This window comes from Amycolatopsis sp. NPDC058340 (genome assembly GCF_042723975.1).
Classification (GTDB): Bacteria; Actinomycetota; Actinomycetes; order Mycobacteriales; family Pseudonocardiaceae; genus Amycolatopsis.
This window is the reverse complement of sequence record NZ_JBHXIB010000058.1, coordinates 1-49,404: the sequence shown is the minus strand read 5'-3', so window position 1 is coordinate 49,404 and position 49,404 is coordinate 1. Positions and strand designations below refer to the sequence as shown.

The 49,404-nt window shown below is 70.8% G+C and carries 34 protein-coding genes; 12 read left to right on the top strand and 22 right to left on the bottom strand.

Going from position 1 to position 49,404, the window contains the following annotated elements; genetic code table 11:
* Window positions 1-1,233 precede the first annotated feature (1,233 nt).
* Window positions 1,234-6,723 carry a carboxyl transferase domain-containing protein gene (locus tag ACFWIW_RS36575; protein WP_378372667.1) on the top strand — a complete coding sequence of 1,830 codons (5,490 nt, stop codon included), beginning with the start codon at window positions 1,234-1,236 and terminating at the stop codon, window positions 6,721-6,723.
* Window positions 6,724-6,791: 68 nt separating this feature from the next.
* Here the strand turns inward: ACFWIW_RS36575 and ACFWIW_RS36570 are convergent, their stop codons facing one another.
* The 8 genes from ACFWIW_RS36570 to ACFWIW_RS36535 form a co-directional block, all read right to left on the bottom strand.
* Window positions 6,792-7,325, bottom strand: a complete 534-nt coding sequence (locus ACFWIW_RS36570) for a bifunctional nuclease family protein (protein WP_378372666.1) — start codon at window positions 7,323-7,325, stop codon at window positions 6,792-6,794.
* A 23-nt stretch (window positions 7,326-7,348) separates the two neighbouring features.
* On the bottom strand, window positions 7,349-9,106 hold the full coding sequence (gene ctaD / locus ACFWIW_RS36565) for a cytochrome c oxidase subunit I (RefSeq protein ID WP_378372665.1): 1,758 nt from the start codon (window positions 9,104-9,106) through the stop codon (window positions 7,349-7,351).
* Window positions 9,107-9,681: 575 nt separating this feature from the next.
* A complete protein-coding gene (locus tag ACFWIW_RS36560) occupies window positions 9,682-10,824 on the bottom strand; it encodes a glycosyltransferase (protein WP_378372664.1) in 1,143 nt (380 codons plus the stop codon).
* Window positions 10,825-11,616 (bottom strand): alpha/beta fold hydrolase, encoded by a 792-nt coding sequence (locus ACFWIW_RS36555; RefSeq protein WP_378372663.1) that lies wholly within the window; start codon window positions 11,614-11,616, stop codon window positions 10,825-10,827. It lies immediately after the preceding gene.
* A gap of 2 nt (window positions 11,617-11,618) precedes the next feature.
* The gene (locus ACFWIW_RS36550) at window positions 11,619-11,918 is read right to left on the bottom strand and encodes an acyl carrier protein (protein ID WP_378372662.1); all 300 of its coding nucleotides are present in this window, start codon (window positions 11,916-11,918) and stop codon (window positions 11,619-11,621) included.
* Window positions 11,915-16,183 carry a beta-ketoacyl synthase N-terminal-like domain-containing protein gene (locus ACFWIW_RS36545; RefSeq protein WP_378372661.1) on the bottom strand — a complete coding sequence of 1,423 codons (4,269 nt, stop codon included), beginning with the start codon at window positions 16,181-16,183 and terminating at the stop codon, window positions 11,915-11,917. Before ACFWIW_RS36545 ends, ACFWIW_RS36550 begins: the two co-directional genes overlap by 4 nt.
* 3 nt (window positions 16,184-16,186) lie before the next feature.
* Window positions 16,187-22,645: an SDR family oxidoreductase gene (locus tag ACFWIW_RS36540; protein WP_378372660.1), complete on the bottom strand. Its 6,459-nt coding sequence runs from the start codon at window positions 22,643-22,645 to the stop codon at window positions 16,187-16,189.
* Window positions 22,646-23,044: 399 nt separating this feature from the next.
* Complete coding sequence (locus ACFWIW_RS36535) at window positions 23,045-23,950, bottom strand: LysR family transcriptional regulator (protein ID WP_378372659.1); 906 nt, start codon at window positions 23,948-23,950, stop codon at window positions 23,045-23,047.
* 71 nt (window positions 23,951-24,021) lie between these two features.
* On the opposite strand from ACFWIW_RS36535, the gene ACFWIW_RS36530 reads away from it, so the two are divergent.
* The gene (locus ACFWIW_RS36530; RefSeq protein ID WP_378372658.1) at window positions 24,022-25,011 is read left to right on the top strand and encodes a YeiH family protein; all 990 of its coding nucleotides are present in this window, start codon (window positions 24,022-24,024) and stop codon (window positions 25,009-25,011) included.
* On the opposite strand, the gene ACFWIW_RS36525 is transcribed toward ACFWIW_RS36530, so the two are convergent.
* Both ACFWIW_RS36525 and ACFWIW_RS36520 read right to left on the bottom strand, forming a co-directional pair.
* Entirely contained in the window at window positions 24,989-26,164 is a 1,176-nt protein-coding gene (locus ACFWIW_RS36525; protein ID WP_378372657.1) for an MFS transporter, read from the bottom strand. The genes ACFWIW_RS36530 and ACFWIW_RS36525 overlap by 23 nt on opposite strands.
* A gap of 156 nt (window positions 26,165-26,320) precedes the next feature.
* A complete protein-coding gene (locus ACFWIW_RS36520; RefSeq protein WP_378372656.1) occupies window positions 26,321-27,217 on the bottom strand; it encodes a DMT family transporter in 897 nt (298 codons plus the stop codon).
* Between ACFWIW_RS36520 and ACFWIW_RS36515 the strand changes: the two genes are divergently transcribed.
* The 3 genes from ACFWIW_RS36515 to ACFWIW_RS36505 all read left to right on the top strand — a co-directional run bounded on the left by ACFWIW_RS36515 (window position 27,216) and on the right by ACFWIW_RS36505 (window position 31,176).
* Window positions 27,216-28,640: a PLP-dependent aminotransferase family protein gene (locus ACFWIW_RS36515; RefSeq protein WP_378372655.1), complete on the top strand. Its 1,425-nt coding sequence runs from the start codon at window positions 27,216-27,218 to the stop codon at window positions 28,638-28,640. The genes ACFWIW_RS36520 and ACFWIW_RS36515 overlap by 2 nt on opposite strands.
* A gap of 37 nt (window positions 28,641-28,677) precedes the next feature.
* Entirely contained in the window at window positions 28,678-29,376 is a 699-nt protein-coding gene (locus ACFWIW_RS36510) for a Crp/Fnr family transcriptional regulator (protein WP_378372654.1), read from the top strand.
* 279 nt (window positions 29,377-29,655) lie between these two features.
* Window positions 29,656-31,176, top strand: coding sequence for an exo-alpha-sialidase (locus ACFWIW_RS36505; protein WP_378372653.1), 1,521 nt, complete (start codon window positions 29,656-29,658; stop codon window positions 31,174-31,176).
* Window positions 31,177-31,232: 56 nt separating this feature from the next.
* On the opposite strand, the gene ACFWIW_RS36500 is transcribed toward ACFWIW_RS36505, so the two are convergent.
* The 5 genes from ACFWIW_RS36500 to ACFWIW_RS36480 form a co-directional block, all read right to left on the bottom strand.
* Complete coding sequence (locus ACFWIW_RS36500) at window positions 31,233-32,642, bottom strand: DHA2 family efflux MFS transporter permease subunit (protein ID WP_378372652.1); 1,410 nt, start codon at window positions 32,640-32,642, stop codon at window positions 31,233-31,235.
* A gap of 89 nt (window positions 32,643-32,731) precedes the next feature.
* A complete protein-coding gene (locus tag ACFWIW_RS36495; protein WP_037344187.1) occupies window positions 32,732-33,199 on the bottom strand; it encodes a hypothetical protein in 468 nt (155 codons plus the stop codon).
* 1 nt (window position 33,200) lies between these two features.
* Window positions 33,201-33,473 carry a DUF1905 domain-containing protein gene (locus ACFWIW_RS36490; RefSeq protein ID WP_378372651.1) on the bottom strand — a complete coding sequence of 91 codons (273 nt, stop codon included), beginning with the start codon at window positions 33,471-33,473 and terminating at the stop codon, window positions 33,201-33,203.
* Window positions 33,474-33,512: 39 nt separating this feature from the next.
* A complete protein-coding gene (locus tag ACFWIW_RS36485) occupies window positions 33,513-34,019 on the bottom strand; it encodes a flavodoxin domain-containing protein (RefSeq protein ID WP_378372650.1) in 507 nt (168 codons plus the stop codon).
* A gap of 88 nt (window positions 34,020-34,107) precedes the next feature.
* Window positions 34,108-35,316, bottom strand: a complete 1,209-nt coding sequence (locus tag ACFWIW_RS36480) for a nitric oxide synthase oxygenase (RefSeq protein ID WP_378372649.1) — start codon at window positions 35,314-35,316, stop codon at window positions 34,108-34,110.
* A 377-nt stretch (window positions 35,317-35,693) separates the two neighbouring features.
* Between ACFWIW_RS36480 and ACFWIW_RS36475 the strand changes: the two genes are divergently transcribed.
* The gene (locus tag ACFWIW_RS36475; RefSeq protein WP_378372648.1) at window positions 35,694-36,710 is read left to right on the top strand and encodes a CobW family GTP-binding protein; all 1,017 of its coding nucleotides are present in this window, start codon (window positions 35,694-35,696) and stop codon (window positions 36,708-36,710) included.
* 175 nt (window positions 36,711-36,885) lie between these two features.
* Complete coding sequence (locus ACFWIW_RS36470) at window positions 36,886-37,161, top strand: hypothetical protein (RefSeq protein WP_378372647.1); 276 nt, start codon at window positions 36,886-36,888, stop codon at window positions 37,159-37,161.
* 38 nt (window positions 37,162-37,199) lie between these two features.
* On the opposite strand, the gene ligD is transcribed toward ACFWIW_RS36470, so the two are convergent.
* Genes ligD through ACFWIW_RS36455 form a run of 3 tightly spaced genes read right to left on the bottom strand, consistent with a single transcriptional unit; the run spans window position 37,200 to window position 40,474 of the window.
* Window positions 37,200-38,207: a non-homologous end-joining DNA ligase gene (gene ligD / locus ACFWIW_RS36465; protein WP_378372646.1), complete on the bottom strand. Its 1,008-nt coding sequence runs from the start codon at window positions 38,205-38,207 to the stop codon at window positions 37,200-37,202.
* Entirely contained in the window at window positions 38,204-39,283 is a 1,080-nt protein-coding gene (locus ACFWIW_RS36460; protein WP_378372645.1) for an ATP-dependent DNA ligase, read from the bottom strand. The genes ligD and ACFWIW_RS36460 overlap by 4 nt, the downstream gene beginning before the upstream one ends.
* 39 nt (window positions 39,284-39,322) lie before the next feature.
* A complete protein-coding gene (locus ACFWIW_RS36455; RefSeq protein ID WP_378372644.1) occupies window positions 39,323-40,474 on the bottom strand; it encodes a DUF1015 family protein in 1,152 nt (383 codons plus the stop codon).
* A 111-nt stretch (window positions 40,475-40,585) separates the two neighbouring features.
* Between ACFWIW_RS36455 and ACFWIW_RS36450 the strand changes: the two genes are divergently transcribed.
* The gene (locus ACFWIW_RS36450) at window positions 40,586-42,106 is read left to right on the top strand and encodes an MDR family MFS transporter (RefSeq protein WP_378372643.1); all 1,521 of its coding nucleotides are present in this window, start codon (window positions 40,586-40,588) and stop codon (window positions 42,104-42,106) included.
* Window positions 42,107-42,111: 5 nt separating this feature from the next.
* Here ACFWIW_RS36450 and ACFWIW_RS36445 read toward each other — a convergent pair whose 3' ends face one another.
* On the bottom strand, window positions 42,112-43,002 hold the full coding sequence (locus ACFWIW_RS36445; protein ID WP_378372642.1) for a TIGR03854 family LLM class F420-dependent oxidoreductase: 891 nt from the start codon (window positions 43,000-43,002) through the stop codon (window positions 42,112-42,114).
* A 137-nt stretch (window positions 43,003-43,139) separates the two neighbouring features.
* On the opposite strand from ACFWIW_RS36445, the gene ACFWIW_RS36440 reads away from it, so the two are divergent.
* Entirely contained in the window at window positions 43,140-43,886 is a 747-nt protein-coding gene (locus ACFWIW_RS36440; protein WP_378372641.1) for a thioesterase II family protein, read from the top strand.
* On the opposite strand, the gene ACFWIW_RS36435 is transcribed toward ACFWIW_RS36440, so the two are convergent.
* Entirely contained in the window at window positions 43,876-46,587 is a 2,712-nt protein-coding gene (locus ACFWIW_RS36435) for a helix-turn-helix transcriptional regulator (protein WP_378372640.1), read from the bottom strand. The two genes, ACFWIW_RS36440 and ACFWIW_RS36435, sit on opposite strands and share 11 nt — an antisense overlap.
* A gap of 112 nt (window positions 46,588-46,699) precedes the next feature.
* On the opposite strand from ACFWIW_RS36435, the gene ACFWIW_RS36430 reads away from it, so the two are divergent.
* Together ACFWIW_RS36430 and ACFWIW_RS36425 are read left to right on the top strand one after the other, a co-directional pair.
* Window positions 46,700-47,296, top strand: a complete 597-nt coding sequence (locus tag ACFWIW_RS36430) for a hypothetical protein (RefSeq protein WP_378372639.1) — start codon at window positions 46,700-46,702, stop codon at window positions 47,294-47,296.
* On the top strand, window positions 47,293-47,805 hold the full coding sequence (locus tag ACFWIW_RS36425) for a YceI family protein (protein WP_378372638.1): 513 nt from the start codon (window positions 47,293-47,295) through the stop codon (window positions 47,803-47,805). The genes ACFWIW_RS36430 and ACFWIW_RS36425 overlap by 4 nt, the downstream gene beginning before the upstream one ends.
* Here ACFWIW_RS36425 and ACFWIW_RS36420 read toward each other — a convergent pair whose 3' ends face one another.
* Together ACFWIW_RS36420 and ACFWIW_RS36415 are read right to left on the bottom strand one after the other, a co-directional pair.
* On the bottom strand, window positions 47,806-48,237 hold the full coding sequence (locus ACFWIW_RS36420) for a DUF6292 family protein (RefSeq protein ID WP_378372637.1): 432 nt from the start codon (window positions 48,235-48,237) through the stop codon (window positions 47,806-47,808). It lies immediately after the preceding gene.
* Between the two features lie 100 nt (window positions 48,238-48,337).
* Window positions 48,338-48,781, bottom strand: coding sequence for a MarR family winged helix-turn-helix transcriptional regulator (locus tag ACFWIW_RS36415; RefSeq protein WP_073847073.1), 444 nt, complete (start codon window positions 48,779-48,781; stop codon window positions 48,338-48,340).
* A gap of 104 nt (window positions 48,782-48,885) precedes the next feature.
* Between ACFWIW_RS36415 and ACFWIW_RS36410 the strand changes: the two genes are divergently transcribed.
* Entirely contained in the window at window positions 48,886-49,284 is a 399-nt protein-coding gene (locus ACFWIW_RS36410) for a DUF5313 family protein (protein ID WP_378372636.1), read from the top strand.
* The last annotated feature ends 120 nt before the right edge of the window (window positions 49,285-49,404 follow it).

Here is a 49,404-nt window from a genome sequence, read left to right as displayed (position 1 = left end):
TGCCCGCCGACCGCGACCACACCCCGATCGAGAACCACCCCAAGACGCCCTACCCCTCACCGAAACACGACCGCGACCCCGCACACCGCGAACCCAGCCGCCGCCTCCGCTGTCCGAGCACCTTCAATACTCGTTACCGAGAAACAGCGACGTCCACGGAGCGCCAACCCGCAGACCAGCGCACCACAACAACACCCCGCCAGCCACCAACCCACCGTCGCCGAAAAACGACCACCACGCCACACCACGAACGACACCGACCTGCCCGCCGACCGCGACCACACCCCGATCGAGAACCACCCCAAGACGCCCTACCCCTCACCGAAACACGACCGCGACCCCGCACACCGCGAACCCGGCCGCCGCCTCCGCTGTCCGAGCACCTTCAATACTCGTTACCGAGAAACAGCGACGTCCACGGAGCGCCGACCCGCAGACCAGCGCACCACAACGACACCCCGCCAGCCACCAACCCACCGTCGCCGAAAAACGACCACCACGCCGCACACCCGACCACCGCCCCACCCCAGCCCGAGAACCTTCAGTCTTCGTCGCCGAAAAACGGCCACGGCCCGGCAACCTCCACAGCAAGGCCCGCCCATCAGATCGACGCCGAACACGCGCAGCCGGCCATCGCCGAAAAACGGCGACGGCCCGATCGAGAACCACCACCACAACGCCCACCGAACACCCGTCGCCGAAGAACGACCACGGTGCCGCGAACCCAACTCTCACCAGTCACCGAAACGACACCCCCGCCGCGCACCCGACCAAACACCCTCGCTGCCGAAAAACGGCGACCGCCACACGACGCCCCCGGAAGTGCCCGACCCATCGCAACGACGCGGCGCCCCCAGACCGAACGCCCGTCGCGAAAGCCGCAAAACGCCCCCGGCCGCCGAGCCCCAGACAGCCACCCGTCACCAGAAGCGGCCACGCAACCGGGACAACCCCCCGAGCACCCCGGTGAAACCGGCGTGAACACCCGGTGACACCTCGCGACCCCGCCCGCCAGGCCGCGCCGCCAGTTGTCCACTTCATGACGTCATCGGGCCCGTCCGCTAGGTGTTCCACGACACTTTTTGGCGGGTTCCTACAATCCCCGGCCCCCGGCATGCGCCACCGGCGACATTCTCGTACCGGCCGGTAAGAGGCAGGCTGTTAGACAGGTACAGAAGACTGTCCCGCACGTGATCCGGCGGGGCGGTGTCGCGCACTTGGGAGGCTCAGTCGGTGTTCAGTCGTGTCGCCATCGTCAACCGCGGAGAAGCCGCGATGCGGCTCATCCACGCCGTCCGCGAGCTTTCGGCGGAGACCGGACGGCGGATCGAGACCGTCGCGCTCTTCACGGACGCGGACCGGTCGGCGACGTTCGTGCGGGAAGCCGACATCAGCTACAACCTCGGACCCGCGTCGGCGCGCCCCTATCTCGATTTCGCCGTGCTGGAGCGGGCGCTGACCGAGACCGGGGCCGACGCGGCGTGGGTCGGCTGGGGTTTCGTCGCCGAGGATCCGGCCTTCGCCGAGCTGTGTGAGCGGCTGGGCGTCACCTTCATCGGTCCGAGCGCGGACGCGATGCGCAAGCTCGGCGACAAGATCGGCGCGAAGCTGATCGCCGAAGAGGTCGGCGTGCCCGTCGCTCCGTGGAGCCGCGGCGCGGTCGCGGATCTCGACGCGGCCATCAAGGCCGCCGACGAGATCGGCTACCCGCTGATGCTCAAGGCCACCGCCGGCGGCGGCGGTCGCGGTATCCGCGTCATCACTTCCGCCGACGAGCTCAAGGACGCCTACGAGCGCACCAGCCTGGAGGCCGAGCGCGCCTTCGGCAGCGGCGTCGTCTTCCTGGAGCGCCTGGTCACCGGCGCCCGGCACGTCGAGGTCCAGGTCATCGCCGACGGCCAGGGCACCGCGTGGGCGCTCGGCGTCCGCGACTGTTCGGTGCAGCGCCGCAACCAGAAGATCATCGAGGAGTCCGCCTCCCCGGTGCTGAGCGCCGAGCAGGCCGACGAGCTCAAGCGGTCCGCCGAGCGGCTCGCGCTCGCGGTCGATTACCGCGGCGCCGGCACGGTCGAGTTCCTCTACCACCCCGGCGACAAGCTGTTCGCGTTCCTCGAGGTGAACACCCGCCTGCAGGTCGAGCACCCGATCACCGAGCTGACCACCGGCATGGACCTGGTCAAGGCCCAGCTGCACGTCGCTTCCGGCGGCAAGCTCGACGGCGTCCAGCCCGTCGAGTTCGGTCACGCCGTCGAGGCGCGGCTCAACGCCGAGGACCCGGACCGCGACTTCGCGCCGTCGCCGGGCCGTATCGCCCGCCTGGACCTGCCCGCCGGCCCCGGCATCCGCGTCGACACCGGGGTCAGCGAAGGCGACACCATCCCGGCCGACTTCGACTCGATGATCGCGAAGATCATCGCCTACGGCCGCGACCGTGACGAGGCGCTCGGCCGTCTGCGCCGCGCGATGGCGCAGACCACGGTCATCATCGAGGGCGGCGCGACCAACAAGAGCTTCGTCCTCGACCTGCTCGACCAGCCCGAGGTGATCGACGGCAGCGCCGACACCGGCTGGATCGACCGCGTCCGCGCCGAGGGCAAGCTCGTCACCCACCGCCATTCGGCGATCGCGCTCGCGGCCGCCGCCATCGAGGCCTACGAGGACGAGGAAGCCGTTGAACGCCAACGACTTCTCTCCACCGCGCACGGTGGCCGCCCGCAGGTCCAGCACGAGAGCGGCCGTCCGCTCGACCTCAAGCTGCGCGGCGCCGCGTACCGCGTGAGCGTCGCCAGGATCGGCCACCGCCGGTTCCGCGTCGGCGTCTCGGCGGGCGGCGACATCCACCCCGCCGACGTCGAGGTCGACCGGTTCGACGAGCACACCGGCCAGATCACCGTCAACGGCACCCGGTTCCGCCTGGTCACCGGTACCCACGGCCCGATCCACCTGGTCGAGGTCGACGGCATCACCCACCGCATCAGCCGTGACGAGGGCGGCGTCGTCCGCTCCCCCGCGCCCGCGCTCGTCGTCGCGACCCCGCTGGAGGTCGGCGCCGAGGTCGAGGCAGGCGCGCCCGTGCTGGTGCTGGAAAGCATGAAGATGGAGACGGTGCTCCGCGCGCCGTTCCGCGCGAAGCTGCGTGAGTGCGTCGTCTCGGTCGGCAGCCAGGTCGAGACCGGCGCTCCCCTGCTGCGGCTCGAGCCGCTGGCGGAGGAAGGCGCCGAGGTCGCGGAGGACGCGGGCAGTGTCGAGATCGAGCTGCCCGCCGAACCGGACGGAACGTCGGCCGCGCAGCGGATCACGCGGGGACAGCAGGATCTGCGCAGTCTCCTGCTCGGCTTCGACGTCGACCCGCACGACGAACGCCGCACGCTCAGCGCGTACCTCGCCGCCCGTGACGAACTGGAGGGCAACGGCGACCGTCCGCTGGAGGGCGAGGTCGAACTGCTGACCGTGTTCGCCGACCTCTCCGAGCTGATGCGCAACAAGCCTGCCCGCGAAGACGCCAAGACGGACACCCGGGTGCACAGCTCCCGCGAGTTCTTCCACACGTACCTGCAGAGCCTCGACGTCGAACGCGCCGGGCTGTCGGAGTCGTTCCAGAACAAGCTCAAGAAGGTGCTGGCGCACTACGGCATCCAGGATCTGGAGCGGACGCCGGAGCTGGAGGAGGCGGTCTTCCGCATCTTCCTCGCCCAGCAGCGGACCTCGTCCGACGTCGCGGTCGTCACCGCGCTGCTGCGGCAGTGGCTCACCGAGCCGCAGCCGTTCGAGTCGATGCGCGAGCCGGCGGGGAAGGCGCTGGAGGCGCTCATCGCCGCCACCCAGCTCCGTTTCCCGGTGGTCGGCGACCTGGCGCGCAGCGTGGTGTTCCGCTGGTTCGCCCAGCCGCTGCTGCGCCGCACCCGCGCCGAGGTGTACAGCGAGGTCCGCAAACACCTGCGTCACCTCGACCTGCACCCGGATTCGCCGGACCGCGCCGAGCGGATCGCGAGCATGCTGGCCAGCGCGCAGCCGCTGGTCCGCCTGCTCGGACAGCGGATCGGCCGCCCCGGCACCGATCACACGCCGCTGCTGGAAGTGCTGAGCCGCCGCTACTACGGCAACCGCGCGCTCACCGGCGTCGGGCAGGTCACCGTCGGCGGCTGCACCTTCGTCACCGGTGACTACGCCGACGCGAACGAGCGGTTCCACATGGCCACCACCGCCGTCGACCGCGCCGGGCTGCCCGGGGCGATCAAGGCGGTCGCCGATCTCGCCGCCCAGCTGCCCGCCGACACCGACGTCGAGGCGGACCTCTACCTGACGTGGGACGACGAGTCGGCCGACGACGACGCGATGGCCGCGGGGCTGCGCGAGGTCCTCACGGCCGAGGCGTTGCCGAGCCGGATCCGGCGGATCACCACCACCGTCGCCGGGCACGGCGGCGCGGTGATGCACCACCACTTCACCTTCCGCCCGTCCTCGACCGGGTTCAGCGAGGAGCGGCTGATCCGCGGCCTGCACCCGCTGATCGCGCAGCGGATGCAGTTGCAGCGGCTGGCGAACTTCGACCTCACGCGCCTGCCGTCGGGTGACGAGGACGTCTACCTGTTCAAGTGCGTCTCGCCGATGAACCCGTCGGATCAGCGGCTGGTCGCGCTCGCCCAGGTCCGTGACCTGACCCCGTTGCGGGACAACGACGGGAAACTGCTGGCCCTGCCCGCGGTCGAAGGCACGCTGGCAGGCTGCCTCGACGCGATCCGTGAGGTGCAGGCGAAGCTTCCGCCGAAGAAGCGCTTCGACACCAACCGGATCATGCTGTACGTCTGGCCGACCAGTGAGCTCACCGGCGAGGAGCTGGACACGGTCGCCCAGCGGGTGCAGCCGTCGACGGCGGGCGCGGGCCTCGAAGAGGTCCAGTTCCTCGGCAGGCAGCGCGACCGCGCGACCGGCGAGGTCAAAGAGGTCGCCGTGCGCATCGGCTACGACGTGAGCGGCGGCGTGCAGATGTCGCTGTCCGAGCCCACCACCGAGCCGATCCTCCCGCTCGACGACTACCGCCAGAACGTGCTGCGCGCCCGGCGCCGCGACACCGTGTACCCGTACGAGCTGACCGAGATGCTCGGCTCGTTCACCGAGTACGACATGGACGACACGAACACCCTCGTCCCGGTCGACCGGAAGAAGGGCCGCAACAAGGCGGCGATCGTCGCCGGTGTGGTCACCACGCCGACCGAACGCCACCCGGAGGGCGTCAAGCGCGTGGTGCTGCTCGGCGACCCGACGAAGGCGCTCGGCGCGCTGTCGGAGCCGGAATGCTCGCGGGTGATCGCGGCACTGGACCTCGCCGAGCGGCTCCGGGTCCCGCTGGAGTGGTACGCGCTCTCGGCCGGCGCCCGGATCTCGATGGAGTCCGGTACCGAGAACATGGACTGGGTCGCGGCCGCGCTCAAGCGGATCGTGCACTTCACCCAGGACGGCGGCGAGATCAACATCGTGGTCGCGGGGATCAACGTCGGCGCCCAGCCGTACTGGAACGCCGAAGCGACGATGCTCATGCACACCAAGGGAATCCTGGTGATGACGCCGGATTCCGCGATGGTGCTGACCGGTAAGCAGTCCCTCGACTTCTCCGGTGGCGTCTCGGCCGAGGACAACTTCGGCATCGGCGGCTACGACCGCGTCATGGGCCCGAACGGCCAGGCGCAGTACTGGGCACCGAACCTCGCCGCGGCACGCGACGTGCTGATGTCGCACTACGACCACACGTACGTGGCGCCGGACGAGTCCGGTCCGCGCAAGGCGGTCACGAACGACCCGATCGACCGGGACATCTCGTCGTTCCCGCACGCGGCCGTCGACAGCGACTTCACCACGGTCGGCCAGATCTTCTCGCGGGAGGCCAACCCGGACCGCAAGAAGCCGTTCGACATCCGCACGGTGATGCGCGCGCTGTCGGACCAGGACCACCCGGTGCTGGAGCGCTGGCCCGGTATGGCGGACGCGGAGACCGCGGCCGTGCAGGACGTGCACCTCGGCGGGCGGCCGGTGTGCCTGCTCGGCATCGAATCGCGTTCGGTGCCGCGCCGCGGCTTCCCGCCCACCGACGGCCCGGACACCTACACCGCGGGCACGCTGTTCCCGCGGTCGTCGAAGAAGGCGGCGCGGGCGATCAACGCGGCCAGCGGCAACCGGCCGCTGGTGGTGCTGGCGAACCTGTCCGGCTTCGACGGCTCGCCGGAGTCGATGCGGAAACTGCAGCTGGAGTACGGCGCGGAGATCGGCCGGGCGATCGTCAACTTCGAGGGCCCGATCGTGTTCACCGTGATCTCGCGGTACCACGGCGGCGCGTTCGTGGTCTTCTCGAAGGCGCTGAACCCGAACATGACGGTGCTGGCGCTGGAAGGCTCGTTCGCCTCCGTGCTCGGCGGGGCGCCCGCCGCGGCGGTCGTGTTCGCCGGTGAGGTCAACGCGCGGACCGCGGCGGATCAGCGGGTGCGGTCGCTCACCGAGAAGCTCAGTGGGGCGTCCGGTGCCGAACGCGCCGCGCTGGCCGCGGAGCTGGCCGAGGTCCAGGCGTCCGTGCGGGCCGAGAAGCTGGGCGCGGTCGCGGCCGAGTTCGACGGTGTGCACAGCATCGAGCGCGCGGTGAAGGTCGGTTCGGTGGACGCGATCATCAGCGCCGCCGAGATGCGGCCTCGTATCATCGAGGCGATCGAAGAGGGCCTGGCGAAGCTGCGGTAGCCCTCCCAGCGCCAAGTGAGATGAAGGGGCCTTTCATCGCGAAATTCGCGGTGAAAGGCCCCTTCATCTCACGGTCCGGGCGGCCCGTCCCCGAAATCCTCCGGCGCGATCTTGTCCAGCGCCGCCCGGAACTCCTCGACCTCCCGCTCCTGCGCGACCGGGTCGGACGGCACCGTCGGCAGTTCCGCGTCGGGCCCGGTGCCCACGATCTCGACCCGCACCGAAGCGACCTCCAGTACCGCGTCCGCCACCTCGATCCCGACCCCGGCCCGTAACCCGATCGCGACCGCGTCACTCGGCCGGGCCGAGACGCGGATCCCGGAATCGAGTACCAGGTCGGCGAAGAAGATGCCGTCCCGCAGCGCGGTGACCTGTACCCCGGTGACCCGGTGCCCGAACGACTCGACGACCTGCCCGATCAGTTCGATCGTGCCGGGCCTCGGCAGCCGGATCCGCTCCTGCGCGAGCGCCACCGCGCTCGCCTCCGGGCCGCCGATCGTGATCGCCAGCCAGCGGCGTTCGCCCTCCCGTTCCCGCAGCAACATCACCGGTGCCGCTTCCGGGGCCAGGACTGCCATCCCCTCGACGTCCATCGAAATCATGCGCGGTACCTCATTTCCTCGCCTCAGGCGGTGTCCTCGTCCTTCAGTGCCTTGTCCGCCACCACTTCCGACGGGGCGGACTGGTCGCGGCGCTGGAACGGGGTCGTGTGCCCCTCGGCGCGCAGCCGGGGAACCATATGCGGATAGTGGAGTTCGAACGCCGGCCGTTCCGACCGGATCCTCGGCAGATCGAAGAAGTTGTGCCGGGGCGGCGGACAGGTCGTCGCCCACTCCAGGGAGTTCCCGTGTCCCCACGGGTCGTCGACTTCGACGACCTCCCCGAACCGGTAGCTGCGGACGACGTTCCACAGGAACGGCAGCACCGACGCGCCGAGCAGGAACGCGCCGATCGTGGAAATTGTGTGCAGCAGGGTGAAACCGTCCGAGCTCAGGTAGTCGGCGTAGCGGCGCGGCATTCCTTCGTTACCGAGCCAATGCTGGACGAGGAACGTCATGTGGAAGCCGATGAACGTCGTCCAGAAATGGAGCTTCGCGAGCCGCTCGTCGAGCATCCGCCCGGTCATCTTGGGGAACCAGAAGTAGATCCCGGCGAAGGTGGCGAACACGATGGTGCCGAACAGCACGTAGTGGAAATGCGCCACCACGAAATAGGTGTCGTGGATGTGGAAGTCCAGCGGTGGCGCAGCGAGGATGATCCCGGTCAGCCCGCCGAGCAGGAACGTCACCATGAACCCGATCGACCACAGCATCGGCGACTCGAAGGTGAGCTGCCCCTTCCACATGGTGCCGATCCAGTTGAAGAACTTGATCCCGGTGGGCACCGCGATCAGGAAGGTCATGATGGAGAAGAACGGCAACAGCACCGCGCCGGTGGCGAACATGTGGTGCGCCCACACGGCGAACGACAGCGCGGTGATCGCGATCGTCGCGAAGACCATCAGTTTGTAGCCGAACAACGGTTTCCGGCTGAACACCGGGACGATCTCGGTGATGATGCCGAAATACGGCAACGCGACGATGTACACCTCGGGATGGCCGAAGAACCAGAACAGGTGCTGGAACAGGATCGCCCCGCCGTTGGCCGGATCGAACACGTGCGCGCCGAGCCGCCGGTCCGCCTCCAGCCCGAACAGGGCCGCGGTGAGGATCGGGAACACCGCCAGGATCAGGATCGTGGTGAACAGGATGTTCCAGGTGAACAGCGGCAATCGCCACATGGTCATCCCCGGCGCGCGCAGGCAGAGGATCGTGGTGACCATGTTGACCGCGCCGAGGATCGTCCCGAGCCCGGACACGATCAGGCCCATGAGCACCAGATCGGCGCCCACTCCCGGGGCGTGCGCGGCGTTGGACAGGGGCGTGTACATCGTCCACCCGAAGTCGGGCGCGCCGCCCGGCGTCAGGAACGAGCTGAGCACCATCAGCCCGCCGAAGAGGTAGAGCCAGTAGGAAAACGCGTTCAGCCGCGGGAACGCGACGTCCGGTGACCCGATCTGCAGCGGCAGGATGTAGTTGGCGAAGGCGAAGAGGTTCGGCGTCGCGTACAGCAGCAGCATGATCAGGCCGTGCATGGTGAACAGCTGGTTGTACTGCTCCTGCGACAGGAACTGCATGCCCGGCCTGCCCAGCTCGCCGCGCATCAGCAGCGCCATGAAGCCGCCGGCGAGGAAGAACGCGAACGAGGTGCTCAGGTAGAGCACGCCGATCGTCTTGTGGTCGGTGGTGCGGACGACGCTGAGGAAGACACTCCCCTTCGGGGCACGGAGCCTCCCGCCGAAGCGGACGGCCTCCGGTCGCGGAGAGGGCTTCACGGCGGTCATGGCGACTCCCAGCACGAGGACACACCTTCTGAAGGCTGGTACCCCTCCAGGAGAGTCCCTACACGCGGGCTTTTCAAGGGCTAGCCGAGTAGAGGACGCTGGCCACCGTGTGTGAAGGGGGTCTTCTGTGAAGCTGTCCGTCATCCGTGCCGCCGCGGTGGCACAGCAGGCGCGGGTCACGCCGGGCATCGAGGATATGGGGAGCTACCCGGGGTGCCCGAAATGGCGTTCAGCGCCACCAAGAGCGTCGTGTCGACCGTCGCGGGCCTCGCCTTCGATGCCGGACTGATCCCCGATCTCCACCGGCCGGTGACCACACGCTCGACCCGCCCGAACTGGACGGCCCGAGCGCGATCACCTGGAGCCCGTGCGAGCACAACCCGGACTACGGCTACCTCTGGTGGCTCAACGACCGGCGGCTGGTCTACCCCCACCGCCCCGCCGAGCGGCCGGTGCGCCCGGGGAAACGGCGGCAGGCACCTCCTGTGGGTCGATCCCGAACGCGACCTCGTCATCGTTTCCCGCTGGGGCGAAGACGCCGGAGAACTCCTGCGCGAGGTCTCGGCCGCGGCCTCCTAAGCGAGCAGAGCCTCCAGGTGGTCGGCCGCCGTGGCGGCCCCGCCCGCCGCCCGGAACGAGGCGCCCACCTTTTCGGCGGCCGACCGGTACCCCGGGTCACCCAGCACCTTGGTCACGGCTGCCGCGATCCGGTCGGGTTTCGCCTTCCCGAACCGCAGCCGGACACCGGCACCCGCGTCGACGACCTGACCGGCGATGATCGGCTGATCGTCCCGGATCGGCGCGACCACGAGCGGCACCCCGTGCCACAGGCTTTCGCAGACGGTGTTGTGCCCGCCGTGGCAGACGACGGCGTCCACGCGGGCGAGAAGTGCCATCTGGGGCACCTGGGGCTCCACGAGCACCGTGTCTCCCACCGGCCCCACCACACCGCCGGGATCGGCGACGACGGTCCGGATCCCGTCGACCTCCGAGAGTCCGCGGGCCGCCGCGCGGAGGAAATCCCCGGCGGCGTCGGCGTTCGCGGTGCCGAGGGTGACGAACACCGTCGGCACCGCCCGGTCGAGCCGGTCCCACGGGAAGCCCCCGGTCGGCGCGCGCCCGCCGATGGACGGCCCGACCAGCCGGACCCGGCTCGGGAGCGTGGCCGGGCCGAGCAACTCCCGGGTGGTGAACGCGAGCACGCCGTGCGGCGACATCCTGGGGTCGGCGGGGCCGCCGTCGATCCGCGCGCGCAGGCCGTCGAGGAGGTCGTCGAGCCAGGCCGCCACCTTGGGGAGCCCGGCCAAGAGGTCGACGAGTTCCGCGGACGTCGTCGCGGAGGTGACCCACGGCAGGCCGAGCCCGTCGGCGACGAGACCGCCGGCGATGGCCTGCTGGTCGGCGATCACCACCTGCGGGCGGAACCGGCCGATCGCGGCGCGGACCCCGGGCGCCATCGCCTCGGCCAGCGGGATCAGGAACTCCTCCCACAGGAAGCGGAACGCCGCCGGTCCCTTGAGGCTCGCGTCGCGTTCGGGCAGGCGGCGCGGGACCGCGCACGGGAACACGTCCGCGCCGTCGCCGGCGAGCCGCCGGATGACCTCGGGCCGCCCCGCCCAGGCGACCTGGTGCCCGCGTGCGGTGAGGGCGGCCGCGACCCCGACCGCGGGGTTCACGTGCCCGGTCAGCGGCGGGGTGACGAAGAGGAATCTGCCCACTCAGGCCGCCGTTTCGCACGAGTGTTCGCGGACCCAGCCCAGGATCAGCTCCGCCGTCTCCGCGGTGCACTCGACGAGCACCGAATGCCCCTGGTCGGGCAGGACGACGGTGCGGCAACGGCCGAGGTTCCCCTCCAGGGCCGGGACCTGTGCCGAGAGCCCGGACAGGTCGCCGAACAACGCGAACACCGGGCAGCGGACGGCCGCGAGGTCGTCGTCGATGGTCCGGCTCAGCGGGATGTCCTCCGCCAGCGTGGTGGCGGCGAGGATCTTGTACGCGGATTTCGACAGCCGGGCGGTGTGCGCGCCGTGGTTCTCGGCGATCCAGCCGATCACCTCGTCGTGCGCCAGCCGGTTCTTCGCGTCGGCAAGCCCTTCGGCCATGTGCCCGGCCCAGGCCCGTGTCGGTGGCTCCGCTTCGATGGCGACGACGCTGGCGACGCGCTCGGGACGCGAAGCCGCGAGCCCGAAGGCGATCGAGCCGCCGAAGGAATTCCCGGCCACGTGCACCGGCCGGTCGATCCCCAGCGCGGTGAGCAGGCCGTCGAGATCGGCGACGAACTCCTCCAGCCGGTAGCCGGTGGCGGGCCGCGTCGTGCGGCCGTGCCCGCGAAGGTCGTACATGACCACGTCGATGCCCTGCGCCGCGAAGGCGGGCCCGAGCGTGAAGTAGTAGCTCGCCAGGCTGTCGGTGAGGAGGCCGTGGACGAACACCACGACCGGCGCCGCGCCGTCCGACGGTCCGAGCCGCTGGACGTGGACGTCGAGGTCGCCGACCTTGACCTTCGCCATGCTCAGGCCTTCCCGTCGAGGGACGCGACCACGTGGTCGACGAGTTCGCCGACGGTCAGCGCGATGATCTCGTCCAGTTCGCGTTCCGCGATGAACTCGGCGAAGTTGACCTTGTCGCCGTAGTGATCGCGCAGCCGGCCGGACAGCGTCACGAGGTCGATGCTCTCCAGTTCGAGGTCGTCGTGGAATTTCGTGTCCCGGCCGATCTCGGCGTCGTCCAGGCCGTATTCCGCGAGCAGTTCGCGCAGCATCGCGGTGAGGTCGGCCAGCACGGCCCCGGCCGCCTCGGTTTCAGTGGTCATCCTTCGTTCTCCGTCCAAGCCACGACGTAGTCCTTCGCCGGTGTGGTGATCGTGGTGTGCCACACCGGATACCGGGCACCGCCCACCTCGACGGTGAGCCGCCCGTCGTCCGCGCCGACGACGGCGAAAGCGCGCGGATCACCGCGCAGGCCGGTGCGGAGCCGTTTCGCGACGGCCTCCTTGGCGGCCCAGAACCTCGTGAACCACAACGCTTCCGGCTCGCCGAGCAGGGCACGTTCCGCCGCGTCGAGAGCCGCGGCGACCGTGCTCTCCGGCCGGTCCTCGACGGCTTCGATGTCGATCCCGCAGGGCCCTCGGCGGGCGATGGCGACGCCGAGCGCGTCCCGGTGGGCGATCGAGACGGTGAGATCCGGCAGGCTTCTCCCGTAGGCGCCCGAGACGATCGGCGCCCCCGACGAATCGTTCCCGATCCGCAGCTCGGCGGGGAAGATGTCACCCGCACCGGCTGTCCACAAGAGACCCCGGACGGCGTCCTTCGCCGCGATCCGGCCGAGCAGCCAGGTCCGTTTCCGGCGCGGAGCCTGGTCGGCGTACGCCTGTCTTTCCTTTCCCGCCAGCACGTTCCGCATGATCAGCTCACGGGTGGCCAGATCGGGCCACTGCTCGCGGACCAGCGCCCAGCCGCCAGGGCGTTCTTCGGACAGCGTGGCCCGCTCGGGCCGCCGGTCCATCGCCCTGATCACCGGATTGCTGTCGAACCGCCGATCGCGCCAGCCCTCGACCTCGGCCCAGACCCGGCCACCGCGGATCAGCTGGACGTCCGCTTCGAGTTCCGTGTCGGTCACCGAAACGATGCGGACGACGCAATCGACCCGGTCACCCGGTAAGGGATGTTCGCCGTAGAACCGGATCCGCCGCATTCCCACCGGGAACACCGTGGTCCGCGCGGGCAACCGGGACATGATCCAGTACCCGAGCAACTGCCCCGCGTTGTCCAGCAGCGCCCCCGGCGCGTCCGGGGTCCGCAGCACTCCGCGCACGTGGCGATCCCCGACCGCGACCAGTTCTTCGACGCCCTGGAACCTCGGCCCGTGGAACATCCAGCGATCGGTGTAGAGCTGCTCTGCGCGCAGATCCGGCGTCCGCTCCAGTGCGGCGGGGAAGGTCCACGGCCCGGGCGGATCGGCGGGAAACGCGGCGTCCAGATCGATGACGGCCCTGGAGTAGCCGCCGAGGCAGACACCCACCCGGGAAGCGCCCTGCGGCACCACGGTCACCGGCACGTCCAGCGCGGGAATCGCGGCGATCCACTGGTTCAGCCGGACGTCCTCCAGCGCCACCGCGCGCCGGCCCGGCGCGGCCTGTTCGGCGAAGTCCATAAGGTGCCCGATCACCGTCGTGGCGGGCACGACCGGCCACGAGTCGGCGGGATCGGCACCGGGTGGCTGCTTGAAGAAGCAGTGGTCGAGCAGATACGGCATGGTCTCGACGGAGACGCGGAGTTCGGTGCGCGACGGCCGGATCCGGGGCGCCGACCTGGCGGCGAACAGTTCCGCCGCCAGGCCGGCGGTGTCGGCCAGCAACCCGGAGAATTCGGCTGCCAGCGGGTTCCGTCGCGCGATCCGGTCCAAAGTGGACGTGCCGGCTCCCGACGGGCGGAACCCGTGCCGGACGCGTTCGTCGAGCGACACCAGCGCGCCGCCGAGGTCGAGCCGGATCGCCCGGCCGCGTCGCGTGCCGCGTTGGCCCGGCAAGACTTCGAACGCCGGATCGGCGCCGTCGGCCCACATGGCGGTCGCGGTCCGCAGGAGCTGCCCGACGCCGGGCCGGTGCGCGGAATGCGCGGCGACGACGAGGTGTTCGCGGTCGTGCAGGGTGTTCCCGATCAGCGACCCGAGCTGCCCGGCACCCACCTGCACGAACGCGCGGAATCCGGCCGCGTACATGTTCTCCACGAGACCCCGGAACCGCACCGGCTCCAGCAGATGCCGGACGAACAGGTCCCGTACTTCCGCGGCGGCCGCGGGGTAGGGCTTCCCGGTCGTGGCGGACCAGACCGGGAGTTTCGCCGGATGCAGCGTGTAACGTTCGGCGGCCTCGCGGATCGGGCCGAGATACGGGGCGAGCATCGGGGTGTGGAAGCCGGACCGGAACGGCAGCACCTGGGAGATCACGCCGTCCGCCCGGAACTCGCGTACGAAGCGGTCGACGGCCTCCGCCGGCCCGCAGATCATCGCCTGATGGGGCGCGTTGTCGTGGGAAAGGACCACTTCGGACTGTCCTTTGAGGACTTCGGCGACCACGGAGGCGGCCGCGCCGATCACCGCGAAGGCCAGTCCAGGCACCTTGAGCGCGTCGGGATCGAAGCCCGCCAGGAACGCGTCCACCTCGGTGTCGTCGTGGATCCCGGCGACGGCCATGGCGGTCCACTCCCCCAGGCTGTGCCCGGCGAGCGCGTCCGGGGTGACACGCAGCGTGCGCAACGCCGTGTCGAGCAGCCTGCCCAGCTGGAACACGCCCTTGCCGTGCCTGCCGACGTCGCCGATGGTGACGTCCGGCGCTTCCCAGCGGATCCCGAAATGCCGGGCGATGTCGTCGGCGTTGGCCTCGAATTCGTTCTCCAGCCCGGGGAAGACGAACGCGAGCTTGCCCCCGCCCTGGCCGAGCAGCGGTTCCGGAACGAACCAGAGGTCGTTGCGGCCGCGCCAGGGTCTGCCCTTCGCGACCACTTTCCTGGCCAGGTTCAGCCGCTTGGGCGTCGGGTCGACGAGCCCGAGCCGGACCCGGCCGCGTCCGGTGTCGCTCTCGCTCAGGACGTCGTCGTGGTCGAGCAGACAGCCCATCTCGGCGACGGTCGGCGCCGAGAGCCGCAGGACCCGTTCGGGCTCGGAAACCTCGACCGCGGGCCGGGTCGCGGCCTGCTCCAGGACCACGTGGGCGTTGATCCCGCCGAAGCCGAACGCGTTGACCCCGGCCCGCCGCACCGGCCGCCGGTCGTCGGTCTTCCAGGTCTTCGCGGCGCCGAGCGTCTCGAACCGGGTCGCCGCCAGCGCCGGATGCGGGTCCTCGCAGTGCAGGGTGGGCGGGAGAACCCCGTGGTACACGGCCAAAGCGGCCTTGACGAGTCCGGCGACCCCCGCGGCGGGCATGGTGTGCCCGATCATCGACTTGACCGAGCCGAGCACCGCGGTCGGCCGGTCCGTCCGCCCGAAGACCTCGGTGATCGTCGCCAGTTCGGCGGCGTCGCCCGTCGGGGTGGCGGTCCCGTGCGCTTCGAGCAGACCGATCGTGGCGGGGTCGATCCCCGCCGCGCTCCAGGCCTGCCGCACCGCGCGGACCTGTCCGGCGGTGTCCGGAGTGGACAGTCCGGCGGTCCGGCCGTCGCTCGCCACCCCGGTCCCGGTGACGACGGCGTAGACCCGGTCGCCGTCCCGTTCGGCGTCCGCGAGCCGTTTGAGCACGACGACGCCGGTGCCCTCGCCGATCAGCACCCCGTCCGCGTCCCGGTGGAAGGGCCGGATCCGCTGGCTCCGCGACAACGCCCCGAGCTGGGAGAACACGCTCCAGAAGGTGACGTCGTGGCAATGGTGCACGCCACCGGCCAGCACGACGTCGCATCGCCCGCTCGCCAGTTCACGGACGGCGTGGTCGACGGCGACGAGCGAGGAGGCGCAGGCGGCGTCCACTGTGTACGCGGGTCCGCGCAGGTCGAGCCGGTTCGCCAGTCGCGAGGCGGCGAGGTTGGGCACGAGCCCGATCGCGGCGTCGGGGGCTTCGGGACCGAGCCGGTCGGTGAAGGCCCGGCGGAGTTCCTCCAGCCGCTCGCCGCCGAGTTCGGGCATCAGCTCGCCGAGCGTGCGGACGACCTGGGTGGCCGTGCGGACCCGCTGGTCGAGCCGCACCAGACCGGGCGTCAGATAGCCGCCGCGGCCGAGGATGACCCCGGTCCGCTGCCGGTCGGCGGGCAGCCGGTGCTCGCCGCCCGCGTCGGCGATGGCCTGCGCGGCCACCCGCAGCGCGATCAGCTGGTCGGGTTCGGTGCCGGGGACCGACGACGGCATCACACCGAAGCCGGTGACGTCCACTTCGGCCAGTTCACCGACGAAACCGCCGCGATGGCAATAGATCCGGTCCGCCCGTGGTTCGGCGTCGGGCTGGTAGAAACCCGGATCCCAGCGGTCGGCCGGGACTTCCGTGATCGCGTCGACACCGTCGACGATGTTGCGCCAGTAGGTATCGAGATCGGGGGCGCCCGGGAACAGCACCGACATCCCGACGATCGCGATCGGGGGCGTTTCGGCCACCGGTCACCACCCCGACGCGGTGTAGGTGACGGCCGTGAGGGCCTCGTCGCCCCACGCCAGTTCGCGCAGCAGGCTCAAGGTGCCTTCCTCGGGGTCGATCAGCTCGATCCCGCGCCGGGCGTAGTCCCGCATCAGCTCCGGGGTGACCATCCCGTCGTTCACCCCGGTCGGCGCCCACGGTCCCCAATGGACGGTGAGCCCACGCCGTCCGTACACAGTGGACCACCGGTGCCCGAGCGCCTTCAGCGCGTCGTTCGCGGCCGCGTAGTCGGACTGGCCGCGGTTTCCCAGTGTCGCGGCGACGCTGCCGAACAGGACGGCGAACTTCGGCGCCTCCGGCAGTTCACCGGCCGCCGCGAGCAGGGTGCTCGCCCCTTCGACCTTGGTGGCGAAGACCCGGTCGAACGACGCCGGGTCCTTCTCCGCGATCAGCTTGTCCTCGATGACGCCCGCCGCGTAGACGATGCCGTCGAGCCTGCCGTGTTCGGCGTGGATCTCCTTGACCGCGCGGTGCACGGCCTCCGCGTCGAGCACGTCCACCGAGTGGTACCGCACCGGGCTGCCGAGAGCGCCGATCCGCCGCAGCGTCCCGCGGACCTCGCGTTCGGACTCGATGAGCCGGATGGTCCGCTCGATCTCGGCCGGTTTGGTCAGACCGCTCCCGATCAGGGCGGCGCGCAGCTCTTCCGTCGTCTTCGCGGTCGCGATCTCCGGTTCCTCGCCGTCGATGGGCACGGCGGTGCGGCCGAACAGTTCGATCCGGCACCGCGACGCCGAGGCCAGCGTGGTGGCCAGCCGGGCGGTGATGCCCTTGGCCCCGCCGACCAGGAGGACGACCGAATCCCGGTCCAGGCCGAGCGCTTCGGCCTCGGCCGTCCCGTCACCGGCCGGACCGGCGCCCGTGCTGCCGGGCAGGCCGAGGTATTCCTCGGTCATCCGCAGGCCACGCCGCGCGCCGCCACGGCGGACGACGACCGGCTCCCAGTCCCCGGCGGACAGCTCGGCGAGCAGGGTCTCCACTTGTTCGTCCACAGTGGATTCGGGATGCTGTTCCACCACGCGGGCGACCGTGTCCGGGTACTCCCTGGCCACCGTCCGGAAGAAGCCACGGGCGCCGTCGGCGGGGCCGTTCGCGATGAGCCAGCGCGGCCCACCCGCCAGGACCGCTTGGTACAACGGGAAATCGTCGGGGAAGGACGGTGACAGGTGGAACACGCCGTCCGCGCCGTGCTCCGGCACGCCCTGGACCAGTTCGGTTTCGGCGCCGTACCCGGCGAGGCGGGCGGTGAGCATCTCGGCGACCTGGCCTTCACCGACGACGGCGAAGCGGAGCCCGGCGAGTTCTTCGTCGGAGGGGGCGGGGGCGGCGAGATCGAATTCCCGCATCAGGTAGCGCTTCGGCGCCACCATGACGGCGTCGCTCTCTTCGGCGACCTTGTCACCGGAAGGCGCGCCGCCGAGCAGGTCGGCGAGTTCCGCGGCCGTCCGGGCCTTGGCGAGGGCTTCGGGGTCACCGCCGGTCAGGCCCAGCCGGGCCGCGAGTTCCCCGGCGATCTCGGCCCGTTTGATCGAGTCCACGCTCAGATCCGCTTCGAGGTCCAGCTCCGGCTCGATCATGTCCACCGGATAGCCGGTCCGCTCGCCGATCACCTCGACGACAGTGTCGAAGATCGAGGGTTCGGGCGCGGGAGCGGGTACGGGTACCGGCTCGGGAAGACTGAGGGGTGCGGGCGGCCGGACGACGGGATCGGTGCCGAGGTAGCCGAGCAGGACGTCCCGTTGCGCGGCGATCATCTCGCGGCTGGTGCGGAGGAACTCCGAAATGAGCGCCTCGCCGCCGTCGGTGCCGGGCCGGGAAGTCACGATCGCCTCCGTGTGGATTCGCTGGGCTGGGTGCAGGGCGGTGGCGGGGATGTCGCCGTCGGCGGTGCGGACGAGATGTCCGTCGACGGTCCAGCCCGCCTTCTTCGGTGGCCGAGCGGACAACGCGTCCGTGCAAGCGCGGCCGGTGAACAGCCGTCCGGTGCGGACGTCCGCACCGGCGACCGCCAGCCTCGCCAACGCGGCGAGGAAACCTGGGATCCCGGTACGGCGGCCGCCTTCGAGGGCGACCGTCCGATGTGGACGGCCGTCGAGCACGGCGGCGACGAGCCGGGTGAGGACCGAGCCGGGGCCCGCTTCGACGAAGGTCCGGGCGCCCGCGGCGTACATGGCCTCGATCTGGTCGGCGAACCGCACCGGCGCGCCGAGCTGCGCGGCCAGTCCGGCGCGGATCCCGTCCGGAGCGGACGGGTAAGGCGCTGCCGTCCGGTTGGCCCACACCGGGATTTCCGGTTCCCTGACCGCGACGGTGCCGAGCACGCGGGCGAACTCCGTCTCCGCCGGGGCGACCATCGGGCTGTGGAAGGCGCACCCGACCGAGAGGGATTTCGCCCCGATCCCGCGGGCGCGCAACCGGTCCACCGCCACGCCGACGGCGGCGGTCGGTCCCGAGATCACCGTCTGTTCCGGTGAATTCCGGTTGGCGGTGACGACGGTTCCGGTCAGGCCCTCGGCGGCGATCACTTCTTCGACGTCGGGGGCGTTCGCGGCGACGGCCGCCATCGTTCCCGGGTCGCCGGTACCGGTCGCACCGAGAATCGCCGTCGCCCGTGCCCGGCTGAGTTCCAGCAGCGAAGCCGAACTCAACGCACCGGCGGCGGTCAGCGCGACCAGTTCGCCGTAGCTGTGCCCCGCCACCATCGAGGGCCGGATCCCGGCCGTGTTCAACAGGTGTTGCGCGGCGAGCCCGACGATCCCGAGCGCGGGTTGCGCGGCCCGGGTGTCCGTCAGCCGGACACGCTGCGCCTCACGTCCGGCCTCGTCGAACGCGGCGGGCGGGAACAGGACGTCGACGGTGCTCCCGGCGTGCGCGAGGTAGCGCCGCAGCTCCGGGAATGCGACGAAGAGGTCCGCGAACATACCCGGCCGCTGGCTGCCCTGGCCGGGAAAGAGGAACGCTATCTCGCCCACCGGCGCGTCGTCTGCGCCGAAGATGCCCGCTTTCTCGTCCCGGTCCCCGGCGATGGCCCGGCGCAGCGACGAGGCCAGTTCGTCCACAGTGGACGCCAGGATGGCGAACCTCGTCCGGCCGCCACGGCTTTCCGCCCGGCGGGACGCGGCGAACGCCAGATCCCGCAGCCGCAGGCCCTGCCCCGTGGCGGCCAGGAGATCCTGGGCGTCCTTGTCACCCGCGAACAGGAACAGCTCGGCAGGCCATTCGTCGAGGGTCTTCGCGGGCGGGACGGCGCCTTCGTACGAGGTCAGGACGACGTGGAAGTTCGTGCCGCCGAACCCGAAGGCGCTCACCCCGGCGACGCGTTCGGCCTCGGCCCACGGCCGGGCCTCGGTGTGGAACGCGAACGGGCTGGTCTCCGGGTCCCACGCCGGATTCGGCTTCTCCAGATGCAGCGTCGGCGGTTTGACGCCGGTGTGCAGCGCGAGGCTCGCCTTGATCAACCCGGCCAGCCCGGCGGCGCATTTCGTGTGCCCGATCTGGGATTTCACCGAACCGAGCGCGCACCGGCCGGGTTCGGCGCCCGCTTCGGCGAACACCTTGGTCAGGGTGGCGAGTTCGGTGCGGTCGCCCACGACGGTGCCGGTGCCGTGCGCTTCGACGAGCCCGACCCGCGACGGAGAGATCCCGGCGTTGCGGTACGCCCTGGCCAGCGCGTTGTGCTGGCCCTCCGGCCGGGGTGCGGTGAGCCCGAGTGCCCGTCCGTCGCTGGCACTGCCGACGCCTTTGATGACGGCGTAGACGCGGTCGCCGTCGCGTTCGGCGTCCGCCAGCCGCTTCAGGACGACGCAGGCGACGCCCTCGCCCAGCGCGATCCCGTCGGCGCCGCTGTCGAAGGTGGCCGAGCGGCCGGACGGCGAGAGCGCGTGCACCGAGGAGAACAACAGGTAGTCGTTGATCCCGTTGTGCAGGTCGGCGCCGCCGCACAGGACGAGGTCGCTGCTACCGGTGACGAGTTCCTTGCAGGCGACGTCGACGGCGGTCAGCGACGAGGCGCACGCCGCGTCGACCGTGTAGTTCGCGCCGCCGAGGTCGAGCCGGTTCGCGATCCGGCCCGCGATGACGTTGGCGAGCACCCCGGGGAACGAGTCCTCGGTCAGGCGCGGCAACTGGCGGTCGAGGTCGGCCGGGAGTTCGCCGAGGTAGGACGGGAGCACGGTCCGCAGGGTCATCGCGTTGGACAGGTCGCTCCCGGCTTCCGCGCCGAAGACCACCGATGTGCGGGACCGGTCGAAGGCGCGTTCGGCGTATCCGGCGTCGGCGAGCGCCCGCCGCGACACCTCCAGCGCCAGCAGCTGCACGGGTTCGATACTCGCGAGCGACGCGGGCGGGATGCCGTGGCCCAGCGGGTCGAACGGGATCTCCGGCAGGAAACCGCCCCAGCGCGACGGCGTCTTCTCGCCGTCGCCGTCGGGCGCGTAGTAGAGCGCCGGATCCCAGCGCCGGGCCGGCACCTCGGTGACGGAGTCCGCTCCGGACAGGATGTTCGCCCAGTACGCGGCGAGATCCCCGGCCTGCGGGAAGACACCGGCCATCCCGACGATGGCGATGTCGAGCGGTTCCGGAACGGGCTCCTCGTCCACGCCATCCAGCAGCTCGGTGGCGCGGGCGGCGAGAAACGCCTGGGCTCCCGGCCCGACGGCCTCGTGCAACCGGGCGATCGTCGTGACCTCGGAGCGCAGCACGGCGACGTCGCCCGCCATGAACATGCCCTCGGCGAGCTGCCGGTCTTCGGCGACCGGGCCGAGCATGTCCCCGACGCGCTCGATTCCCTTGCTCGCCAGGCGAAGCCGTCCGACGTTGAGCTTCTCCAGCCGCTCCCAGGCCTCGCGGTCCGGCAGGCCCTGGTCCTTCAGCGCCCGTTTGAGCTCCGCGTATTCAGTGGTGAACGCCGAACGTACGCACCGTGTCGCGTGTCCCGGCGCCGTCTCCAGCAGGTCGGTGCGCGTGGCTTCGACGACCTGGCGCTGGAACGACGGCAGGACGGCGCCCGCGCGGACGGCCTCCTCGGTGAACAGATACGCGGTGCCCATCAGCAGACCGGCCGTCGCGCCGAGCCGGGTCAGCGGGGCCGCGGCGGCGGTGACCATCGCGGCCGATCGCTCGTCGTGGACCCCACCGGCGAAGTACACCTCGACCTCCGCCGCGTAGTCGCGGAGCACGTCGATCTGGGCTTCCCACAAGGGAAAACTCGCCCTCGGCCCGACATGTCCACCGCATTCGGAGCCTTCGAAGACGAACTTGCGCGCGCCCGCTTCGAGGAACTGGCGCAGCAATCCCGGCGACGGGACGTGCAAGAACGTCGAGATGCCGGCCTCTTCCAGCGCCTTCGCCTGTGCCGGACGGCCACCGGCGATGATCGCGTGGCTCGGCCGGATCTCGCGGATCACCTCGAGCTGCGCGGCACGGACGTCCTCGGCCGCGAAGCCGAGCACGCCGACACCCCAGGGCGCGTCGCCCAATGCCGTCTTGGTCGCTTCGAGCATCTCGCGGGTCTGCGCGGGCCCGGACAAGGCCAGAGCCAGGAACGGCAACGCTCCCCCGGCGGCGACGGCCAGCGCGAATTCGGGCCGGTCGCTGACCCTGGTCATCGGGCCTTGCGCGAGCGGCAACGGGCCGCCGGAAGCGGTGAGCCCCTCGGCGATCGACGCGCGAACGCCGTGGATCGCGGCCGGGAGGGTTCCCCAGCGGGCTCGGAACCGCCCGGGAAGGAAGGCGTCCTGCCCGGCTTCCACCGGACGGCGGCGCAGCCGACGGACACCGCCGTCCACAATGGTCTCGGAACCGTCGAGACCTTCCAGCGCCATCGTGACGTCCGACGGAAGCTCCGCTTCGGGGAGCAGCGCGAACGCCGTGTCGAGGACGACGCCGGCGGCGCCTCCGGCCACGGCGGCGGCCGCGGTGTGCGCACCGATCCCGCCGTACGCCCAGACCGGCACGCCGATCGCCGGATCGGTCAGCAACTGCTGCAGGAACACGAAGGTGCCGAGTTCGCCGACCCTGCCGCCCGCCTCGTGACCGCGGGCGACGAGCCCGTCCGCGCCGGCGGCGACCGCTCGCACGGCTTCGTCCCGGCTCGTGACTTCCATGAGCACCCGGCGGCCCGGAAAGTCCACTGTGGACTGTGGCGCACCCGCGGCGAGCAGAACCGTGTGCGCCGCGGCAGGAAGCTCGACCGGTCCCGCGACGCGGACACCGAAGCCGGTCGTGAGCCAGTCCCCGGCCAGGTCGAGTTCTTCGCGAGCCGCCCGGTTTCCGCTGGTCAGATCCAGGACGCCGAGCGCACCGGCCCGTGTCGCCGCGGCGGTGAACCGCGCGGACGGCACACCGAAAGGGTGCACCGCGACGAGCAGATCCGCCGTACCGGTCAACAGTGAGGCATCGGCGCCACGAATCGACTTACCCACGGGAAGCCTCCGGCACACGGAAGAGTGACTTGGTTACCGGGCGTACTTAAACGCAGGCGAGGCTTCGCGTCAATACTCGACAGTAGGGTTTCCGGTCACAGGAACCGGATGGCGGTACGCCGACCTGCGAAACGCGAAGTCCGTCGTGAGAATTTAGCGTTCCGGATACATCGGGGTGCCGGGTTTTCCGTGCCCCTACAGGAAAGAAGCGTCAACGACCAGGCGTCCCAACGCCCGATACGCCATCCGGCCTGTTACCCGGAGTACGCCATTCCGCTTTCATCGGACCACTGGAATCAGTGGTCCGTACCCATTTCCTGAATTCGACTCCCTTTCGCCCTATCGTCGGTATCACGGCGCCGGGAGATTCGGTATCACGCGCGGAAAACATGAAGGGAATCAGCGGGCTTTCGCATTCCGGACCGCGATGCTCAGCAGTTCCGCCGCCGGACCGGCGAGCCGCCGCCCGGCCGGCCACACCGCGCGCAGCTCCCGGCCGAAATCGACGCCGTCCACCGCGACCGCGACGAGCCGCCGGTCGGCGACGTCACGGGCGATGGCGAGCTCGCTGATCACCGCCGGTCCGGCGCCCGCGATCACGGCGTTGCGGACGGCGGAGGCGGAGCCCAGTTCCAGCAACGGTTTCGCCGGGCCGACCCCCGCCTTGCGCAAGGCGGCGTCGACCGTCTCCCTGGTCCCGGAACCGAGTTCACGGACCACGAGCGGCGTGATCGCCAGTTCGGCCGCGGTCAGCGGACGGCGTTTGCGCGCCCACGGATGGCTCGCGGGCACGACGAGGACCAGGCGGTCGGTGGCCACCCGCCGGGACGAGAGGCCGGGCAGCGAACCGGGCGACTCGACGAACCCGAGATCGACCTTGCCCTCGCGCGCCATTTCGGCGGCCTGGTCGGAGTTGGTGACCTCCAGCCCGAGGTACAGCCCGGGGTCGCCGCGTTTGAGCTCGCCGATCCAGCCGGGCACCAGATACTCGGCCAATGTCATGCTGGCGGCGACGCGCAGATGCGCCTCGTGCTGGGTGCGCAGCGCCTCGGCTCCGTCGAGCAGACCGTCGAGTTCGGACAGCACGCGGTGCGCCCAGCCCGCGATGACCCGGCCGTCGGGGGTGAGCGCGGAGCCGCGCCGCGTACGGTCGACCAGCACCAGGCCCAGCCGTCGCTCGACTGTGGACAGTCGTTTGCTCGCCGACGGCTGCGCGATCCCGAGGCTGGCCGCGGCCTGCCCGATACTGCCGAGCTCGTCCACGAGCACCAGCAGGCGCAGGGAGTCCAGATCGGGTGTGGTCATAGCCCAAGTGTATGACCTACCCCTCGCGTTCCCGGCTACCGAGGCCACCCCGGCCGGGCGAAGCTCGAACCATGAGCACCACGCACGCGAGACCGACGAAGCCCTACCTCACGGCACTGGCCGTCACCGGCGCCGGGGTGGCCGCCGCGTACCTGGCCGGCACCGCTTTCCCGGTCGTCAGCGCGCTCACCATCGCCGTCGTGCTCGGCATCCTCACCGGCTCGCTGTCGTCGGTCTCGGAGGAGACCCGGAAGGCCATCGCCGGGATCACCAGGAAGCTCCTTCGCGCCGGTGTCGTGCTGCTCGGTCTGCAACTGTCGCTCCCGGCCGTCCTCGCGCTGGGCCCCGGGACCCTGCTCGCCGTCGTGCTCACGGTCGGCGTCACGTTCCTCGGCACCATCGGCCTCGGCAGGCTGCTGGGCGTGCCGCGCGGCCTGGCGATGCTGGTCGCGACCGGGTTCTCGATCTGCGGCGCGTCCGCCATCGCCGCCATGGAAGGCGTGGTGAAACGCGAGGACTCCGACGTCGCGACCGCGGTCGCGCTGGTCACCTTCTACGGCGGGCTCGCCATCGCGGCGGTCCCGCTGATCGGCGGCTGGCTGCGGCTCGACGCGGCCCGCATCGGCGAATGGGCCGGGCTCAGCGTGCACGAGGTCGCGCAGGTCGTCGCCGCGGCCACCCCCGCGGGCAGCGCCGCCATCGCGGTCGCGATCGTGATCAAGCTCAGCCGGGTGGTCCTGCTCGCCCCGATGGTCGCCGCGGTCGGCGTGCACGAACGGAAGCGTCCCGTCGACGGCAAGCGGCCGCCGCTGGTACCGCTGTTCGTCGTCGGTTTCCTGGCGATGGCCGCCCTGCGCAGCACCGGGATCCTGCCGGGTCTCGCGCTCGACGTCGCCAAGATCGCCTGCACGCTGCTGCTGGCCGGAGCGCTGTTCGGGCTCGGCTGCGCGGTCCGGATCGGCACGCTCGTCCGCACCGGCGGCCGCGCCCTGCTGCTCGGTCTGCTCTCCACCCTGCTGGTCGGGACCACCGCGCTGGTCACGCTGACCGTGCTCGGCTGAGGACCGCCACCGCGAGCAGCGCGACCACGCCGCCGGTGACCATCACGGCCGGGACGGAGACGGCGTCGACGACCAGCCCGCCGAGCAGCGCACCCGCCGAAAGGGTCGCCTGGAACGACGAGGTGAAGAGCACCGACGCCGCCTCGGGTGTCCGTGGAGCCGCCCTCGCGAACCACGTCCCCGAACAGACCGGGACGGCACCGTAGGCGAAACCCCAGACCACCAGCAGCGCGAGCGCGCCCGGTTTCGTGTCGCCGACGAACGGCAACGCACAGGTCACCACGCCGATCAGTCCGGCCGCGGTGAGGAAGGTCAGCCGGAGGTCGCGCGCGATCGCCGCGCCCGCGACGAAGTTTCCGGCGATCCCGGCGGTGCCGTAGACGAACAGGAAGACGGTGATCAGCTCCGGGCTCACCTGCGTCACCTGGCGCAGCAGCGGCGTGACGTAGGTGTAGGTCCCGAAATGGGCGAGCACGACCAGCACCGTGACGAGCAGGCCGAGCCGGGTCGCCCGCTCGCGGGTCATCCCGCGCAGGACGCCGAGCCGGGTCGCGTCCGCCGACGGCAGCGCGGGCAACGCCGACGCGAGAGCGGCGAGGACACCGGCCGTGAACACCGCCATCACGGCGAACGCCGCGCGCCAGCCGAAGAGTTCGCCGAGGTAGGTGCCCGCGGGCACCCCCAGCACGGACCCGAGCGGTACGGCGGAGAAGATCACCGCGGTCGCCTTGCCCGCGCGTTCCGGGCCGACGAGCCGGACGGCGAGCCCGGACCCGATCGCCCAGAAGGCGCCGATCACCAGCCCGACCAGGACCCGCGAGAGCAGCACGGCCCAGTAGGCGTGCGCCGTCGCCGCGAGGACGTCGGACAGCGCCAGCACCACCATCAGCGCGCACAGCAGGATCCGGCGGTCGAGCCGTCCGGCGGCGACGGTGACGGCCGGGGCCGCGAGCGCGGCGAGGAAACCCGGCAGGGTCATGGTCAGGCCCGCCGTCCCCGGTGTGATCCGGAAATCCTCGCCGATCGGGGTCAGGAGGCCGATCGGCAGGATCTCCGTGGTGACGAGGGAGAAGATCCCCAGCGTCACCGCGAGGACGGCGAGCCATCCCTTCAGCGGGGTCCGCGCGGAGGTGTCGAGGGTCGAAGCGGTCATGTGCTTCAGCCCATCACCGCGCGGGCACCGCGGTCTGGCGGATTCGCGACGTCGATCTAGGTCCAGGGCTGAAGGGGACTTTCCCCGCGTCACATGCGACGAAAGCGTCCTTCACCGCGTCGTATGCGGCGATGGGCCCCTTCAGCCCCCACCGGTCTAGGTACGGGACCGTTGGGTCACCACGATGCAGGCGACCACGATCAAGGCGGTGATCGGGGCGGCCGCCGGAAGGTGTTCGCCGAGCAGCAGGATCGCCCAGACCAGCGTCAGCAGCGGCTGCGCGAGCTGCAACTGGCTCGCCCGCGCGACGCCGATCTCGGCCATTCCGCGGTACCAGGCGAAGAAACCGCCGAACTGCGAGATGAGCGCGACGTACAGCAGGCCGGCGATCCCCTCACCGGTGACGTGCAGCGGCTCGGTCGCGAGCCCGAAGACGGCGAACGCCCCGGTGACCGGCAGGGCCATGACCAGCGCCCAGGCGATCACGTGCCAGCCCGCCATCTCCCTGGCCAGCCTGCCGCCCTCGGCGTACCCGAACGCGCACAGCACGAGCGCGCCGAACAGGAACAGGTCCGCTGTGGACAGTCCGCCGCCGCTCTGGGCGACGGTGAACACCACGACCGCGCTCGCGCCGACCGCGGCGGCGAGCCAGAACCGGCGGGACGGCCGGTTCCCGGTCAGCTTCGAGGAGATGACGGCGGTGGCCAGCGGCAGCAGCCCGATCACCACCGCGGAATGCGCCGTCGTCGACGTCTTGAGCGCGAGCGTGGTCAGGATCGGGAAGGCGAGGACACAGCCGAGGGAGACCACGGCCAGGCCCCGCCACTGGTCGCGCCTCGGCAGCGGGACCCGGAAGATCCGGAGACAGGTGCCGGCCACCAGCGCGGCCAGGACGCTGCGCAGCCCGGTGGCGGTCCACGGGTCGAAGCCCTTGAGCGCCCACACGGTGGCGGGGAACGTGAACGAGAAGGCGAGGACACCCAGCGCCGCCAGCGCGGTCCCGGAGCGGACCGCTACTGCCCGGTCCGCGATAGCGCTATCATCCAGTCTCATGTCCGATGGTAGCAGCGTCACCAGCCTGGTCATACAGCTGCGGTCCACTTTGGAGCGCTATCCGGTCGATGGAAAGCTCCCGTCGAGCCGGGAGCTGGTCCGGGAGCTGAAGGTGAGCCCGGTGACGGTGTCGCGCGCCATCGCCGCGCTGGCCGCCGAAGGACTGGTGATCACCCGCCCCGGTGCCGGCGTCTTCCGCGCACCGCCGCCTCGTGAAGCGGCGGTGTCCGGCGACGTGTCATGGCAGGAGGTGGCGCTGAGCTCGCAGTCCGGCACCCGCGCGATCGACGCGAGCGGCGTGCTCACCGCGCTGAGCGATCCTCCTTCGGGCGTCATCGACCTCAACGGCGGCTACACGCATCCGAGCCTCCAGCCGGAACGCGAACTCGCGGCGGCGTCGGCCCGCGCCGGCCGCCGTCCCGGCGCGTGGACGCGGCCGCCGATCTGCGGCCTGCCCGAACTGCGGGCCTGGTTCGCCCGCGACATCGGCAGCCCGGTGAACGTCGAGAACGTGCTGGTCACCTCGGGCGGGCAGAGCGCGCTGACCACGGCGTTGCGCGCGCTCGGCGCTCCCGGCGCGCCGGTGCTGGTGGAATCCCCGACGTATCCGGGGATGCTGGCCATCGCGCGGGCGTCCGGGCTGCGGCCGGTCCCGGTGCCGATCGACCGCGACGGCGTCCGGCCCGAACTGCTCGCGGACGCCTTCCGTGACACCGGCGCCCGGCTGTTCGTCTGCCAGCCCGCGTTCCAGAACCCGACCGGCGCGGTGCTGTGCGCCGAACGCCGCGCCGAGGTGCTGCGGATCGCCCGTGACGCGGGCGCTTTCGTGATCGAGGACGATTTCGCCCGGCTGATGGCGCATCCCGGCAGCCCGGCTCCCCCGCCGCCGCTGGTGGCCGACGATCCCGACGGGGTCGTGGTGCATATCCGCTCGCTGACGAAACCGGCGTCGCCGAGCCTGCGGATCAGCGCGCTGGCCGCCCGCGGCCCGGCGCTGGAACGGCTGCGCGGGCTCCACGCCGTCGAGAGCTTCTTCGTGCCGCGGCCGCTGCAGGAAACCGCGCTGGAACTGGTGAGCTCTCCGGCTTGGTCACGTCACCTGCGGACGCTCGCTGCCTCGCTGCGGGAACGCCGCGACGTGGCCGTCTCGGCGGTGCGGGAGTTCCTGCCGTCCTGGCAAGCCGTCCCGGTCCCGACCGGGGGCTACCACCTGTGGCAGCCGCTCCCCGGTTTCGTCGACGAAGTAGCGCTGACCAGCGCCGCTTTCCGCGCGGGAGTAGCGGTCACCCCCGGCAGGATGTACTTCGCGGCCGAGGCGCCGGGCCCGTATCTGCGCCTGAGCTACGTCAGCGCCGCGACAGGCGCGCAGCTTCGCGAGGGCGTCCAGCGTCTTTCCCAGGCGTACCAGGAGATCCCCGGCTGACATCTCGTACGATCGCGCACGGAGGCGACGAGAAGGCATGACTCAGCCGGCGGCGGAGCCGCACGATCCACCCGGCAGGCTCTGGGAGCTGCTCGACGACGGCCAGCGCAAGGCGCTGCGGGCCGAGGCCGAACTGCGCCAGTACCCGGCGGGTACGGTGATCATCCGCGAGGGTGACCGCTCGGACTGGGTGCTGATCCTGATGACCGGGCGGGTCAAGATCACGTCGGTGTCCACCGGCGGCTACGACGCCGTGCTGGCCGTGCGCGATCCCGGCGACATCATCGGCGAGATGGCGTCGATGGACGGCAGCCTGCGCTCGGCGACGGCGATCGCCGTCGAGCCGGTCACCGGGCTGTGGCTGTCCGCGCGGGCGTTCAACTCCGTGCTCCGCGAACATCCCGGCATCTCCGTGGTCCTGCTCCGGATCATCACCTCCCGCCTGCGCTACGCCAACTCGCGCCGCACCGAATTCGGGGACAGCACCGCCGCCGAACGCATCGCCGCCATCCTCGTCGACCTCGCCGAGCGCTACGGCGTACCCGTCGCCGACGGCACCCTGATCGCGCTGAAGATCAACCAACGCGACCTGGCGGGGCTCGCGTCCGCGTCGCGCGAAGCCGTCGCGCGGACCCTGCGGGCCTTGCGCGCCGACGGGCTGCTCAGCACCGGCCGCCAGCGGCTGGTCGTCCGGAGCCTGAACGACCTCAGGCAGCTGGCACCCGACGACCGCTGAGCCGGCAACCGCCGGTGGGTCCCGAGTACCGGACCCACCGGCGCCACGACGCGAACCGGCGATCGACCGCCCGCTTGCGCCCCTCCGGATCGATCACCTTCATCGGCCCTCCCTCCCGATCTCGCGTCGTGTCCGACGGGAACGAGCTTGGCAGGAACGGCACCACCGTTCTGCGTCACCTGACACAAAGCGCGAAACCGGGTTGTACGCGTCTTGTACGAGCCGGAAGGACTCTCATGCCCCGTCACCCGGAATCGAATCCAGGACGGAGTCACTCCCGTGAAGATCTCCCGCGTCGCACAGGGTCTGTTCGCGGCCCTCGTCGCCACCGCGGCGGTCGGCGCAGCCCCGGCCACCTCCCTCGCCACACCGGCCACCGGCGACCAGGTTTCGACCGCCGCCGTCGGGAACACGTTGGTGTACAAACAGAAAACAGAAGGTTACGACTGCTTCAGAATCCCCGCGATCGTCAAGGCGAACAACGGCGAGCTGCTCGCGTTCGCCGAAGGCCGCAACGGCGGCGCCAGCTTCTGCAACGACCGCGGCGACATCGATCTCGTCGTGAAACGCTCCGCCGACAACGGCAAGACCTGGAGCGCCCCAAAGGTCGTCATCGAAGGTTTCGGTGACACCAAAGGAAATCCGACGCCGATCGTGATCCCCTCCACCGGGCGGATCGTGCTGCTCTCGGTGATGGAATGCGTCAAGAACCCAGACTGCAACCGGATTCCGCGCGTCTCGATCAGCGACGACCACGGCAAGACCTGGACCGCACCGAAGGTCCTCACCACGCAGCTCGGGTTCAGCACGGCGCCGGGCTGGCTCGCGACCGGCCCGTCACACGGCATCGTGCTGACGCGCGGCGCGCACGCCGGCCGGATCGTCGCCGGGATGAGCTACACCGTCGACGGCAAGAACAGCGGCGCGCTGATCTACAGCGACGACCAGGGTGTCACGTGGAAACGTGGCGCCACCGACACCCCGGCGTCGACGGCCGGGCTCAACCCGCAGGAGATCAGCGTCACCGAACTGCTCGACGGGCGGGTCTACGCCGCGGCGCGCAACCAGGCCAACAACGACGACAAATGCCTCAGCGGTGGCGCGAAGAACCGTGCCTACGCCATCAGTTCCGATGGCGGGGTGAGCTTCTCCACGAAGTTCACCTTCGAGGAGGACCTGATCACGCCGGTGGTGCAGGCCTCGACCGCGCGGATGACCGCGACCGACAAGGCGGGCAAGTACAACCGGATCCTGTTCGCCGCGCCGTCGGTCTGCGACCGCCGCAAGGAACTCGTCGTGCGGTCGTCGTTCGACGAGGGCGCGAACTGGCAGGGCAACTCCGCCGGAACCCTGGTGTGGAGCGGTGATGCCGCGTACTCCGACATGGTCCAGCTTTCTTCGGGCTCGGTCGGCGTGCTCTACGAAGCCGGGCCGGCGGGCAACGCCAACGAAACCATCCGTTTCTCGACCGTCACCGAGACGACCCTCGGCGCCCCGGTGTGCGGCGGCGGATACGGCGTGATCGACTCGGCGCCCCTCGGGACGGCGGGCACGGTTTACCTGTCCTACAACGCTTCCAACGGACAGAACTGTGTCAGCACGATGAAGAGCGAAGCCGCGGGCACCGCGACCGCGACGTCGGCCTACCTCGAGGTGTCGGGGGCGTCCCGGATCACCGACTCCGGCTCGTTCTCGTGGTTCGCCGGTCCGGTGCGGGCGGCCGCGGCGGGCAAATGCGTGAAATGGGGCGGTTCCGCGGGCGGGGTCAAGTACGACAGCCCGTCCGAACACTGCGGCTGAGCACTGGGTCTCGTGAGTGGTAAGGACGGTTAGAACCGTCCTTACCACTCACGAGGTCATGCGCGGCGCGTCACCCACCAGAGCCTCGCGCCCAGCACCGCGGCGACGGCGGCCGCGGCGGTGAGCCACCAGAACGTCGCGCGGAACGCCGAATCCGCGCCCGCGGGCAACAGATTCGCCAGTACGACGGCGAACAGGGCCGTCCCGGCGGCCCCGCCCACCCGGCTGACGATGTTGATCTGCGCGGCGGCGTCGGGCAACTGGTCCTTGGTGACGGCCGCGTACCCGGCCGTCGTCGCGGGCATCAGCAGGAAGGCCACGGCGATTCCCCTGGCCAGCAACAGGATCTGCACGACGACACCGTCCGGAGGGAAGCCGCCGATCGCGAAGGGGACGGTGGTGGCGAGCGTCGCGACACTCCCCCAGGCGGCGACGAGGCCCGCGCCGTAGCGGTCGGTGAGCTTGCCGGAGATCGGCAACGCGATCGCCGAACCGACCCCGAGCCCCATCAGCAGCAGCCCCGTCTCGACGACCCCGTTCCCGCCCAGCACCTGGAAGTACAGCGGCAGCAGGAAAAGCGCGCCGAACAACGCGGGCGCGGCGAAGAAGGACAACGCGGCAGCGGCGGTGTAGACGCGGCTGGAGAACAACGTCAGGTCCAAGACCGGGTTCTCCCGGCCCCACGACCGCCGGACGAACAACGCCAGCAGCACGATCCCCGCCACGAGCGGCACCAGCACCCCCGCGCCGAATTCTTTGCCACCCTCACCCCAGGCGGTGAGCCCGTACAGCAGCGCCGGGATTCCCGCGCTCACCAGGACGAAACCGAGCCAATCGGGCCGGGTCGCCGCGCCCTTCGCACCGCGAGGCACCAGGCGCAGCCCGAGAACCAGCGCGATCACCCCGACCGGGATGTTGATCAGGAACAGCCATTCCCAGGAGAGGCCGCGCAGCAGAACCCCGCCGAGGACCGGGCCGAACGTCGGGCCGACGCTCATGACGATGCCCAGCGTCCCCATGACACGGCCGAGCCGGGTGGGTCCGACCGCCTGGCCGAGCACCGTTTGCCCGGCGGGCAGGAGCAGACCGGCGGCGAGGCCCTGCAGCACCCGCAGCCCGATCAGCCAGCCGATGTTCCCGGCGAGCGCGCACAGCACCGAAGCCACGGTGAACGCCGCCAGCGACACCAGCCAGACCCGGCCCGCGCCGAAGCGGCGGCTGAGCCAGCCGCACAACGGCAGCGCGACCGCCAGCGCGACCAGGTACGCGGTGAAAACCCATTGCACGGAAGCGATTCCGGCGCCGAGTTCACGCGTGAGCGTCTCGGCGCCGACCGCGAGGACCGTGGTGTCCAGCATGGTCATGAACGCGCCGAGCACGATCACCCAGGCCATCCGCCAGGCCTCGGCCGGCACCTTGTCCGGCGGCGGGACCGCGTTCGCCCGCCGTTCCAGCGAAACAGCCATCGGGATGTTCTCCTCACGTGCCCGGGGATCTTGACCCGGCTCACGCTAAGACCTCGACTTAACTCAAGGTCAAGTGAAGAACACCTCGATCACTTCGGCGGACGCAGCCGCGGGGAAAGCTTGGTGAGCGCCAATTCCTCCAGCCGGCTCGAGATCTCCGCGAGCCCGGCGTCGAACCGGTCCAGATCCACCCCCTTCTCGGACAGGTCTTCGCGAACGTGCTTCTCGACCTTCGCCCAGTCGTTGCGGTACCGGGTGGCGAGTTCCTTCCACGGCACACCGGCCAGCCCGGCGGTGAGGCCGCCGTCGTAGGCGAGCACGCCGCGCTCCATCAGGTACGCGATACCCGGGTATCCGAGGTACCCCTGCCAGTAGGACCCGTTGTCGTTGGCCGTGATCGATCCCGCGGCCGGATCGTGGCGGACGTCGTAGGTCTTGGCCTTGTCCGACGACGTGACGCGCGCCGTGTCACCGTCGATCTCGACCCGCCCGTCGGCCACCGCGCCGAGCGCCTCGTAGATCTTGATGACCGGGGACGGCTTCCATGCGGTGGCCAACTCAGCCCTCGAGCCGTTCGAGCAGGACGATGTCGACGGTGTCACCCTCCTCTTTGCCGATCGCCTTGCGCACGTCGGCCTTCACCGGCAGCTTGTGGGTGCCGTCCCCCAGCGCCATGAACGAGCTCCGGAACGGATGCCCGTCGATCGTCCCGCGCACCTTCACCAGCCCCCTGGTGCCGAAGAACTCGGCGGAGCCGGGCATGATCACGTACGTCCAGCCGCCCTTCTCCGGGCTCTTGAGCAGCTTCGCGGTGAACTGTTTCTTCTCCATGGAGCCACCCTACGACAGCGCACCGACGAAACCAGGCCCTCAGAGGGTGACTCGGATGCGCACGCGGCGGCCGACATCGCGGGCCCATGCCCGGATCGACGGCCAGTCGCGGAAATCGCCCGCCCACGGCCCCGCCGCCATGATCTTCCAGAACAGGCCGCTCGCGGTGTCCGGGGTGAGTTTTCCGCCGAAGGTGGCCGTGCGCTCGGCGTCGATCCTCGCGGCCAGCAGGGCGACCCCGGCGGGCAGGCTCACCCGTTTGCCCGCGGCGAGCGGCCCGCAAGGCCCGCTGTGGAACAGCCAGACGGGCCGGTCGCGAAGCGCCTCCTCGTGTTCGGTGAGCAGGCGGACCGCCTCCGGGCGCCAGCGCCGGTGATACAGCGCGCTTCCCACGATCACCGCGCCGTACGGCTCGACGTCCTCGACTTCGGCCGCGTCCAGCAAGTCGGCCGTCAGACCGCCGTCCCGCAGCTCGGTGGCGATCACCTCGGCGATCTCCCTTGTCCCACCGGATTTCCCGGCGTGAGCGACGAGCACTGCGGTCATGTCCCCATTCTCCGCGCGGCCGCAACCCGCGCCACCGTTCAGCCCATCGACACGCCGCATTCGGCTCACCTCTTCACCCGTCGGAGCGCTACCCGGGAGGCAGGAACGCCGGCCTCGCGGCCGGATCGGGTTCGTCGTAGTAGCGGTGGAACACGGCGGTCTGCCCGCCCGACAGCGGAGGGACGATCCAGCTCCACTCGGCCTGGCAACGCCGTCCCGCGCGCTCTTCCTTGGCGATATGCGTGAGGAACCGCCGCGATTCGGTGTGGTGGTCGGCGACGGTCACGCCCGCCGCGTCGAAGGAGTGCTGGACGGCCAGCGTCAGTTCGACCAGCGCGCGGTCGCGCCACAGGGTGCGCTCCGACTTCGTCGACAGGCCCATCAGATCGGCGATCACCGGCAGCAGGTCGTAGCGGTCGGTGTCGGCGAGGTTGCGCGCGCCGACCTCGGTGGCGAGGTACCAGCCGTTGAACGGTGCCGCGGGGTAGGTGAGGCCACCGATGACCAGCCGCATGTTGCTGATCGCCGGTACCGCGTGCCAGCGCAGGCCGAGTCCGGCGAACCAGCGGTGGTCGGGATGCGACAACGGGACCTCCAGCACGGCGTCCGGCGGCAGCCGGAACAGGCGCCGCTCCCCCGGTTCGGACTCGATGAGGAGCGGCAGAACGTCGAAGGAGCCCTTCCGTTCGGGCGGACGCCAGCCGAGCTCCCGGACGGTCTCGGTGAAGGCGGCGTGGCGCGGATCGCCCAGTACCGAGCCGTCGCCGAGGCGATAACCCGCGTACCGGACGAGCTGATCGTTGTGGATCTTCGGGCCGGGCCCCGCCGGGCCGTCCGGCGCGAACACGGTGATGGTCGAGCGGATCCGGCCGCCCCGGGTCGCCTCCCGCAGATGGGTGACGCACTCGTCGGCGATGGCGGCGGCGCCGACGACGTCACGGCGGTCCCGCACCTTCAGTCCCTGCCAGTACAGCCTGCCGATGCACCGGGCGGAGTTCCGCCAGGCCACCCTGGCGCCGAACTCGAGCTCGGCGGCCGTGTGCCGGTAGGTGCCGGTCGCGTCGATCTCGGCACGCACCCGATCGAGCCGCGCGTCCAGCCGCGCCTGCCCGCCGTCCGTTTCGGCGTGGAAGAGCCGGAGGAAGTCCTCGGCCTCCGCCAGGTCCACGCTCCGTTCCCGCGGCCGCACCTCCGGAGGCAAGCGAGGGATATCCGTCACCCGCATGGAGGCCGGCGCCACCTCGGCTTCCCACTCTCCGAATTCGACGCCGGCACCGGCGGCGGGAACGATCACCATTCCTCCTGCACTCGGAAATGCCCGGAGGATCCCGCCTGATCGGCGAGGCGGCCGGGTCCGGACCAGGCAAAAGACGATACCCCACAGAAACAGGGCCACTATCCACCAAATGGCAGAAGCTTCGAACTGGCTGACATTTCGGCAGGTAGAAAGCTTGCCGACGACAATATTTGGAATTGAGTAAGACTTCGCGGGATATTCACCGAGTTTCCCCGAACAAAACGATCACACGCGGCCAAGATCAGTTTTATGATCGTCCCTAATCACTCTTTCGAGCGTATTCGCACGCTGCCTCTTCTGCTCTTTCCCCGTGCCGGTGTATTGGCCCGCTTCCGCCGTCGCTAGAGTGCGGGGAGGTCCGAGGCGAAAGGAAAATCGTGGTCGACAGGCGGATTCCGGTCATCCTGGTCGCGGGCTTCCTCGGCTCCGGCAAGACCACCCTGCTCAACCACCTGCTGGCCAACCGGCAGGGTGCGCGGATCGGGGTCGTGGTCAACGACTTCGGCAGTATCGCGGTCGACGCGATGGCCGTCTCCGGCCAGGTCGACACCATGATGCCGTTCGGCAACGGCTGCCTGTGCTGCGCCGTCGACGCGAGCGGCCTCGATGCCATGCTCGCGAAGCTTTCCGAGGCCGAAGCCGGGATCGACGTCATCGTGATCGAAGCCAGCGGCCTCGCCGAACCGCGTGACCTCATCCGGCTGATGATCGCCAGCGAGAACCCCGCCATCGCCTACGGCGGCCTGGTCGAGCTCGTCGACGCCGCCGAGTTCGAGTCGACCAGGAAGCGGCATCCGGAACTGGACGAGCACCTCGGGTTCGCCGACCTCGTCGTGCTCAACAAGACCGACCGGGCCGACGAGGACACCCTGGCCAAACTGCGCGGCACGATCGACGAGATCGCGCCCGGCACGCCGGTGATCGCGACCTCCCACGGCCGGATCGACCCCACCCTGTTCTTCGACGCCCGGCCGCGTGAACGGGCGGGCCAGATGTCGTTCGACGACCTCCGCGAGGAGGAGCACGACCACGAGCACCACTTCCACACCGCGTACGACAGCGTCGCCTTCACCACCGAGCGTCCGCTGGACCCGCGAAGGCTGATGGACTTCCTCGAACAGCGCCCCGGCGGGCTTTACCGGATCAAGGGTTTCCTCGACTTCGGCCCGAACGGCCCGCGGTCCCGGTTCGGCCTGCACACGGTGGGCTCGTTCATCCAGCTGGACCGGTCGGCGTGGCCGTCCGGCCTGCCGCGCCGGAGCGAACTGGTGCTGATCGGTTCGGGGATCGACACCGGGGCCGTCACCGCGCGCCTGGAGCAGTGTGTCGCGGACGATCCCGAGGTCGTCGACGAACGCGGCATGCTGCGGGTCCTGCGGTTCATTCAGGACTGACCCGCCTCGGTGGCGAGTTACGCCTCCGAACACGCGAGTGCCGTCTCCAAACACGCGAGTTACGCCTTGCGAGACACGCCGAAGGCCGAAATACCGCGAATCGCGGCGCGTCTCCTTGACACTGATTTCCGGAAGGAATCTCGAGCTGGACCACCTGTATCGGGAGGACAGTTCCATGACGAACACCGCCGGACGCTGGTACCTGGTCGGCGCGCTGCCGGAGGACTCCCCCGCCGCGCACCTGATGACCCGCTCCGAAGACCTCCGGTACCGGCGTTCCGCCTGCGGGGACAAGGAATCCCGCCTGTGGACGCCGGTGGATCTCACCACCACCGACGTCGCCCCGTGCCCGCGTTGCGCCGCGACCCTGCCCGGCCACCGGCCCGCCCGCAAGGCCGCACCCGCCACCGTGAACACGCAACTCGCCTTCGACCTGCGTTTAGTCCTCTGAATGCGGTAGTTGCGCGCGCAAGGACCGCATTCAGAGGACTAAACGCCTTCTTTCTTCGCCCGGCTCGGCGCCACCCGGGGCGGCTCGTTCGGCATCTTCGGGTAGACGGGCGGCCAAGGCGCGTCCATGAGGCCGTTCGCCATGTCCTTCCTGGACATTTCCAGCAGCGGCTCGATCGACTGCGGTTCCGTTGCGGCCCAAGGGTCTCCGCGTTCGGCGAGACGAGCGGGCACAGTGGACAGGGTGAGCTTGTCCGGCTCGACGGTCTCCAGTTCGTCCCAGCCGATCGGCGTCGACACCTGCCCGCCGACCCGCGGCCGCACGCACCACGCGCCGAACACCGTCTTGTGCGGCGCGTTCTGGTTGAAGTCGACGAACACGCGGGAGCCGCGTTCTTCCTTCCACCACTGCGCCGTCATCTCCTCCGGATGGCGGCGTTCGAGCTCGCGGGCGAGCGCGACGGCGGCCGCGCGGACCTCGTAGGCGTCCCACTTCGGTTCCAGTGGCACGTAGAGATGCAGGCCGCGCGAGCCCGAGGTCTTCAGCTGCGCGGTGATGCCCAGCTCGTCGAGCAACGCCTTCGTGAGGACGGCGCCGTGCCGCAACTCGGGGAACCCGATCCCCGGTGACGGGTCGAGGTCGACGCGCAGCTGGTCGCTGATGTCCGGCGCGTCGGCCCGGTTCGGCCAGACGTGGAAACCGAGGCAGCCCTGGTTCACCGCCCAGATGACGTGCGCGAGGTCCTTCGCCACGAGAGCGTCCGAAGTGGTCCCGTTCGGAGTGGACACCACCGTCGTGGTCAGCCAGCCGGGAGCGTTCTTCGGGACCCGCTTCTGGAACCACGACTTCCCGCCCGCACCGTCGGGATAGCGTTCCAGCAGCAGGGGCCTGTCCCCGAGTTGCGCCAGCAGCGGGACCGAGACCGCGCGGTAGTACTCGACGAGGTCCAATTTGGTCTCGCCGTGTTCCGGGAAGTAGACCTTGCCCGGATTGGACACCGTGAACTCGACACCGTCGAGGTCCAGCGTGACCGGCTCCGCTTTCATCTTTCCCCCAGCTCGGTGAACAAGGTGGCCAGCTCGGCGGGCGGGACCTCTTCGAGCTGCGCGTACGTGCACGAGGCCGGGTCACGGTCGGGGCGGAAGCGCACGAGCCTCCCGCCATGCCGGAACCGCGTGCCCTCGACGTGTTCGTAGCGGACCTCGGCGACCCATTCGATGCGGACCGGCTCCCAGCTCAGGTCCTTCTTCGGCGCCCACCGGCTGCCCGCGCCGGGCATCCGCCCACCCGCCTCCTCGTGGGCCTCGGCCCACTCGCGCCAGGGATGGTTCTCCAGCGCGTTCTCCCGCAGCGGCGCGAGCTCGTCCACCAGCTCACGGCGCCTGGCGGCGGTGAAACTGCTGGCCACGCCCACGTGGTGCAGGACGCCTTCGTCGTTGTAGAGCCCGAGCAGCAGCGAACCGACCCCGGCGCCGTCCTTGTGCCACCGGAATCCGGCGACGACGCAGTCCGCGGTGCGCTGGTGCTTGACCTTCCACATCACCCGCTTGTCCTGTTCGTACGGCGCGTCGGCGGGTTTGGCCATCACTCCGTCGAAGCCCGCGCCCTCGAAGCGGGTGAACCAGTCCTGCGCGACGTCGGGATCTTCGGACAACGGGGTGAGGTGCACCCGGGCGAACTTCGTGTCGACCACGCTTTCGAGCAGTTTCCGCCGCTCCGCGAACGGTTCCGGCGTGAGATCCCGCTCGTGAAGGGCGAGCAGGTCGAACACGACGAAACTGGCCGGTGTCTCCTCGGCGAGTTTGTTCACGCGGGACGCCGCCGGATGCAGCCGCAGCTGGAGCGCCTCGAAATCGAGCCCGCCCTCGGTGACCAGCACGATCTCGCCGTCGACGACGCAGCGCTCGGGCAGCGCGTCCTTGAGCAGCTCGACCAGCTCCGGGAAGTACCTCGTCAGCGGCCTGTCGTTACGCGAGCCCAGCACGACCTCGTCGCCGTCGCGGAAGACCACGCAGCGGAAGCCGTCCCACTTCGGCTCGTACAGCAGCCCCGGCGTGCGCGGCAGTTCGTGCACGGCCTTGGCCAGCATCGGCTTGACGGGCGGCATCACGGGCAGTTCCACGAGGCGATCCTAAGCCGCGCCACCGACAAAAGCGCGACGTCAGAGCTCGGCCAGCAGGAGCCCGCTACGCGGTTTCGGCGTGAAATAGGTGGCCTTCCTCGGCATCCGCGACCCGGCCGCGTGCACGGCGAGCACCTCCGCGTACGGGACCGGGGCCAGCAGCAGCACCGCGTCCGCGTCTTCGGGCACCGGCACGCCGGGCAGCAGGGGGCGCACGTCCGGCCCCTCCGGATCGACGCCGAGCGCCGCGCGGAGCAGCTCCTGCTCGACCACCGCGTGGTCACCGCCCGCCTTGCCGAGCGACACCCGGAACGCCGACTCGCCGGCCAGCACGGTCACCTCCCCCGCCTCGGACGGCGGCGCCGCCGGGCCGGGGTGGACGTCGTACCCCGCTTCCTTCCAGCACCGGACCAGGGTGTCCGCGTCGAGACCGGTGCCGGCGAGCACCCGGTGGATGGGCCCGATCCGCAGCCCCGGCCCACCCGTGACCAGCGCCAGCAGCGCGCCGCGCCCTGAGGCCGCGGCGGCCGCGACCCGGTGGTTGCCGTCCGCGACCAGGAGATCGAGACCGTCCAGGGTCGCCAGCAGCCGGTCCTGGTCTTCGCCGGGACCGGTGAGCCACAGTTCGTGCTTGCGGCCCGCGCCGTCCACTGTGGACAAGGTGGGCACCCGGCCCCGGCAGATCCGTTCGATCAGCGCGGTCAGCCCGCGGCCGCCGGTGGCGGGGACCAGCATCGCGGCGCTCGTCGCGACACCGAGCCCGGCGAGCATCGCGGCCCGTTCCGCGACGACGTCCGGATAGACGTCCTCGGTGTGCCGGACCCTGGTCACGCCGTCGTCCCGGACCGCGGCGGGGTCGACCAGGCAGAGCACGCCCAGCGCGACCCCGTCCGGCCCGTCGATGCGATACGGCGCGACCACGGCGGAGACCGGGCGATAGTGCCGCTCCCGGATCCGCTCGAACGTCGCCCTGGCCTGCGGCAGCGCGGCCTCGATCGAGAGCCCGCCCGCCAGCGCGGCCGGGGTCCTCGCCGGATGCTGGACCGCCAGCAGGCTGTCGCCGCGGGCCCCGGCGAGCGCGGCGGCCACCCGGTCCGGGTCGGCGAACTCGTCGACGTCGGGCCCCGGGACGGTGTCGCGGACTACCCAGCCACGATCGATCGGGCGGATCCAGGTGCTCATCCGATCCATTTTGCGGGATAGCTCACGGAAAAAATCGGTCCCATGACCGGGTGTCTCCGTGGAATGCTTACCCATGCGAAGTAGTTGACGTCGTTCATGAGCCTGAGGAGACCGTCACAGATGACCACCCCGGCCCCGGTCACCGCGAAGGAAGGGGTCGGTTTCCGGTCCGAACGCGGCCCCGTCCTGATCGCCGTGATGCTGTGTTCCGGCCTGATCGCGCTGGACTCGACGATCATCGCCACGGCGGTGCCCTCGGTGGTCGCCGATCTGGGCGGGTTCTCGCAGTTCCCGTGGCTGTTCTCGATCTATCTGCTGACCCAGGCGGTCACCGTCCCGCTGTACGGCAAATTCGCGGACGTCCTCGGCAGGCGCCCGGTGATGTTCTTCGGCATCGCGGCGTTCCTCCTTGGCTCGGTGCTGTGCGGCGCGGCCTGGAGCATGCCGGTGCTGATCGCCGCCCGCGCGGTGCAGGGCATCGGCGCCGGCGCCATCCAGCCGATCGCACTGACCATGGTCGGCGACATGTACACCGTCGAGGAACGCGCCAGGGTGCAGGGCTACCTCGCCAGCGTGTGGGCCATCTCGTCGGTGGTCGGGCCGACGCTGGGCGGGGTGTTCGCCGAGTACCTCGACTGGCGCTGGATCTTCTTCATCAACCTGCCGCTCGGCGCGCTGGCGGCGTGGATGCTGTTCCGGAACTTCCGCGAGCGCGTCGACCGCCGCTCGCACCGCATCGACTACCTCGGCGCCACGCTGCTCACCCTCGGCTGCTCGCTGCTGATCCTCGGCCTGCTGGAGGGCGGGGTCGCCTGGGGCTGGGCGTCCGCGCCGAGCCTGGCGATCTTCGGCGGCGCGGCGGTGCTGCTGGTGGCGTTCGTGTTCGTGGAACGCAAGGCGGAGGAGCCGGTGCTGCCGCTGTGGATCTTCACCAAACGGACACTGATCGGCGGCAACCTGGTCGCCGTCGTCGTCGGCATGCTGCTGATGGGCCTGACGTCGTATCTGCCGACCTTCTCGCAGGGCGTGCTCGGCACCGGCGCGCTCGTCGCCGGATTCGCGCTGGCGGCGCTGACCGTCGGCTGGCCGATCTCGGCGTCGCTGGCCGGCCGGATCTACATGCGGATCGGGTTCCGGGACACCGCGCTGATCGGCAGCGGGGCGGTCATCGCGGGCGCGGCGCTCACGGTGTTCCTCGCCGCGGGGTCGTCGATCTGGCTGGCGGCCGCGGCCGCGTTCGTCCTCGGGCTGGGACTGGGGCTGGCGTCGAGCCCGACGCTGATCGCGGTGCAGTCCACCATCGGCTGGGAACGCCGCGGTGTCGTCACCGCGACCAACATGTTCAGCCGTTCGTTGGGCAGCGCCGTCGGCGTGGCGATCTTCGGCGCGATCGCGAACGCCACCCTGGCGAACCGCTTCGCCAACCCTCCCGCCGGGGTCACCGGCCTGCCGTCCGGCGTGGACGCGACCAGTGTCGTCCTGGAGGGCAACGGCCCGGAAACCCCGACGACGACGTTCGTGCGCGGCGCCCTCGCGGACGCCACGCACCACGTCTTCCTGGCGATGCTGGTGGTCGCCGTGCTCAGCGTCGGCGCGTTGCTGCTGATGCCGCGGCGGACCGAAGAGCTGAAGTTCGACTGAGCGCCTCAGTTCTGCAGCGGGACGGCGTGCTCGGCGAAGTTCTCCAGGAACCGCTCGATCGGCTCCGGCCCGGCCGGGTACAGCACGAACTTGCTCAGCCCGGCGTCGATGTGCTCGGCGATCAGGTCGCGGGCGGCGCTCCAGCCGTCCGCGATCAGCCGGGACGGATCCGCGCCGGACCGTGCCGAGACCGAAGCCGCGAGCGCGTCCGGGATCCCGTCCTCCGCGACGAGGAGGCTGATCCCGAAGTGGTCGGCCTCGATTTCCCGGCCCGCCTCGGCGGCCGCCTCCTGGATCGCCTCGCGGCCGGCCCGCGCCTCCTCCGGCGTGAGGAAACTGGCCAGCCAGCCGTCCGCGAGCCTGCCGACCCGCCGCAGCGCGCCGGGCGCCTTCCCGCCGAGCCAGAGATCGAGCCGTTTCAGCGGGGTGAGGCCGAGACCCACGCCCTCGACGCGGAAGAACTCGCCCTCGAAGGTCACTTCCTCCTGTTCCAGCAAGGCCCTGATCAGCCGCAACGACTCGTCGAACACCGCGGCGCGGCGGCCTTGCGGCACCGGGAACAACGGCAGTTCCGCGTCGCGCGCGGGCTTCAGGCCGAAGACCGGGAGCACCCTTTTCGGCGCGAGCGCGGCGAGAGAGGCGAGCTGTTTGGCGACCAGCACCGGATCACGGCCCGGCAGCACCATCACCCCGGTGCCGACCTTGAGTTTCGTGGTGCGGGCGAGCGCGTGCGTCAGCCCGACGACCGGATCGATCCTCGGCGAGTACACCGCCTCGGGCAGCCAGAGCGAATCGACGCCCGCCCGCTCCAGCAGATCGACCGCGGCGCCGAACTCACCGGGCCCCGTCCCGGTCCCCAGCCCCACGCCGATCCTGATCTTCAGGTCCTCCGCCACATCCGCTCCCTTCCACCGAGCCCGGTGTCCAGTGTTCCCAGCGTGAACAACCCCGCACAAGCATGGACGCATTCCGCGAATCCCCCGTACATTCCAGTGTCGTGCGGGTCGTTCCCGCGCGGATTGGGGGATTTTCGATGGCAGGACGTGCTCTGAGCAGTTGGACGCGCTGCTTCCATCCGGCGCCGTCGGCCGGGATGCGGCTGCTCGCCTTCCCGCACGCCGGTGGTTCCGCGAGCGCGTACCGCTCGTTTTCGGCCGCCCTCTCACCCACCGTCGAGGTGCACGCCGCCCAGTACCCGGGGCGGCAGGACCGGATGGGCGAGCCGGTCATCGACGACCTGCACGTCCTCGCCGAGCAACTGGTGGACGTCGTCGCCGCGTTCCCGGCACCCTTCGCCCTCTTCGGCCACAGCATGGGCGCCATCGTCGCCTTCGAGGTCGCACGGCGGCTCGAAGCGCGCGGCATCGTGCCGGCGGCGATGTTCGTCTCGGCCCGCCGCGGCCCGGACATCCACAAGGAGAAGGCGCACCACCTCGCCGACGACGACACCTTTCTCAAGGAGGTCAGCCGTCTCGGCGGCACGGACCCCACGATCTTCGACGACCCGGACATCCGCTCGCTCGCGTTGCCCGCGCTGCGCGGCGACTACAAGGCCGTCGAGACCTATCGGTACCGGCCCGGACCCGACGTGAGCTGCCCGATCGTGGCGCTCGCGGGCGACATGGACCCCGTCCTGGAGGTACCGGACGCCGAAAACTGGCGCGAACACACCAGCGGCTCCTTCGAGCTGGAAGTGTTCCCAGGCGGGCACTTCTTCCTCGACGAAAACCTGGACGCCGTCGCCGCGCGCGTCCTCGGCAAGCTGACCGTCAGTCCCTGAGACCTTCCCTGCTCGCCCACGCGACGACCTCGGTCCGGTTCGCCAGGCCCAGTTTCGCCAGAATGCTCCGGACGTGGCTTTCCACCGTACGTTCGGAAAGCACCAGTTTCTCGGCGATCCGGCGGTTGCTCAGGGCGTCGGCGAGCAGGGCGACGATCTCGCGTTCCCGCCCGGTGAGCGGGTCCGCGGCACGGCGTTCGGCGCGGATCCGGTCGAGCAGCGCCGCGGCCCGCGCGAGCGGTCCCGGCATGGCCAGCCGCCGGAACTCGTCGAGGGCCTCACGCGCGATCCCTTGCGCACGACCGAAATCGCCCATGGCGACCAGGGCTTCGGCGAGCAGCAACCGCGTCTGGGCGACGCCGGGCCGTGCGCCGATGCCTTCGTTGACCGCGATGGCCTGCTCGGACAACCGCGCCGCCTCGTCGTGGCGGCCGAGCAGGGCGTTGAGCCGGGCGGGGTGTTCCAGGCTGGATCCGGTGCCGAAGACACCCGCGCCGCCTGCCACGATCGGACGCACCTCTTCGAGGCGCCGCAACAGGTATTCCGCCATCTCGACGTCTCGAAAGGCCTCGACCAGCGGCACGAGATTGGGCAGCGCGCCGGTGGCGTGCAGTGCGAACTCCGGGCTCCGCACCAAGGGGATCAGCTGTTCGTACCGGACCCGCGCCTCGTCGAGTTCGCCCGCGAGCAGGCTCAGCAACGGCCGCGAGACCAAGGTGACCGGCAGATGCGGCGCCCGGTCCAGCAAACCCGCGTAGTCCCTTCGCAGGTCGCAGGGATCACCCGTGAGCAGCACGAGCTGGGTGCGGAACGCGTAGGACATCCCTTTCGCGGAGAAATCGTCGGCGAGTTCGGTGTCCGCCAGTTCCTCCGCCGCGACGTCGAGTTCGCGCGCCCCGGCCAGATCCCCGCGCAACGCCAGCACCGAACAGCGCAGCCGCAGGTCGTGCCAGCGGATCAGCGGCAGTCTCGTCAGCCGCGCCAGCGTGGTCACCGCGACGAGTTCGTCGTCGACGAGCGCCATCCGCCCGTCCGCCAAGGCCGCGTCGATCCGCCATTTGTGGCCCCACAAGGAAACCAGCGGCTGCCCGGTACGCGAGCCCAGCTCGGCGGCCAGCGCGCCGAGCCGCAGCCGTTCGGACAGCGGCAGTTTCTCCGGAGCGACCTTCATCCGGGCGCGGACGGCGTCGACCAGCGCCTCCGGATCGCCTGATTCCTCGGCGAGCGCGAAGGCTTCGTCGGCGAGTTTCTCCGCGTCGGTGAACCGGCCGTAGTCGGCTTCCACCGACGCGCTGTGCGCCAGCAGGCGGGCCCGCGTCGTCCGGTCGACCCCGTCGGCGGCGAGCGCGCGGACGGCGAGGTCGCGGATGCCGGGCAGAAGATCCGGCGCCGCGACGTCGCGGACCACCAGCGCCGCGCGGGCGATCAGCCCCGCGTCGGCGGCGAGCCGGGCGTGGTCGAGACTTCGCGCGAACCGGCCCGTCCGGTACTCGGCGACGGCGAGATCGAGGAGCAGCCCGGCACGGTCCACTTCGGACAGTCCGGCCTTCGCGCGGGCGTCGAGCGCCATCGCGAGGAAACGCGCCGCTTCGTCGAAGGCCAGTGCCCGGTTCGCTTCCGCCGCCGCGAGCGCCGCCCACTCGGCCGTCTTCCCCGGCGCGGTCGCCGACCGCAGCCAATGCCCGGCGACCGTCCCGGCGAGCGCGGGTTCACGCCGGGCACGCGCTTCGAGGGCGGCCGCGGCGCGACCGTGCAAAGCTTCCCGTTCGGCCTGGCCGAGATCCGCGTAGATCCCGTCGCGGACCACGGCGTGCGCGAACCGGCCGGAACCCAGCACCCCGGCCTTTTCGGCCTGATCGAGCCCGTCCGCGACCTCACCCACCGACAGGCCGGACACCTCCGAGAGCAGGGCGGCGTCTACGTCCTCACCGAGCACCGCCGCGATGGCGAGCAGCCGCCGCACCTCCGGTTCGAGAGCGGCCACCGCGGTGCGCACGAGGTGGCCGAGTTCCGCTCCACCGGCCGAACGCGCGATCGCGCCGAGGTAGAGCGGATTCCCGCCGGAGCGGCGATATGCCTCGCGTGCTTCCTCCTCCGGCAGTCCGGTGAGCAGCGCCCGCGCGTCGGACTCGGCCAGCGGCGGCAGCGAGATGCTCCGTGCGCCCGGACGGCGCAGGAGATCCGGGAGGGCCGCGTCCAGCGCGGGCGTGTGCCCGGTGTCCCGGTGCGTCGCGACCACGGCCAGCTTCGAGCGCCGCAACTCCCCCGCCAGATGCCGCAACAGCCGCAACGACGCCTCATCGGCCCAGTGCAGGTCTTCGAGGACGACGACCAGGCCCGCCGGTTCCGCCGCGGCCACCAGCGCGTCCGCCGCGGCGGCCACCAGCCGGAACCGCGCCGCCTGGACGTCGCCGGCGCCCTCGGTCTCGGCGAAAGCGGTCTTCACCGCCGAATCGACCGACGGCAGCGCCTCGACGACGCGGCGCCACGGCCACAGCGGCGGCGCACCCGGATCGTCGGCGCACCTGCCCCACACGACAGTGGACACCGCGGCCGTCGCTTCCTCGACCAGCCGGGTCTTGCCGATCCCGGGCGGGCCCGAGACGAGCACGAGCCCGCCGGAACCCAGGGCGGCGTCGGCGAGCCTGCCGCGCAGAGTCGCCAGTTCGCCTTCCCGGCCCACGAACGGTTCCCGGTTCACGCAAGGAGTATCGCTCTCCGGGCCCGATTCCGTACCGCCCTGCGTACTGGCACTGATGTCCGGCGGCCGCCGGGAGCGCACAGTCGGCACGTCCGACGGGAAAGGAAAGCCCATGTACGCCACCGTCCACCAGTTCCGGCGTTCGCACGCCGACGAGTCCGCGGGCTGGGGCCACGCCCTCGCCGCCGAACTCCATCCCGGCACCGGGTCGCCGGGCACCTGCACCCTCGCCCAGGTCGGCGGCTTGAGCGGGCTCGTGGTCGCGTTGTGGCGCGACCGCGGATCCGCGCTCGCCGCCGCCGACCGCCGCGTCTCCCACGTCATCGACGCCCGCGTCTACGCGGTCGCCGACGTCGAAAGCGGCGCGGCCGAGCCCAGGATCGCGCAGGCGACCTGGTTCGACCGGCCGCTCACCCAGGCACAGGCCGACGCCGCCCGGTTCGGCGGGCGCGAGCGGATTTTGCCTGCCGTGCGCGGGCTCGACGGGGTCGGTGGCTTCTACGTCCTGACCGCCGAGGACCGGTCCAGCCTCATTCTCGGCTTCACCGAGTCGATCGAGGCGATGGAGAGCGTCCAGAAGACGATCATGAGCACGGAATTGCTGCCCGGTGAGGATCCCGCGCTGTTGCCGGGCCCGGACCGGGTCGACGTCCACCGCGTGCTCCACACGTCCCTGCCCTCGCTCGGCCTGGTGGGTGAGCCGCGATGACCGCCGGGACGTCCGCACGGGTCGGCACCTGGACCGTGCTCGCCGACCGGACCTCGGCCACGTTCACCGTCCGGAACTTCGGGTTCCGCGTGGTCCACGGCTCGATCCCGGTCACTCTGGGCTCGGTGCGGGTCTCCGCGGCCGGCGTCGTCGCCGTCGAAGCGGCACTGGACCTCGACAAGATCGACACCGGGAACGCCAAACGCGATGCCGACCTGCGTAAACCCGGTCTGCTGGCGATCGACGCGCAGCCCGTGCTGACCTTCGCGGCGGACCGGGTCGGCGAAGGCCCGGAGGGGTGGTCGGTCGAAGGCACTCTCGGCGCACGCGGCGAGTCCTGTCCCCTCACGGTGACCGCGACCGGGCCGGACGACAACGGCGACGGCACCTGGCGGGTGCTCGCCGGGGCCGTTCTCGACCGGCGGGCGATCGGTATCCGGGCGCCGAGGTTCCTGATCGGCAGGGAGATCACGATCGCGCTCGACGTGGTCCTCTCCCCGCCGGAGTGATCAGGCCCAGGCGGCGAGCTCCTTGGCGAGGGAGGACGGTCCGGCGGCGGTGCGCAACGCCGGCGGACCGGGCCAGCAGTCCTGGTGGTCGCCGGTCCGCAAGGTCTCGGCGAACCTGGCGACCAGGCGCGGATGCGACGCCACCGTGCGGCCACCGAGGTAGGCGACGACGACGTGGTGGTCGTCGTCCGCGTGCGTCGCCACGGCGGCCGACCAGCCGTGCTCTTCGTGCCACATCAGGTCGGCGTCGCGTTCGGGGAAGCCGGGGAGGCGCCAGTTCAGCCTCAGCCGGGCGGTGACCGGACCGGTGAGGTCGACCGTGCCCGACTCCCTGCGTATCCCCAGTGCCGCAGCCACGTCCTCCAGGTAGGCGTTCAGCCTGGTCATGAGCTCCAGACCTGCTTCCGTCGGCGCGGGGGTCGAGGTGGTCACGGTCCCTCATCTTCCTGTCACTGTGTGCTGGCGTGACGGGAATTACCCACCCCGGCGCGGCTTCACACCCTCATTTCGTCACACCCCGGTTTCGGTTCGCTCAAGCCGTGGCTTCGATGACCCGGGTGAGGGCCTTGTGCAGCGCTTCCAGCTCGGAGACCTCCATGCCGAGCTTCTCCACGACGCGATACGGGATCTTCTCCGCCTCCGCGCGCAACGCGCGACCGGATTCCGTCAGCTCGACCGTGAGCAGGCGCTCGTCCTCGGAGCTGCGCCGGCGCGTGACGTAACCGATCGTCTCCAGCCGCTTGAGCAGCGGGGACAGCGTCGCGGGTTCGGCGCGCAGGGCGACGCTCAGGTCCTTGACCGCCTGCGGGCCCCGCTCCCACAGCGCCAGCATGACCAGATACTGCGGATGGGTGAGCCCATGGGGTTCGAGCAGCGGACGGTAGATGGCGATGACGCTGCGCGACGCGACCGACAGCGCGAAACACACCTGACGCTCCAGCGCGAGCGGATCCTCGCCCAGATCGATCGACTTCATCCGGCACCCCTCCGAGTCCATACCGCCGATCCTAGCCGCGACGCTAATATTTAGCGTACTAATCATTAGTGTACTGTGGCGGCATCGACGGAAGGAGTCGCCCGATGCCCCGCAAGCGCCCGGACGTGTTCCGCTGGCTGTGGTACTCACTCGGCGGCAGGCTGCCCGAGCGCTACCACGACTGGATCCTCCACGACGCGACCACCGGCAGCTGGCGTTGGCGGCACGTCGCCCGCAGCACCGTGATGATCGCCCCGCTCTGCGCGGTGTGGCTGCTCCTGCCCGGCCCGCTCCCCCTGCGGCTGGCGATCGTGCTGATGGCCGCGCTCGTGGCGTACTTCTACTCGATGGCCTACATGGAGGAGAGCATCGAGCACCGGCTCGCCAAGAACGGCTTCCCGCCGGGTATCGGGCGCCGGACCCGCGCGGAGGCTTCCGCGGCCGCGGAAGCCGAGGTGACCGAGCGGTACCTGGCGCGGTACCGGGACCAGGCGGGCTCCTGATCCCCTTTCCTTGGCCGGGCTCCCGTCGCCGCTCCGTGCGTTGGCGAAAACCCATTAGACACCGTGGGAGTTTTGGGAGAGGGGTGTCCGACCGGCACCCCCGGGGCTCTAGAGGGGCGG

Bases quoted from the DNA above. Each gene is read 5' to 3' on its own strand.
- ACFWIW_RS36570 (WP_378372666.1), bottom strand. From the start codon at position 7,325: ATGATTTCGATGGACGTCGAGGGGATGGCAGTCCTGGCCCCGGAAGCG.
- ctaD (WP_378372665.1), bottom strand. From the start codon at position 9,106: ATGACCGCCGTGAAGCCCTCTCCGCGACCGGAGGCCGTCCGCTTCGGC.
- ACFWIW_RS36555 (WP_378372663.1), bottom strand. From the start codon at position 11,616: ATGGCGAAGGTCAAGGTCGGCGACCTCGACGTCCACGTCCAGCGGCTC.
- ACFWIW_RS36550 (WP_378372662.1), bottom strand. From the start codon at position 11,918: ATGACCACTGAAACCGAGGCGGCCGGGGCCGTGCTGGCCGACCTCACC.
- ACFWIW_RS36535 (WP_378372659.1), bottom strand. From the start codon at position 23,950: ATGACCACACCCGATCTGGACTCCCTGCGCCTGCTGGTGCTCGTGGAC.
- ACFWIW_RS36530 (WP_378372658.1), top strand. From the start codon at position 24,022: ATGAGCACCACGCACGCGAGACCGACGAAGCCCTACCTCACGGCACTG.
- ACFWIW_RS36525 (WP_378372657.1), bottom strand. From the start codon at position 26,164: ATGACCGCTTCGACCCTCGACACCTCCGCGCGGACCCCGCTGAAGGGA.
- ACFWIW_RS36515 (WP_378372655.1), top strand. From the start codon at position 27,216: ATGTCCGATGGTAGCAGCGTCACCAGCCTGGTCATACAGCTGCGGTCC.
- ACFWIW_RS36520 (WP_378372656.1), bottom strand. From the start codon at position 27,217: ATGAGACTGGATGATAGCGCTATCGCGGACCGGGCAGTAGCGGTCCGC.
- ACFWIW_RS36510 (WP_378372654.1), top strand. From the start codon at position 28,678: ATGACTCAGCCGGCGGCGGAGCCGCACGATCCACCCGGCAGGCTCTGG.
- ACFWIW_RS36500 (WP_378372652.1), bottom strand. From the start codon at position 32,642: ATGGCTGTTTCGCTGGAACGGCGGGCGAACGCGGTCCCGCCGCCGGAC.
- ACFWIW_RS36490 (WP_378372651.1), bottom strand. From the start codon at position 33,473: ATGGAGAAGAAACAGTTCACCGCGAAGCTGCTCAAGAGCCCGGAGAAG.
- ACFWIW_RS36485 (WP_378372650.1), bottom strand. From the start codon at position 34,019: ATGACCGCAGTGCTCGTCGCTCACGCCGGGAAATCCGGTGGGACAAGG.
- ACFWIW_RS36480 (WP_378372649.1), bottom strand. From the start codon at position 35,316: ATGGTGATCGTTCCCGCCGCCGGTGCCGGCGTCGAATTCGGAGAGTGG.
- ACFWIW_RS36470 (WP_378372647.1), top strand. From the start codon at position 36,886: ATGACGAACACCGCCGGACGCTGGTACCTGGTCGGCGCGCTGCCGGAG.
- ligD (WP_378372646.1), bottom strand. From the start codon at position 38,207: ATGAAAGCGGAGCCGGTCACGCTGGACCTCGACGGTGTCGAGTTCACG.
- ACFWIW_RS36455 (WP_378372644.1), bottom strand. From the start codon at position 40,474: ATGGATCGGATGAGCACCTGGATCCGCCCGATCGATCGTGGCTGGGTA.
- ACFWIW_RS36450 (WP_378372643.1), top strand. From the start codon at position 40,586: ATGACCACCCCGGCCCCGGTCACCGCGAAGGAAGGGGTCGGTTTCCGG.
- ACFWIW_RS36440 (WP_378372641.1), top strand. From the start codon at position 43,140: ATGGCAGGACGTGCTCTGAGCAGTTGGACGCGCTGCTTCCATCCGGCG.
- ACFWIW_RS36430 (WP_378372639.1), top strand. From the start codon at position 46,700: ATGTACGCCACCGTCCACCAGTTCCGGCGTTCGCACGCCGACGAGTCC.
- ACFWIW_RS36425 (WP_378372638.1), top strand. From the start codon at position 47,293: ATGACCGCCGGGACGTCCGCACGGGTCGGCACCTGGACCGTGCTCGCC.
- ACFWIW_RS36415 (WP_073847073.1), bottom strand. From the start codon at position 48,781: ATGAAGTCGATCGATCTGGGCGAGGATCCGCTCGCGCTGGAGCGTCAG.
- ACFWIW_RS36410 (WP_378372636.1), top strand. From the start codon at position 48,886: ATGCCCCGCAAGCGCCCGGACGTGTTCCGCTGGCTGTGGTACTCACTC.